We start from the raw sequence: 50,460 nt of genomic DNA, 5'->3' as shown, positions 1-50,460 counted from the left end.
GAGCATGGAGTGTAAATCACGCTAACAAGAAGGTACTGAAGATAGCCTTAAACGCAAAAAGAAGGCCATGGCTCGATGGTATTTTTGCTAAAGTCGAAAACCTTGCCCCTCCTTTTCAATATCTTAATGCATAATGCGGGTTTAAAGGTCCGGCAAATGGTCCGTTCCACGCCTTTGTTTGGGAAGGTCATCTGGATTACTTCAGACCGGAAGACACGACCAATCCGCTAGGCGCCAACACCGATGCCTATTTCCCAAAACCATACTTAAACGGTGGAGGCCGGAACAATAAAAACTATAGCTATCACACCGATAGATTATTACAGAATGCTGCTTATACAAGATTAAAAAATGTACAGATTGGCTACACCGTACCTCGCAGTTTAACACGCAGGCTTAAATTGGACAAAGTAAGAATTTACGCTACCGGCGAAAATTTATTGACTCTTACCGATTTGATGTTCTTTGATCCTGAAACAAATACTTCAGGGCTGACAGGTAGTGCACAATCCTACCCTTTATCAAGAGTAATTTCTACAGGGGTAAATATTACATTCTAACAAAAAAACTAAATAATAATGAAAAATATATTCAAATTATTTATTCTGAGTGCCGTGATATCTTTTACTTCTTGTGACGATTTTTTAGATAGAACGCCCTTGGATGAAGTTTCTGAAGCTACTTTTTACAGTACTCCTTCAGATTTGCAAGCTGCTGTAAGCGGTTTTTACAACGACCTGCCGGGATGGTCTGCATTGTCCATCGGCTATAATATTTTGCCTGATATGTACTCTGATATGGGAACTGCACAAGAACCCAGTAACAGATTAAGTGGCTTGAGTTATGAGGTTCCTACTTCTGCGTCGGCAAGTGTTTGGAGCTGGGATGAAGTTCGGGAAGCCAACTGGTATTTAGCCCATGTTGACCAGGCTACGGGCGATGAAACACTCATAAACCAATACATTGGCGAAGGTTACTTTTTCAGAGCCTACTATTATTTCGAATTGTTGCAAAGATATGGTGACCTTCCCATCTTCCGGGAGTATTTCGATAACACCGATGAAGACTATGTCTACGCTGCCAGAGATCCACGAAATGAAGTCGTTGAGTTTATGATAGCGGATCTGGATACAGCGATTGCTAAATTGCAGTCGTTCCCCGATATTTCTTCAACACCAAGAATAAGCAGGGAAGTGGCCCAGTTGTTCAAAGCCAGAGTAGCACTGTATGAAGGAACTTGGGAGAAATACCATGCTGGCACTGATTTCGGAGTGACCGGAGCTGACGGATCGGAATTCTTACAAATTGCTGCCGAAGCTGCCGAAGACGTTATGAACAGCGGAGTGTTCTCGTTGTACAGCGATTACAAAACACTGTTTAACCAAATGAGTTACAGTGGAAATAGTGAAGTAATGCTGTGGAGAGATTACAATTCAATTGAATTGAGCATTGCCAATGTATTGCAGCAGCAATGGCCAAACAGATGTGGATATACCAAATTTGCAATCGATAGCTATTTGTGTACCGATGGAGATCCAATTTCGGTGAGTGACCTTTACCAGGGCAACACCAACCTGTCGACCATTGAAGTTAACCGCGATCCCCGATTGGCAGCATTAATTATGGTGCCCGGCGATCTGGAAGAAATTAAAGCCGATGGCTCCGAGGTGTATTGGGACTACCCGGATTTCACAAGCACGAATACTGGTTTAACCGGATTTGAGTCTGAAAAATACAGAAACGTTCAGTACGACGCTAACTATGGCGATTTTACCGAAGATACACCACGAATCATTTTTAGATATGCGGAAGCTTTATTGATTTTTGCAGAGGCTAAAGCCGAACTGGGAACCATCTCTCAAAGTGATTTGGACAAATCGGTCAATCTGTTGCGCGACCGTGTAGGTATGCCGCATATCACACTTGGGTCAATAACAACCGATCCTGATTGGCCAAATTATGGCTATTCTCTATCAGCAATTTTGTACGAGATACGCAGAGAACGTTCTGTTGAGCTAATGGCTGAAGGATTTAGAGATGATGATTTGTACCGGTGGAGAGCGCATTCGTTGTTTGACGGCGATCAACCCAGAGGTGCTTATCTGGAAGATGGCATTGTGAACACAACTTTAGATGTTGCCAATGCCAGCATCGACGATGAAGGATTTTTATTACCTTTCGCAAGTACAGGTATCTATAATTTCGACGAGTCTAAAGCCTATTTGTTGCCATTGCCATTAGACGAGTTGTCACTGAATCCAAACCTGACTCAAAATCCAGGTTGGGCCGATTAATATGGTGATTAAATAAAGTTGCTCGGTGAACAGTATTTGGTTCGCCGAGCAACTTTCGTTTAAACACATACTGACTATTTTTTAGCATCCGGTCATTCGGTTGCAGTTAGTAAAGTCGAAGGTTATCCGATGAGCTTAATTGAGCTTGTAGGATAACCTTTTTTCGTGGCAGCCTGTTTTGTTTCGTCTAATCGATCGGGTTAAGCGCATTTTTCCATTAAAGCATCAGCTTTGTTTAAGAGCGAAGGGGACGGAATGAGTCAGTTTATCATATGATAAACTTAGTGCAAGTTGTTGTCGTTGAATTGGATAATTCATTTTTATTTTATAGTGGTGAAATAAATTCAAGAAGGCAAAAAAAAAGTTAAAAATTCTTGTCCCTTTTTTAATCCCATGTCCTCCTTATATCATCAAATCTTGATATAACATGGAGTTGTATAATCGATTAATTGAAAATCCTTTGTTCTTTAAGTGGATCTATCATCCAACCATCGAGATAGAATCTTACTGGAGACAATATTTGGAATCGAACCCCGAAGAGGCAAACCTTATTTTGGAGTTTAAATCGCGCTTTCAAAAGCAACTCTCCTATAAAAATGAATCCCTTTCAGAATACGAAAAGAGGCAGCTGGCACGTCGGATTATCAGTCAGCTAGGGAGTGTTGATTTGCATAGAAAGAAGGTGTTGTTTGTACGTTCGATCATGCGTTACGCGGCGGTAGCCATTATTTCACTTATGTTGGGTGGAAGCCTGGTTTACCTTTACCTTCCGAAAGATGAAGTAGCCTTCCCAATAGAGAGCTTATCTCTGTCTCAAAATATCTCGGAACCGATTCTTATCCTCGGAAATTCAAGAGAAATCAGGTTGAAGAAAGATGAGTCGGAATTGGAGTACTCAGCCAACGGAGCCATTCGGATTGACAAAGAACAAGTCGTTCGCGAATCAGCCAAGAGCAACAGTCCATCCATGAATACCCTGATTATTCCTTACGGCAGTCGTTCAACAATTACCCTGGCCGATGGCACCAAAGTATGGCTAAACGCAGGTAGTCGGTTGGTGTATCCGTCGCGGTTTACCGATAAAACGCGCGAAGTTTTTTTGGTCGGAGAGGCCCTGTTTGATGTCGGGCATGATAAAGACCATCCGTTTATTGTAAAAACCAAAGACTTGTCGGTAAAGGTTCTGGGTACAAAGTTCAATGTAACGGCTTACCCCGAAGATCAGAGCATTCAAACGGTGCTGGCACACGGAAGCGTTGAGTTGATAAAATCAAAAGCCGGGCTGTTCGATCGGCCTGTTTTACTCGAACCGGGACAAATGGGTTTTTGGAGTAAAGAGAATAATGAAACTATTGTTAGTCAGGTTGATGTGTCGAGCTATACCTTGTGGGCCGAAGGCTTATTTAGCTTTGCCGATGCTGATTTAAGTCGGGTAGTCAAAAAGCTTGAACGCTTTTATAATATTCAGTTTAAGTATGAAAATCCGATGGATGGAACGATGATCATCTCCGGAAAGCTGGATGTGTCAAAAGATCAGCGGGAAGTATTCGAATACCTCGAAAAGTTGACCCGGTTGAAGTTTGAGAAAATAAACGCCTGGACCTATGTTATAAAATAAACAAACCGGAAAATGTGCGACCATTTTCCGGTTCTAAATACCATTTCAATAACAGTATTTTTTAACAGTAAAAACAACAAATTTATGAAAAAAAATGGGTTGAACGATTCCCTTGACCCGGGAGTCTTCCAAAAAATGAGTAAAATTATGCGAATTCTTTTTGTTCTGATTTTTGGTATTTCGATGGCAGCTCAAGCAAAGAGCTATGCGCAAAATACTCGGATCGATGTTGATTTAAACAATTCGAGTGTACGGGAAGTGATAAATTATGTGGAGAATAACAGCAAGTTTATTTTCCTGTACAAGAATTCTGATTTGGACATGGAAAAGCGGGTTAGCCTAAAATTGACCAATGCTTCCATTGACGAAATCTTGAGTGTCATTTTTTCGGACGATAATATCTCGTATGATATTTACGACCGACAGATTGTTGTGCGTGGTGTTGAGAAACAAGTTCAGCAAACACTGCAAGGAGATCGAAAGATTACCGGGATTGTTAGTGATGACCAGGGAGAACCGCTTCCAGGCGTTTCGGTTATTGTTACCGGTACTACAAAAGGCACCGTTACCGACCTCGATGGTAAATTCAATTTGAATGTTCCGGGCACTGCTGCTTCAATTACTGTTTCATTTATTGGTATGAAAGCGCAGGAAGTACTGATTGGTCAAAAGAGCCAGTTTGTTATCGTACTGGAACAGGATGTTGAAGGGATTGACGAAGTCGTGGTGGTAGGTTACGGTACGCAACAAAAAGCGAACATTACAGCCTCTGTTTCTCAAATTAAAGGCGATATTCTTGAAAACCGTGCCGTTACAAACGTATCGAGAGGTTTGCAAGGTGCCGTTTCCAACCTTAATATCACAAGCACAAGTTATGGTGGCGAGCCCGGAGCTTCAATGGATTTAAATATCCGGGGGTTGGTTACCGTGAATTCAGATGGTGATGTTGAAAATGGATCGCCGTTGGTATTGGTTGATGGTGTTGAAATGGCTATCAACGATGTTAACCCGGAAGATGTGGAGACTATTTCAGTATTAAAAGATGCTTCGGCTGCAGCCATTTATGGTTCACGGGCGGCTGCCGGTGTAATCCTGATTACCACCAAAAATGGTAAAAATATGAATGGTGGCATGAAGATCGACTATTCAAGCAACTTCTCGTAGGCTTCACCTACAAAATGGCCGGATCAGGCCAGCGCGATTGACTTCGCCTACACCATGAACGATGCGGCTACCAACGTGGGCTCAAGTGTGTACTACACCGACGAGGAACTCGGGTATATTATTATGAACATGGAAAGCCCGGGCAGCGCGCCAACTTTGCAAGTTGCATCAGATGGTGTAAGTTGGGATCAGTCGAACGTAGGTTTAGGTGCTACTGCCGCAACCGACTGGAAAGATTTTCTATTTAAAGACTGGGCTCCCCGCTCAAAACATAACATCAGTTTTAGAGGTGGTACTGATAAATTAAATTACTATGCATCAGCTGGATATTACAGCGAAGATGGTATTAATGCTCATGCCGACGAATTCTACAAACGTTATAACTTTGATGTTAAAATCAGCGCCAAACCTTATGATTGGTTGAGTTTCGACCTGTTGACAAAACTATCAAAGAGTGAAGAAAAACACCCTTGGGATTATTCATACGGCGGTGGACGTATTTTCGACTTGCTCTCGAAGATTAAACCTACCTTACCTACGGTTGACCCGCTCTTTAACGAACCCTTGGTTCAAGCCTATTACCCATTATGGGATACCCAATGGCAGGACTACGAGAAAAATCAAGTAACCTTATTGCCTCGTGTGGTTATTGAACCGGTTAAAAACTGGTTAATCAACCTGGAATACAACTATAAGAGGGACAATAATATAAATAGTTACACAGCACTGCAGTACGAGTATCACCAAGCAGACGGAAGTTCCGCGTATACGCCTACCGAGTCATTAACTCAGGTGAAGCCAACCTTGTACCACAACGAGTATTACTCGCCAAACATTTACACGTCTTATTCCAAAGACTTTAACGGACATAACTTTAAGGTCTTGGCAGGTTATCAAAGCGAAACACAGGATTACTACAGCTTGTCGGTATCAGCCAATACGTTAATCACCGACAATATTCCGTCAGTGTCAACTTCGGTTGGCGAAATTACGGCTAGCGATGGTATTTCAACCTATTCGACCCAAAGTTATTTCTCAAGGTTTAACTACGATTACAAGGGGAAATATTTATTTGAGATGTCTTACCGTTACGACGGCTCTTCAAAATTCGAAGAAAGTCAGCGTTGGGCTGGATTCCCATCTTATTCGGTAGGTTACAACGTTGCGAAAGAAGATTTTTGGCCATTTAAGGACGACATTCAAACATTTAAGCTGAGAGGTTCGTACGGTCAACTCGGAAACATGAACGTTAGCAATTTCACCTACCTGTCAACCATGAGTGTGAATGAAGGAACTTATTTGTTCGGAGGTGAATGGGATTACTACGTAACAACTCCGAGTTTAATTAGTGAGAATTTAACTTGGGAACGGGTTAAAACCACCGACGTAGGGCTCGATTTATTGGCGCTAAAAGGAAAATTAGGCTTCTCTTTCGACTGGTATCGTACTGATATCTCTGATATGATGGCCGATGGGGCAACTTTGCCTTCGGTACTTGGAACCGATGAGCCAAAAACAAACAGCGGAACTATGCGCACACAAGGGTGGGAAACAGAACTTACCTGGAAACATAAGTTGGGCGACTTCTCTTACAATGTTCGGTTTGTACTTTCTGATTATAAGAGAACTGTGGTCGAGTGGGAAAACTCAACAGGTTTATTGTCTGATTGGTACGAAGGACAAAACGTTGGCGATATCATGGGGCTGGAGTGGGCCGGTTGGTTCGAGAGTGCTGATGATGTAAGCAACTATGGCATCAACCAGACTGCAATCTACAGCTCATGGGAAGCTGGTGATACCAAATATGTTGACCAAAATGATGATGATATTATCGATATTGGCGACAATACCGTAAGTTCTCCGGGCGACCGCGTTGTGATTGGTAATACTACTCCGCGCTACCAGTATGGTCTTACTCTTGGTTGCGAATGGAAAGGTATCGATTTCAGCGTGTTTATTCAAGGAGTTGGTAAACGTGATTACTATATGGGAGGGTCGGCATATCGCGGACCGGCTAACGGACCATACCATGCAAACGTTTACGAGTATCACCTGGATTATTGGAGAGATGAAACCAGTATCTTGGGAGCAAATCCCGATGCGCATTGGGCCAAACCATACTCTGCAAACCCCGGTAAAAATAACCGCAACTACAAGTATAGTGTCGACCGCTATGTAGAGGATGCTTCGTATATGCGTTTAAAGACAATCCAAGTTGGATATACTTTGCCTGGCCGTATTACCAAAAAAGTGAAAATGGATCGGGTTCGTATTTATGTGAGTGGTGAAAACTTGCTGACATTTACCAAATTCCCAATGTACGATCCTGAATCAATAACTGGTAACTACAGTAATGCGATTGCTTATCCATTGTCGAAGGTGATTTCAGCTGGTATTAATGTTTCATTATAAATTTTAAAATGAAACAAACAGAGTCTATAAATTCGATATGCAATAGTCGCACATTGCTAATCACATAAATTAAAAATCAATGAAATACGTTATATATCTATTATTGTTCGTCTCGCTTTTTCCATTGGCATCCTGCGAGGACGACCTCTTGGACACAACACCTCAAGATGAGCTTACTGATGTTAACTTCTGGACATCATCCGGCGATTTAGAACTGTATGCCAATAGTTTTTATCAGAATTTACCGGGTTGGGCAGGTTCTGGAACTGGATATTCCGCTAATCCGGATAATGGCACCGATTTGTCGATGGGTACCTCTGCTTCAGAACGCCTATTAGGTAATGCTAGTGTACCCTCTACTTCCTCGAGCAGTGTTTGGTATTGGGGTAACGTGCGCAAAGCGAATTATTTTCTCGATAATGTCGACCGGGTTACCACCGGCGAAGAGGAAGAATTGAATCACTATCGCGGCGAAGGCTATTTCTTTCGTGCCTATTATTATTTCGATCTTCTTCAATCTTATGGCGATCTGCCAATCATCGACCAATACTTAACTGACGCGGACCTGGACATTTTGTATGCCGCGAGAGATCCCAGAAATGAAGTGGTTGATTTTATGCTGAACGATTTGGATAGCGCCATCTATTTGTTGAAGGCAAAAGGCGACGCGGCTACAGCTCGTGTTTGTAAAGAAGTAGCTATGTTGTTTAAGGCTAGGGTGGCATTGTACGAAGGTACCTGGGAGAAATACCATGCCGGAACCGATTTTGGTGTTGAAGGCTCTGATGGTTCCGACTTTTTAGCGATTGCCGCCGAAGCTGCTTATGACGTTATTGAAAGTGGTTCGTATTCGTTACATTCTGATTATTCCAGCGTCTTTAATCAAACTGACTTGAGCAGTAACAGCGAAGTTATGCTTTGGAAACAGTACGATTATTCAACCTATGGAAAGAGCTATGGTAACGATTCACAAGTATGGCCAAACCGTAGCGGTTATACTCGTTTTGCCGCTCGCAGCTACCTTTGCACCGATGGAAATCCAATTTCGGTGAGTCCTCTTTACGTGGGCGATCTTACCCTTTCAACCATCGAAACAAATCGCGACCCTCGTTTGGCTGCTACTATTATGGTTCCCGGCGATGTGGTTACCATTAACCTCGATGGAGTCACCACCTATTTCACCGTCACCACCTTCACCGGTACAAACTATTGCCCGGGTGGTATGGAAGGTCAAAAATATCGGGTACCCGAGTTCGATGCGAACTTAGTAGCTGTTACCAAGGACCTGGCTAAAATTAGTTTCCGCTATGCCGAAGCATTGTTAATATATGCCGAAGCTAAGGCCGAGCTTGGAACGATTAGTCAAGCTGATTTGGACATCTCTATCAACATGTTGCGCGATCGGGTAAGTATGCCTCATTTAACGTTGGGTGCCATTGTAACCGACCCCGATTGGCCAGCTTATGGTCATGATTTGAGTGATGTGCTGTACGAAATCAGAAGAGAGCGTACTGTAGAGCTCATGAGCGAAGGTTTCCGTTTTGACGACCTGATGCGTTGGAGAGCGCATACCTTGTTCGTCGATCAACGTCCTCGCGGAGCGTACTACGAAGCAACAATTAAAGCTAAAAAATCTGGTCTGTCAGTCGATAGCGAAAACTACCTCGACCCGTATTTAACAGCAGTTGGTGCCTCTGGCTACCAATTCGATCCGGAACGAGATTATTTGAGCGCCCTTCCGGCAGATGAATTAATCGTGAACGAAAATCTGGAGCAAAACCCAGGTTGGTAGTCTTTAAAACGACTGATTAGTTAAAATAGGAGTGAAAAGTGGATGCGAATCCGGCTTTTCATTCCTATTTTTTTTGCTCTGTCAGCCGGGTTTCAGCGCTCGGATTTGCGATGGGCCTGGGAGTTAACTTTACATTCTGGATTGATTTGAGGCTTGTTTTTTATCGACCCGATATCGGACTTTTTGATCCCCGTTGTACAAGCAAATTGTTCAATAATTTGTTCCGGTTGAGCAACCGAAGGTGGCAAAGGGTCATCAGTTTTCGGTACAAAAAAGGGTTCTTCGGTTCCCTAAATACGTCATTTTTATCGGCCACTCAATTCGGCAATAACGATGCCCGGAAAACCTGTGCGGAGGGTAGAAACTTGACTTGCAACGCTGTATCGGCTAGTTACACCGGTTTTTGTACAAAATCAAACACGATATGAACAAACTTAAAGGCTTTTTGGAGCATTTGGTTGCAAATTCGCATATCGGAAAGATTTATAAGAAGACAACAAATAAAAACCAGAATGAAAACTCATCCTTATTTATACGGAGCTTTGGGCCTCTCGATGCTGGCAGCGATAGGTTGCTCGAAAGCCAAAGAGGAAAGCGGCAAGCGTCCAAATATTCTTTTTATCATGAGCGATGATCACGCTTACCAGGCTATCAGCGCATACGGATATGGACTAAATAAGACCCCAAACATTGACCGGTTGGCAAACGAGGGGGCGATTTTTACCCGGGCTGGTGTTACCAACTCAATTTGTGCTCCCAGCCGGGCGGTTATGCTTACCGGAAAACATAGTTTTGTAAACGGAAAAGTTGACAATATCCAACCTTTCGACTGGAACCAGCAGACCTTTCCCAAGGTATTGCGGGCCAATGGCTATGAAACAGCCATGATAGGTAAAATCCATCTGGATGGAAACCCACAAGGGTTCGATTATTCAATGGTGTTGGAAGGACAGGGGAGGTATTACAATCCCGATTTCATTATAAACGGTGAGAAGAAACGGATTACTGGTTACTGTACTGATATTGTTACCGATGCAGCCTTGGATTGGCTTAAAAACAGGCGCGATCAGGACAAACCGTTCTGCTTGCTTTATCACCAAAAGGCGCCACACCGAAATTGGATGCCTGCGCCTGAATATCTAAACCTTTTTGATTCTGTGAATTTTACGCCGCCTGCCAATTATTTCGACGATTATGCCGGCCGTGGAAGCGCGGCCAAACAGCAGAAAATGAGGGTTGACGAAATTATGCGCATGGGGCTCGACCTTAAACTTTTGGTTGATGCCAATGGAGATTCAACTAATATGGTTGAAGACTTGAGACGAATGACCCCGGAGCAACAACAGCGAATACTTGATGCTTATACAAGTGAAACAACTGAATTTAATGCCGCGAATCTCACGGGTGAAGAACTTTCGCTGTGGAAATACAACCGATACATGAGGGATTACCTCAGCTGTATTCAATCGGTAGATGATGGTGTTGGCGAACTACTGGGATTTTTAGAGGAAAATGGCTTAGATGAAAACACGATAATCGTATATACATCAGACCAGGGTTTTTACCTCGGTGAGCATGGTTGGTTCGATAAACGGTTTATGTATCAGGAATCCTACCAAACTCCCTTGTTGGTTCGCTATCCAAAAGAAATTGAGCCGGGCACCAAAATCGATAAGCTGGTTCAGAACCTCGATTTTGCCCCCACACTGCTTGATTATGCCGGGGTAGAAATACCAGCCGACATTCAGGGACAATCGTTCCGGAAACTGGTAGCCGGTGATACCGATGAATTCCGCGATTTCGCGTACTATACTTACTACGAATATCCGGCAGAACATAGTGTGAAACGGCATAATGGCATCGCCACTGAACGCTACAAGCTAATCCATTTTTATTACGATGTCGACGAATGGGAATTATACGATCTTGAAAAGGATCCTTCGGAAATGAACAATGTGTTTAACGACCCGGAATATGAATCTATCAAAGATGATATGATGCGAAAATTTAAAAAGACACGCAAACATTATGGCGATAGCGATCAAAACGATCAAAAATTTATCGACCTGTTTGTGAATCAAAATCATCGGCATTAATAAAGCGACATCTTCAACCTAAACAATCAATAAAAATGAATCTCGTTTTTTGGCTGATTATTTTGAGTGGAGTTGCAGTATTTTCTCAATCCCAAACGAACTGTTTAGCTGTTCTCAACACCGGAAAATTGTGAAAATATCCCTGAAGTAAACGTCAGAACGAAGTAAAATCTAGATACAATAAAATCAAAATGGTAGAAAATCTTAAACGTATAGCGATCCCGGTATTGGCATTCACATTGTTCGGATGCGATGGCGTAAAAACCAGCCAGGTTGAGAAACCCAATATTTTGTTTCTGTTTACCGACGATCAGCGTCACGGGACGATTGGGGAACTTCAGCAGGAACTGGTGAAAACCCCGAATCTGGATAGGCTCGTTCAAGCAGGAACGACGTTTACCAATTCCTATATTTTAGGCGGAGCAACTGCTGCTGTTTGTTCTCCAAGTAGGGCCATGTTAATGACCGGAAGACACTATTTCAATATCGAGCCTAACGTTTATGCGCAGTTTGCGTTCCCGAAGGAAGAACAAGGGAAAAGCGACTTGTTAACTTTCCCCGAGTATTTTAAAGCCAATGGCTATACCACTTTTGCAACAGGAAAGCAACATAACGGTTCCATTTGGTTGGAACGGGGATTTAGTCAGATAAAATCGGCCTTTTTAGGTGGAATGACCACGCACTTTGGAACTAAAGTGCAAGACTATTCGCCTGAAACGGGATGGTCTGAACCCTACAAGCAGGTCGATAAATTCAGCAGCGAGGTGTTTGCCGATGCGGCGGTGGGATTTTTAGCGAATTACAAACAGGACAATCCCTTCTTAATGTACGTTGCCTTCACCGCACCACACGATCCACGAACAGCTCCCGAAGAATACCAGGATCAATATCCGGCTGAAAGTATCGAAGTGCCTGATAACTTTATGCCGGAACATCCGTTCGAAATTGCCGACGACAAAATCCGGGATGAACTTTTAGCTCCATTTCCGCGGACAAAAGAACGGATTCAACAAGAAATTGCCGACTACTATGCTATGATTACAGCAACCGATGCTCAGATCGGCCGTGTGCTTAAAGCGCTTGAAGAGTCGGGAAAAACTGAAAATACTATCATCGTATTCTCGGGCGATAACGGGTTGGCGCTTGGGCAACACGGCTTGCTTGGTAAGCAAAACGTATACGAGCATAGCGTGGGTGTCCCGTTGGTTTTTTGTGGCCCCAATATTCCCCAAAATACAAGGGTTGAAGCCTTAGCCTATTTGCACGATGTTTTCCCAACACTTTGCGGATTGACCGGATTGGAAATCCCCGAATCGGTTCAAACGAAAGATTTAACTCCGGTAATAAAAGGAGAAGCCGAAAGCGTTAGAAGCAGCATGATGTATGCTTATAATTCCTGGCCAGGAGATCTTTTACAGGGGCATAGCCTCAAACATAACCCCGGGGGCGGACACCGGGCTGTGCGTAAAGGCGACCATAAATTAATCGTAAGTGCAAAACACGATGTGTTTACCTATCAATTATTCAATCTGAAGAACGATCCTCTGGAGCTAAATAACTTAGTTGATGATGAGAAATATACATCGGTCAGGGAGGATTTGCTGCAGGAGTTGCAAAAACTGATTGATGAAACCGGCGACCCGGCTGATTTGAGTAAAAACGAATTTGGACTGTACGACAATCCGGAGGCGTATAACTTTAAAAATAAGGAATAAGATATGATAAGCGTTAGTATGAAAATAAAGGCCATTCTTTTCTCGCTGTTTTTTGCAGGTGCAGTTGGTGTTCAGGCACAACAAACGGATTTTACCTGGGACGAACTGGCTCAACAATACGAATGCCCGGAATGGTTTCGCGACGCGAAATTCGGGATTTGGTTCCATTGGGGGCCTCAAGCTGTTCCGGAGCAGGGTGGGGGCTGGTATGCCCGCCACATGTACATGAACGATGTTGGCCGCCAAAAATTTGGTAAAATGGCGCGCCTCTACCACGAAATGACTTACGGACATCCTTCCGAATTTGGATTTAAGGATGTGATTAATACCTGGAAGGCCGAAAAATTTAATGCCGACGAACTGGTGCAATTTTCCATCGCGAACGGAGCCAAGTATATCGTTGCCCTGGCGAATCACCACGATCATTTCGATTTGTTTAACTCCTCGCATCATCCCTGGAACTCGGTTAATGTTGGCCCCAAACGCGACATCATCGGCGAGTTTGCCGCTGCCACGCGAAAGGCAAATCTAAAATTTGGGGTCACCTGTCACGACGACCGCTACCTGAATTGGTGGCTGCCGGCTTTCGGAGCCGACGAAGACGGACCTAAAAAGGGTATTTCCTACGATGGAAGGCTCACCAAAGAGGATGGCATTGGCAAATGGTGGGAAGGATTAGACCCGGCCGACTTGTATGGCCCGGTTCCCGAAGACCGAACCCCCGAAGTGATTGAAGCGATTAAGGAGAACTGGGAAGAGCGCCATCTGGAGCTGGTGGATAACTATAGCCCGGATCTGCTGTATTACGACGGACTGAACTTTTCGTACGGCGAACATGGCAAAGAAGTTTGCCGCCGTTTGTACAACAACAGCCTCAGCCAAAACGGCAAAATCGACGCTGTGATGCTCCTTAAAAAACTGGAACCCGGAACGGTGAACGAAGTGGAAAGCGGCGGTAGCAATACGCTGCGCGAATATCCGTGGCAATCTGAAATTACCTTCACCGACTGGTTTTACAAAACCGACCGTCACCTCACGCACAATGCACGAACCATTCTGGAAATGCTGGTTGAGGCGGTTAGTAAAAACGGAAACCTGTTGCTAAATATTGAGCTTTTCCCCGACGGTACCATTCCGGCCGAGCAAAAGGAAATCATTAAAACAGTTGGACGCTGGCTTCAGGTAAATGGCGAAGCGATTTATGGCACGCGCCCCTGGACCGTTTATGGCGATGGGAAAAGTGTTCGCGGCGAATTTTGGGAAACGGTTGATGGCGAAATCCGGAACGCAGCCGATAATGCAGCCGATATGAAAAAAGAAGGAGAGCACTACAACCAGCGTACTACGGCAACACCCGCCTATGCGAACGACGAGGTTCGGTATACCACCAAAGACGATTACTTTTTTATCACGGTGATGAATCCGGCCGAAGGTTCCATGGCTATTCCAACGCTTGGTACGAACAGCAAGGTGAACCCCGGAACGTTCAAATCCTTTACTCGCTTGTACGATGGCGCCAAAATCGCTTTCAAACAAACCGGTGATCGGTTAGTCATTGAAATGCCTGCCGTAAACGGAGAAAGTTATCCGGTTGTGTTGAAAGGCGAATTTAAAAAGTAGAAGCGATAAAATTTGGCAGATGCTCAGGGGGGCGGGAGCCTCGCAAACCCAAAAAAAAACTACGTTCGAATGAAGACAGGAAAAAGAAAGAATATCATTGCAACGCTTGCTTTGCTGGCTATCAGCCTTTGTGGCTATGCTCAGTATGATGCCGCGCTGTTTTACGTTGAGCTAAAAGAAGGAACTGACATTGAAGCAAACCCGGTTAAACAAACGGAAGCGAAATCGGAAGCGAAGGGCATCTTGCTGCGAATCTATCCGGAAATAACGTTTCAAACCATCGAAGGAGTTGGCGGAGCTTTTAACGAAATAGGAGGCGAAGCGCTGATGGCCTTAGGCATGGAACAGCGCAATGAAATCATGAAAAACTTGTTTGCTCCGGATGCTGCCAATTTTTCGTTGTGCAGAACAGCCATTGGAGCCAGCGATTTTGGAATAGATGCTTATAGCTACAGCGAAGTTCCCGGGGATTACACCATGGATAAATTTTCAATCGAACGAGAAAAAAACAGCGTTATCCCCTACATTCAAACAGCCTATAAATATAACCCGGATATGGCGTTGTTCGCATCGCCCTGGAGTCCGCCGGGCTGGATGAAAGAGTCTGGCCTAATGGATCGGGGAACCGAAGTTCCGGAAAAAAACAGATTGAAGGATGATCCTGAAATTTACAAAGCTTACGCGTTGTACTTTGCAAAATATGTTGAAGCATACGCCAAAGAAGGTATCCGGGTCGACCGCATTGTCATCCAAAACGAGCAGGATATTTCAACCAAGTATCCTTCGTGTAACATGCCTCCGGCCCAAATGGGCGAATTTGCCCGGACTTACCTAAAACCTCAGTTCGAAAAAACTAGGTCGGAAACGGAAATTTGGGCAGGTTCTTTTCGTACGGCCAACCGGGTCGATGGACTGGAGTTCGTTTCAAACAAAAACTGGAGAGAGGCAGTCGATGGTATTGGTATTCAATATATCAACCCGTTACATATTGAAAATATGCGGAGCGTTTTCCCCGAAATCCGCTTTTTACATACCGAAGGAATCTGTTTTGGTGGCGCAAATAATATAAAAGAAGCCTATTCCCGTTTCGATGAGGTTGCCTCGTTCATCAATCATGGTGTTCCGAATTATTGCTACTGGAACATGATTCTGAATGAAACGGCTACCAGCGGATGGGGATGGAAGCAAAACAGCCTGATAAACATCGACCGCACGGAAAAGACGGTGACCTACAATCCGGATTATGCCGCCATGGCATTATTTGGACGGTTTATGCGTCCGGGAATGAAACGCGTAGCCTCCGCTTCGTGGTACAGCGAGACAATTACTCTGGCCGACGATAAGAATGTCTATTTCTTCGTCAAGAATGACTCGGATAAGGTTAAAACCTTCGACATTTGGTTAAAGGAAGAACAAGCTAAAGTGGTTGATATTCCCGCAAATTCATTGTCTGTTGTGGTTCTAAATTATAAGTAAAACCAGATCATATATCGAAGCAGAATTAAATAAACCTGACCTTAGGTTTTCTGAGGTTTCAGTTTAAAAAGTGGTTCAGACTAAACCGAAAAAACAAAAACAAATCATGTTGAATATTAGAGCAATTTTATTGAAAATCACCTCCCTTGTTGTCATGCTGTTTTTGATGACGACCCTTAACGGGCAGGAAAAGAAGTTACCCTATCTCGACGAATGTTTAAGCTTTGAGGAGCGCGTGGACGACCTCGTTTCGCGAATGACTTTAGCTGAGAAAGTTGGGCAAATGATGAACAATGCGCCTGCCATCCCGAGGCTCAATGTTCCCGCTCATGAGTATTGGAACGAGTGTTTGCATGGCGTGGCTCGTGCAGGCGAAGCAACAGTGTTTCCGCAGGCCATTGGGCTGGCGGCTACCTGGGATACCGACCTGATTTATCGTTCGGCAGTTGCTATTTCCGATGAGGCGCGTGCCAAACATCACGAAGCCCAACGCAAAAACTCATACAAACGCTACGAGGGCCTGACTTACTGGACGCCGAACGTCAACATTTTTCGCGATCCCCGATGGGGACGTGGTCAGGAAACTTACGGTGAAGACCCTTATCTGACTGCCCGCATGGGGGTAAACTTTGTGAAAGGACTACAGGGCAACGATCCCAACTACCTGAAACTGGTGGCTACACCCAAGCATTTTGTGGTGCACAGCGGCCCCGAGCCCGAACGCCACTTCTTTGATGCTGCGGTGAACGAACGCGATTTCTACGATACCTACCTGCCGGCTTTCGAGGCGTGTGTGAAAGAGGCAAAAGCCTATTCGGTGATGGGAGCCTACAACCGAACCAATGGCGAACCTTGCTGTTCAAGCCCTTATCTGCTTACCGACATTTTACGCAACGACTGGGGCTTCGATGGCTACGTGGTGTCCGACTGTAATGCCATCCGCGATGTGTGCGACTACCACAACTTTGTGAACAGCCCCGAAGAGGCTGCCGCTGTGTCGGTGCAGGCTGGTTGCGATCTGAATTGCGGTTTCCGCTACGCATACCTGGAAGGCGCTGTGGAGCAGGGTTTGATTACCGAAGACGAAATTGATGTGTCGCTGAAACGCATTTTCATGGCTCGTTTTAAACTGGGAATGTTCGATTCTGAAGAAAACGTGCCTTATGCCAAAATCCCAATGAGCGTGGTAAGTTCTTCGGAGCACCGGAAACTGGCACTCGAAACAGCTCAAAAGTCAATTGTTCTGCTGAAGAATGAAAACAAAACCCTTCCTCTTAAAAAAGACCTGAAATCGATCGCGGTGGTTGGGCCGAATGCCAACGATGTGGACGTTTTACTAGGAAACTACAATGGTTTTCCTTCTCGCTATACAACACCACTAACCGGGATTCAGGAGAAAGTTGCTGCCGGAACGAAAGTCTATTTCGAGGCGGGTTGCGAATTGATTGATACAGCTGATGCGGCAACACTCATTCCCGCTGAATATTTATCGTTTCAGGGGAAAAGCGGTTTGCAGGCCACCTATTTCAATAGTGGAAACTGCACCGGTGAAAGCCTGCTTTCGCGCATCGAGGAAGCAATTAATACCAACTGGCACTTGTATCCGGTTGCCGGTTTGACGGACGCTGAGTTCTCGGCCCGTTGGGTCGGAAAAATCAACGTGGATGCTACCGGAACTTACGAAATCGGACTTCAATCGAAGAGCGGCACCAAGTTAACTGTCGACGGGAAGGTGCTGGTTGATAAGATGGGCGAAAAAACGAAGCGCCAACAAATGGAGAAAGTCTTCCTGAAAAAAGGAAAAGAATATACGCTGGAGGTTGAATTGCACCATAAAGGGGTTCCTTCCGAGTTGAAATTATTGTGGCGAAAGCCAAACCAATCGTCGTTCGACCGGGCCGTTGAACTGGCTTCAAAATCGGATGTTGTGGTTTTTGTTGGCGGAATTTCGGCCGATGTAGAAGGCGAACAAATGCGCGTGGACTACGATGGTTTTGATGGTGGTGACCGCACCAATATTGAGCTGCCTGAAATTCAGAAACAATTGATTCAAGAGCTACACGAAACCGGTACTCCGGTGGTTTTGGTTCTGCTTAACGGTAGCGCACTGGCGGTGAACTGGGAACAGGAGAACCTGCCAGCCATCGTGGAGGCCTGGTATCCCGGCGAACTGGGTGGTACTGCCATTGCCAATGTGCTTTTTGGCGAATACAATCCTTCCGGTCGTTTGCCGGTTACCTTCTACAAATCGCACAAAGATTTGGCGCCCTTCGTTAATTACAGCATGAAAGGCAGAACCTACCGTTACTTCCAGGGTGAACCCCTGTATGCTTTTGGCCACGGATTAAGCTATACTGATTTCGCTTATGAAAACATGCGCTTGTCGGCTGAAAAAATTCAGGCTGCCGATTCTCTTCTGGTAACAATCGACCTTAAAAATAGTGGCGAACTTGCCGGCGACGAAGTGGTTCAGCTGTACATTACCGATGTGGAAAGCTCGGTCGTTCGTCCGTTAAAAAGCCTTCGGGGTATCAAACGCGTTTCTCTGGATGCCGGAAAAACATGGCAGTTGACTTTTTCGGTCACTCCCGAAGATCTTTCTTTTTTCGATGTCCAATTGAAGAAGAAGATTGTCGAGCCTGGAGTTTTTGAAGTGGGCATTGGCCCCTCCTCTGATAAATTGACTAAATTGACATTTGAAGTTGTTGAATAATAACCAGATAGAAATAAAATCATGAAAAAAAATATAACGTTTGGCATTCTTGGGGCTGTTGCGGTATCTGTTTTTACAGGCTGTAACACGGCCGAAAAGGAAGCTCCACAACAACCAAACATCCTCTTTATTCTCTCCGACGACCATACCTCGCAGGCGTGGGGAGTTTATGGTGGAATATTGAAAGACTACGTGCATGTACCAAATATTAGCCGCTTGGCCAATGAAGGGTGTGTGCTCGACAATTGCCTGGTATCCAACTCAATTTGTACGCCTAGCCGTGCAACAATTTTAACCGGACAATACAGTCATGTAAATGGCGTAAAAACATTGGCCGGAGCGCTGATGCCTGAACAAAATAACATTGCGAAAGTGCTAAAACAGGCTGGCTACCAGACTTCGGTAATTGGTAAATGGCACCTCAAGAAAGAGCCAACCGGTTTCGACTATTATTGTGTTTTGCCGGGGCAGGGACGCTATTGGGATCCGATTCTGAAAACGAAGGAAAACTGGGCCGATGAGCACGAAGGAGGAATCCCTTACAAAGGTTTTAGTACCGATGTTATTGCCGATAAAACCATTGAATGGCTCGAAAGCCGCGACAAAACAAAACCGTTCATGGTTTTGTGTCATTTCAAGGCAACGCACGAACCATGGGATTATCCGGAGCGCTTTAGTCAGTTGTACCGCGACCAGAATATTCCTGTTCCGGGATCGTTTTACGACCATGGCCCCGATGACACAGGCCGTTCGTTTAAAGGGCAGTCGGTCGATAACCTAAAAAAACGGTATCTGTTTGCTTCCGAAAATCCGGACAAAAAGGACGACTTCATGTATTACCCGGAATTGCCCTTTTCGGTTGAAGGCTTAACCGACGATGAAGCTCGCTACAAAACCTACCAAAAATATGTGAAAGACTATATGCGCTGCGGTGCAGCCATCGACGATAACATTGGGAAGCTGCTCGACTATTTGGACAAAGCCGGATTGGCGGAAAATACGATTGTGATCTATACGTCCGATCAAGGTTATTTCCTTGGCGAACATGGCTGGTTCGATAAACGAATGATTTACGAAGAATCGGTGCACATGCCGTTTGTTATTCGCTATCCGAAGGAAATTCCCGCAGGAACCCGCAATCAGGATATCATTGAAAATGTAGACTTCTCAGCTTTGTTTGTCGATTATGCAGGGGCCGAATATCCTGAAACCATGCAAGGACATAGCTTTCGCGAAAACCTGCAGGGAAATACCCCGGACGACTGGAGAAAGGTCGGCTATTATCGGTATTGGGAGCACCAAACCATGCGTCCCGGTCACTTTGGAATTCGGGGAGAACGGTACAAGCTCGCGTTCTTTTATGGGAATGGATTTAAGGACAATAAGTTCGAAGAAGGAGAGGAAACCGGCAGATACTGGGATTTCTTCGATTTGAAAGAAGATCCGAACGAATTGCAAAATGCTTATAACGATCCAAAGTACCAGGATATCATCAAGCAGATGAAGGAAGAGATTTTGCGTCAGCGTGAATTGCTGGGTGACACTGATGCTGACAACCCTGAAGTACTGGAGATAATAGCGGCACACTGGAACGATTAAAGCAGAGGGAAGGAATGATGATTCGAGATGTCCTATTCTTTTCCCTGTCTTGGTTTTTTGGCCGTCGCCCCAAAAACCATTCGTGAACAGAATGCAATTGTAAACCCATTATTATTTGGGCTGTATTTCCGCTTTTATCGCTGTTCGTTTGGCGAACCGGGAAATTCCCGCGAGAGCTGGCAAGTAACTATTTGGAACAACAATCGCAAGTCAAAAACAAACTTGTATAACAATGACTAAACGCACTCAATATTTCGCTGTATCTCTGCTGTTCATTGGCCTGACGGCTTGCGTAAATAAATGGCAAGGGACAAAGACATCAAAGCCCAATGTGATCTTAGTCATGACCGACGATCAGGGATTCGGCGATTTGGGTTTCAACGGTAATCCAAACATCCATACACCGGTGCTCGATCAGTTTGCCGGCGAGAGTGTTCGCTTCAGCGATTTCCTGGTATCATCAGTTTGCGCTCCTACCCGTGCAGCTCTGCTGACTGGCCGCTACGCCCTGCGCACCGGTGTGCGCGATACGTACAAGGGGGGAGCAATTATGAGTACCAACGAAATTACCATTGCCGAGGTATTGAAACGGGGAGGCTATAGAACCGGAATGATTGGAAAATGGCATTTGGGAGATAACTATCCCTTCAGACCCGAAGATCAGGGCTTTGATTATGTGCTGCGCCATTTGGCTGGTGGTATCGGGCAGTGGGGCGACTGGCCCAATCATTTGAAAGGGAATACCAGTTATTTCAACCCAACACTTTGGGAGAATGGTAAAATGGTTGAAAGCGAAGGGTATTGTACGAATGTGTTTACCGATGCGGCACTAAGCTTTATTGAAGAAAATAAACAAGAACCCTTTTTCCTGTACCTGGCCTTCAACGCGCCACACGATCCCTTACAGGTTCCGGATGAGTATTACCAAATGTACAAAGACCTGGATCCGGCAGCGGGTTTCGAAAACGACGGAAGACCTTTTCCGGCGATGACCGAACCGATGAAAGAGAAAGCCCGGAAAGTATATGCCATGGTTTCAAATATTGATGATAACATGGGCCGGCTTTTGGCAAAAGTGGACGAGCTAAAGCTGGCTGAAAATACACTGGTCATTTTTATGAGCGATAACGGGCCAATTCCATCCCGCTATCTGGGCGGACTGCGCGGACAAAAATCGTCGGTGTATGAAGGAGGAATACAGGTACCCTGTTTCTGGAGGTACCCCGCTTCTTTCAGCGGAAACCGCGATATCAATATAACCGCGTCGCACTTCGATGTTTTCCCGACAATCGCGGAATTATGTGGGGTGGGAATTCCAACCGACCGCGAGATTGATGGTGTTAGCCTGCTGCCTTTGCTTACCGGCGAACAAAAAAAATTGGACGAACGCTCTATATGCCGTTACTGGACACGCGATTATCCGGAAAAATACCAAAACATGATGGTTCGAAGAGGAGAGTTTAAACTGGTCGGCAATTGCGGCGAATCAGCCGAAATTGAAGACTTTGAGTTGTTCAATCTCGAGACTGATCCGTATGAGTTGACCAATATTGTGGAACGCAATAATGAGACTGCCAAAGCATTAAAAGAAGAGTTGGACAATTGGTTAAACGGGCTGCTCCAATCGCCTAATCTGTTGCGTTCACCGCGAATGCTCATCGGAACGGAGCACGAAAACCCAAGCGTTTTAAATTTAAACGATGTGCATTTTACAGCTCACGAGGATGTGCCAAAGGGGGTCGCGTATTGGAAAGCAGCCATCGAAAAAGCGGGAAATTACAAACTGACTCTGCATTTCAAGACGGAAATTATAACTGATTGTCAGGTGAAATTGCAAATTGGAAAAAGCGAAAGAACGTTTTCGTTTCAGAAACCAATGAGCGATCAAATTTCTATTGGTGAGATTAATTTGAATATTGGGGAGGCTGATATTGTTCCGGTCGTTCTATTAAAGAAACAAGATGGAATGGTTTACGAAATGCCGTTCTACCTCGAAATAAAATTGGAAAGCTAATAGGCGATTTCGGCTATTGCAATCATTGTCATAAGTTGTTTAAGTTATTGAGTTTAGAGTATGAGTAAAAAGAAAAATATTATCGTGTTGCTGCTGGCTTTTACAGGGTTATGCCTGGCGCAGACAGCCTCTGCCCAGTCGGGTAACCGCTTGTTTTACGAAAAGCCTGCCGAGCTTTGGACTGAAGCTTTGCCGGTCGGTAATGGCCGGCTTGGCGCCATGATTTATGGTGATGTGCAGCACGAACACATTCAGTTTAACGAAGAAACACTATGGACCGGCGAACCGCATGATTACGCTCATCAAGGTGCGAGCAACTACCTGGATGAAATCAGGCAACTGTTGAGCGACGGAAAACAGCTGGACGCGCAAACTCTGGCGCTCGAGAAATTTATGAGTGTCCCACTGCACCAAAAAGCCTATCAACCGTTTGGCGATTTGTATCTTAATTTTCCTGATCACGCAAATTACACCGGTTATTTACGCGAGTTGGACCTTGAAAATGCGCTCTGCAATCTGTCTTATTCAGTTGAAGGGGTAAAATACAGTCGCGAATTGTTTGTTTCGTATCCCGATCAGGTGCTTGTGCTAAACCTGACATCGGATCAGGCAGCTGCCTTGAATTTTCATTTATACCTGGATGCTGTTCACGAACAAAAAAATGTTGTAACCGAAAAAAACGGGCAAACGTTGGAAGTTCAGGTAAAGGACGGCGCGTTAAACGGAGTGGCTGCCCTTCGGCTCAGAACCAATGGGAAGGTGAAGACTGCCGACGGAAAGTTGTGGGTGAGTGGAGCATCGAACGCGACGATCTATTTATCAGCTGCCACGAATTATAAAACGTACAACGACGTGAGTGGTGATGCCGGAAAACTGGCTTCAGATTTTCTGCAGAAAGCACAAAAGAAGTCCCTGCGATCAATCAAAGAAGATCACATCAACGACTATAAGAAATTGTTTGACCGTTTTCAGCTAAATTTTGGCGACAACGGGCGCTCACAAAAATCGACTGATAGCCGAATCATTGAATTTTTTAACGATCCGAACGACCCGCAATTGCTGTCATTGTACGTGCAATACAGTCGTTATTTGATGATCGCGTGCAGTCGTCCGGGTACTTATCCGGCAACCTTGCAGGGAATTTGGAACGATAATATCCGGCCACCCTGGGAAAGCAAATACACTGTCAACATTAACACCGAAATGAACTACTGGCCGGTTGAATTGACAAACCTTTCCGAGTGTCACGAGCCCTTGTTCAAAATGATTGAAGAAGTGGCACAAACCGGTAAAGTAGTCGCTAAAGAACACTACAATTGCGATGGCTGGGTGTTACACCACAACACCGACATCTGGCGGGGAGCGGCGCCAATAAACGCGTCGCATCACGGAATTTGGGTTACCGGCGGCGCATGGTTAAGCACCCACATTTGGGAACATTATCTGTTTACTCAGGATAAAGAGTTTCTTCAGGAGAAATTCCATCTGATCAAAGATGCTGCGCTGTTCTTTAGCCAGTTTCTGTATGAAGATCCCAAAACCGGATTTCTGATCAGCTCACCTTCCAATTCGCCCGAAATCGGTGGCTTGGTGGCAGGTCCTGCAATGGATCATCAAATTATTCGCGCACTTTTTCGAATTTATATTGAAGCCGCTGAAATATTGAAGGTTGACAACGAATTTTCCAGCCAAATTGAGGCAATGATTCCGAAAATTGCTCCTAACCAAATCGGACAATACGGACAGCTGCAGGAGTGGCTCGAAGATAAAGACGATCCGGAAGTCAAGCATCGGCACGTGTCACACCTGTGGGCTGTTTATCCCGGAAGCGAAATCAATCCAGAAGAGACTCCTGAACTGATGAAGGCCGCCAAACAATCGCTCGAGTTTCGTGGCGACGGAGGAACGGGCTGGAGTCTGGCCTGGAAAATTAACTACTGGGCTCGTTTTCTAGACGGAAACAGAGCTTACAAAATGATTCATAGTCTGCTGAGTCCGGCCGTAAAACCGGATGGTTCCGTAGGTGGAGGGTCGTATCCGAACTTGTTCGACTCGCACCCGCCTTTCCAAATCGATGGCAATTTTGGTGGCGCTTCGGGGATTATCGAAATGCTTGTGCAAAGCCACCTTGGAAAAATAAACCTATTGCCCGCACTGCCCGATGCCTTGCCCGAAGGGGCGATTTCAGGGGTTTGTGCCCGCGGCGGTTTTGAGCTGTCTTTTAAATGGAAAAACGGAAAGCTCGAACAGGTCGAACTGTGGTCGAAGGGTGGCAATACCTGTCGGTTGGTCTACAGGGACAAATCGATTGAATTTCCGACACAAAAAGGCAGCAAGTATCAGTTGAATAGTAATTTGAAATTGGTTGAATAGCCTTAAAACAAACGTCAAATGAAGACATTACGAAATAAAAGCATTCTCCTTTCAGCCGTTGCGGTGGCATGCGGCGCGGGCTTTACATCGTGTATCAAAACTGAAAAAGCCCCCAATGTCATTATCATTTTTACCGACGACCAGGGCTACAACGATGTGGGCTGTTTTGGCTCGCCCTTGATTAAAACGCCAAACCTCGACCAAATGGCGAAGGACGGCGTGCGGTTCACCGATTTTTACTCGGCTTCATCGGTTTGTTCCCCTTCGCGGGCCGCTTTGCTTACAGGTTGTTATCCGCCGCGTGTGGGGGTTCCGGCAGTTTTGTGGCCAGCCAGCGAAACCGGCCTCGCCAACAAGGAACTCACGATTGCCGATATGCTTAAGCAGCAAGGCTATGCAACCGCCTGTATCGGTAAATGGCACTTGGGCGATCAACCCGAACATTTGCCAACTGCGCAGGGATTCGATCAGTATTATGGAATTCCTTACAGCAACGACATGTCGATCAACCGGGGCTTTAAGTTGTCAGCAAACATGGTTTATAATGAAGGAATGAACCTCGACAGCCTCCGGGAAGAAAAATGGCGCGGAGGGAAAGTTCCGTTGATGCGTCAGGATGAAGTGATTGAATATCCGGTCGATCAAACGACCCTTACTAAAAGGTACACCGAAGAGGCGGTCGCTTTTATCCGTGAAAAGCAGGACAGTAATTTCTTCCTGTATTTTGCCCACACCATGCCACACATTCCGCTTTATGTTTCCGACGAATTTAAAGGGAAAAGCGCCCGTGGATTGTATGGCGATGTGATCGAAGAAATCGACTGGAGCGTTGGTCAACTTCTGAAAACAATTAAAGAACTGGGCTTGGATGAAAATACCTTGGTGGTGTTTAGTTCTGACAATGGCCCGTGGGATCTGAAAAACGGCCATGGCGGAAGTGCTAAACCTTTGCGCGGACACAAATTTGCAACCTACGAAGGTGGCATGCGCGAACCAATGATTGCTCAATGGAAAGGAAAAATCCCGGCAGGATCGGTATGTCATGAGATCGCTTCAACCATTGATTTATTGCCAACTATCGCGCAATTGACCGGTGGAAAACTTTCGGAAGCTCCGATTGATGGTAAAGATATTTGGCCGCTATTGTCTGATCCGGAGCAAAGCAAAACACCACACGAGGCTTTTTACTACTACTTAAAGGAGACTATTCAGGCCGTGCGCTCCGGCGATTGGAAATTACGGATTGATGGGGAGAAGCTTGAACTGTATAACTTGAAATATGATATTTCTGAACGTACGAATCTGGTTGACGACTACCCCGATAAAGTAACCGAGTTGAAGAAACTGATGACAGATTTCGACAACGATTTAAAAGCGAATTTGCATTAAAACCAACGACTTATTCTTCAAAAATATAGAACATGATAACGAATAAAATAGACCAATTTCTGATTCTGCTGTTTGTGCTGTTTGTGTTTAAAAATCCGGCACTGGCACAGGAAGTTGCCCCTTATAAGAACCCGGATTTACCGGTTCAGCAGCGTGTCGACGATTTACTGAGCCGAATGACATTGGAAGAGAAGTTCTGGCAAATGTTTATGATTCCGGGAGACCTGGAAGACGATATGAGTCGATATAAAAATGGTTGTTTTGGCTTTCAGGTGGCAAGCAAAGGCAAACAAGCCAACGCCGCCGAGCAATTAATGGACTATGGCTCGTCGGGAACAGCACGCCAGATGACCGATAAAGTGAATAAAATTCAACGGTATTTTGTGGAAGATACCCGTCTGGGAATTCCATTAATTCCGTTTAACGAAGCTTTGCACGGCTTAACCCGCGACGGTGCCACTGCTTTTCCGCAGGCGATCGGTTTGGCTGCTTCGTGGGATACTGCCCTGGTGGCCGATGTGGCCCGGGCGATCACAAACGAAACAAAATCACGCGGAATTCGCCAGATTCTTTCGCCGGTATTAAATATTGCACGCGATGTTCGCTGGGGCCGTGTGGAGGAAACTTATGGCGAAGATCCTTATTTGACGACTCAAATAGCGATGGCTTTTATCAGTCAGTTCGAAAAGGAGGGAGTCATCACAACTCCCAAACACTTTGTTGCCAACATTGGTGCCGGTGGCCGCGACAGCTACCCGATCAGTTTTAACGAGCGTTTGCTCGAAGAGATTTATTTCCCGGCCTTTAAAGCGGTGTTTCAAAAAGCTGGCGCCCGCTCGGTAATGACGGCTTACAACTCGCTCGATGGTTCGCCATGTACGGCTAACGAGTGGCTGTTACGCAAAAAATTGAAAGAAGAATGGGGCTTCGACGGTTTTGTGATTTCTGATGCCGGCGCAACCGGTGGCTCCAATGTGCTGCATTTTACAGCGGCAAATTATGCCGAATCAACCGAAGATGCCGTTGAAGCCGGATTGGATGTGATGTTTCAAACCAATTACAACCACTATCCACTGTTTTGGGAAGCATATGAAAAAGGAATGGTCGACGAAAAAGCGATTGATGAAGCGGTGAGCCGCATCCTGAAAGCAAAATTTGAGTTGGGCTTGTTCGAGAATCCATACGTCGACCCGGAGCAGGCTGCCTACTGGAACGGACACAAATCGCACCGCGAACTGGCGCGCGTGGCTGCTTCAAAATCAATGGTTCTTCTGCAAAACAAAGATCAACTTTTACCGATTAGCAAGTCGGTAAACAAGTTGGCCCTGATTGGATACGATGCCAAAGCCGCCCGTTTGGGTGGATACAGCGGCCCCGGTAACGATGTGGTTTCCATGTATGACGGGGTAGTGAATGTGCTGGGCGATAAAAAAGTACAATGGGTTGAAGGGGTTTCGTTTAAGGAAAAAACCTACGAGACCATTGCGACAGAATACCTCTTGACAACCGAAAATGGCAAGACGGTAAATGGCCTGAAGGGAGATTATTTCGACAATATTAAGTTGGAAGGAACGCCCAAAGTAAGTCGCGTTGATCAGCGTGCTGAAGGTGGCTGGACTCTCTTTTCACCACACGAGGATTTGCCCTACGACTGGTTTTCGCTTCGCTGGACAGGTAAACTGAAAGCTCCAAAAGCTGGAACTTTCAAAATCGGTGTTGAAGGAAACGACGGATACCGCCTATACGTTGACGGAAAGTTGCTGATCGACAATTGGAAAAAGCAATCGTATCAAACCATCTTGAAAGACTTCAATTTTCAAGCCGGTAAAGAGTACGATCTGAAACTGGAATATTTCGAATCGGCCGGAAATGCCAAGCTGAAGTTGATTTGGAATGCGACAGTCGAAAACCGCGTTGAAGAACAAATCGCTGAGGCTGTTGAATTGGCCAGACGCAGTGAGATCGCTGTTGTTTTTGCGGGCATCCATGAAGGTGAATTTCAGGATCGTGCACTGCTCGCTCTTCCCGGTCATCAGGAAGCGCTAATTAAGGCAGTGGCGGCTACCGGAAAACCAACCGTGGTCGTACTAACCGGAGGTAGCGCTATTACCATGAGCAACTGGATGAAAGAAGTTGACGGTATTATTATGGCCTGGTATCCAGGCGAAAATGGCGGAAATGGTTTTGCCGATGTGTTGTTTGGCAACGAAAACCCGGGCGGAAGACTGCCGGTCACTTTCCCGGTTGACGAAGCACAGTGCCCTTTATATTACAACCATAAACCAACCGGCCGTGGCGACAACTACCATAACCTGACCGGACAACCGCTGTTCCCATTTGGCTTTGGATTGAGCTATACTACCTTCGACTATTCTGATTTGAATTTCAGCAAAAACAGGATCGCTACAAACGAGTCTGTAAGCATAACCTGTACGGTGAAAAACACCGGAAAAACGAAAGGCGACGAGGTGGTGCAGCTGTACCTTCGCGATGAATTGTCTTCTGTTTCACGGCCAATCAAAGAGCTGAAAGGCTTTCAGCGTATTTCGCTAAATCCGGGAGAATCGAAACAGTTAACGTTTACGTTGCTGCCGGACGATTTGTCGATGCTGAATGCGGCTATGGAACGGGTGGTGGAACCGGGTGATTTCCGTATCATGATTGGCGCTTCATCCAAGGATATTCGTCTGCGCGGAATATTAAACGTGAAATAAGCAGGATTGTGTCAGGCATAAACAGGAATTAGAATCCTGATTATGCGAGTTTCATCCGGCAATAAAAAGACCTATTATTTACTGTTGAAATAACTACAATAAAACTGATAAAAATGATGGCTATAAGACTAAGTTTATTTGCTGTGTTGCTGAGCTTCATGGCCTGCACCAAAGCTCCCGAAGTAAAATTGATCAGTAGCACCGACAAAAACCCCTGGGTTGAAAAAGAACTTGCAAAACCTTCTGCCGATGACCTGCCTCAGGTGGTCGTTAATATCGACACAAACAAGCAAGAGCAAACCATTACCGGCTTTGGCGGATGCTTTAATGAAATGGGCTGGGAGGCTTTGAATATGGTAACTCCCGAAGAAAAACAACAATTGCTCAACGACTTGTTTAACTCCGAAACGGGCTGTAAGTTCAACTTGTGCCGTATGCCAGTCGGTGCAAACGACTATGCAGTAGACTGGTACAGCCACAACGAAACAGAAGGCGACTTTGCCATGGCGAATTTCTCCATCGATCGCGACCGCCAACGGTTGGTTCCTTACATCAAAGAGGCTCAAAAGATCAATCCCGAGATTCGTGTTTGGGCTTCACCCTGGTGTCCTCCTTCGTGGATGAAACACAACAAGCACTACGCTTGCAGGGCCGATGCCAACCAAAATGACCTGGCTCCTGAGCTAAGCTCTACCGAAGAGCTGGTTTCGCGCTTCATCACCGAGCCGGAGTACTTTCAGGCCTATGCACTATACTTTTCAAAATTCGTAAAAGCCTATGCCGGCGAGGGCATTAAAATAGAGGCTGTTCATGTTCAAAACGAACCGAACTCGGCGCAAAACTTCCCCTCGTGTGTTTGGAAACCGCAAGACCTTGGAATTCTGATTGCTGACTATCTGGCGCCACAATTTCAAAAAGATAGTATTGACGCGGAAATCTGGCTGGGAACGGTTGAACGTCCACAAATCGAACGTGTTGATGATGTGCTTCAATATAAAAATACCATGGACTATGTGAAAGGCGTTGGCTTTCAATGGGCTGGAAAAGGCGCTATTGAGAGTGTTCATGCGAAATATCCCGACATGCAATTGATGCAAACTGAAACAGAATGCGGCGATGGCTCAAATGACTGGAAAGCGGCCGAATACACCTTCAGCCTGATGAAACACTACTTTGAAAACGGCACGAACGCTTATATGTACTGGAACATGATCCTCGACGAAACAGGCAAAAGCCAGTGGGGATGGAAACAAAACTCGATGATCTCAATCGACAGCAACACGAAAAAAATTAAATACAACCCGGAGTTTTACCTGATGAAACACCTCAGCGCTTTTGTACAACCCGGAAATGTGAAACTGGCTGCTGATGGTGATACCGGAAATGTACTGGTATTTTTTGATGAAGCTGCACAGCAAGTGATTGTGTTGGCCTACAACGAAAAAGATGAAAACAGCCTGTTGACCCTAAATATTAACAATAAGCCGGTTCAGACTGAGCTGATTGCAAAGTCGTTCAACACATTGGTCGTCAGTATTTAGAGGGAAATAACGGTATGCAAAGAAGGAATTTTATCAAATCTCTCGGTGCAGCAGCTGTGCTTTTGTCAGCCGCACCAACCGCAATGGCACGAAAGCGGAAACAGGATTGCAATGAGCAAATTTGCCGCGAGGCATGGAACAATTTGCGGCTGTTAACCGGGCCGGCTTTCGATTACGTTCACCCGCAGCCGGGCTTGCCTAATGTACTCATTTACGGCGATTCGATTTCCATTGGCTACACACCCGAAGTGCGAAGAATTTTGGCCGGAAAAGCAAATGTTTTCCGGACTTATCGAAACGGTGGTGCTACGCAGCACCTGATCCCGGGAACGGAAACCATGCAAAAAACCATGTTTCAGCCGCACTTGGATGAAGGCTGGAATTTCACGTGGGACCTCATTCATTTCAATGTGGGTCTGCACGACCTGAAATATGTGACCAACGGAAAACTCGACCTTGAAAATGGCAAGCAGGTTTCTTCAATTGAGGAGTACAAAACCAAGCTCGAAGAGATTTGTGTGTACCTAAAGGATAAATTTCCGAAAGCCAAACTGGTTTTTGCCACCACAACACCGGTGCCTGAGCAGGCTGAAGGTCGCATTGCCGGCGACAGCATTCGCTACAACAAGGCAGCCATGCAGGTGTTGGCCAATCATCCTTCAATTGTGATTAACGACCTGTATGCCTTCGTCGAACCTAATTTTGAGCAGTGGTGCATTAAGCCGGGCGATGTGCATTATAACGAAGTGGGAAAAAGTGAGCAAGGCAAAGAAGTTGCCCGTGTAATTGTAGAAAATTTAAAACGATGAGAAAAACAATAACTCTGTTAGTAGTTCTAATGGCCACTTTGGCCGGGGTGGCGCAGGAGTCGAAAGTCGCCTTCATTCCGCAACCCGAATCGGTGGTTTTGAAAGAAGGGCATTTCAGCCTGACACCAAATACCAAGGTGATTATTCCGGCTGCCTTTGAGGCCGATCTGAAACCGTACGTCAGCGAAAAACTGAAAAACGATGCCGGTTTCGCGGTTTCGGTGAAAACCGGAAGCCGAATGCCTGCCGCCAACTGCATCTTTTTTGAACTGGCCGATAACGCCGGATTCGAAAAAGAGGCATACAGTCTGGAGGTTACTCCACAGCGGGTGGTGGTAAGTGCAGGCGATTATGCCGGATTGTTCTATGGTTTTCAAACACTCAGACAAGCCATTCCGGTGGGAGCTCAAAGTTGCCAAATTCCATGTCTGGTGCTGAATGACCGTCCTCGCTTCGAGTGGCGCGGAATGATGCTCGATGCCTCGCGTCATTTTCAAACCAAAGAGTTTGTGATGAAACAGATCGACATTTTCGCGGCCTATAAAATGAATATCATGCATTGGCATTTAACCGACGATCAGGGCTGGCGAATCGAGATCGATCAGTACCCAAATCTAACGAAAAAGGGAGCCTGGAGAGCCGACCGCACTGGCATTCACTGGTGGGATCGCGAGCCCGCCACTGCCAATGAGCCCAAAACGGTTGGCGGCTTTTATACCAAAGACGACATTCGCGATGTGATTGAGTACGCCCGAATCAGAAACGTGGAAATTATTCCGGAGATCGATGTGCCGGGACACAGTAAGGCGCTGGTGGCTTCCTATCCGTTTTTGTCGTGTGTTGACTCAGCTAACTTTGAGGTAGCTGTTGGCGGAAAAGCACCCGACAATGCCTTGTGTGCCGGAAAAGAAACGACCTACGAGTTTTTGAACCATATGCTCACCGAAGTGGCCGATTTGTTTCCGTCGCAATACCTGCATATTGGTGGCGACGAGTGCAATAAAATGAACTGGAAAAAATGTCCGCATTGCCAAAAGGTTAAGGCCGACAATAATCTGCACGACGAAGAGGAGCTGCAAAGCCATTTCATCCAACGGGTAAACAAACTGGTTACTGCTAAGGGCAAAACCATGATTGGCTGGGACGAAATTCTGAGCGGCAAAGGTGCCAAAGGGGCAACCATCATGGCTTGGCGTCGCGGAAAATACACACCCGAAATCGAGGCTCCGAAAAATGGGTATCCAACCATTATGGCTTCATACACCCATGCCTATATCTGCCAGGTGCAGGGACCAATAGCGATGGAGCCCGAAGGACCGCGAGTGGTGCTTCCGCTATCAAAGGTGTATAGCTACGAGCCTATTCCTGATGAGCTGACTGTCGAAGAAGCCAACTTGGTGAAAGGTACCGAAGCTTGCCTTTGGGGCGAGTTCCTGCCCACCGAAGAACATACCGAATACATCACCTATCCGCGTGCTTTAGCTAATGCCGAAGTGGCCTGGAGTCGCCCCGACGTGAAAAACTGGCCGCGCTTTCAGCAGGCTGTTGAAGCACATTTCCCGCGGTTGAACCGCGATGGCATTAACTATTCAACCAGCATGTACACGGTATATGCTCCATTTGCGATCGACGAACTTCATGGTAAGGCAATTGTGTATTTAGAGACAGAAACTGTTGGATACGATATTTACTATACTCTTAACGGCGAAGAACCTTCAGCAACCACTACCAAATACAACGGCAAGTTTGAGGTTCCGCTGAAAAGCTTGCTTAAGGCTGGTTTGTTTGATAAAGAAGGGAGCTTATTGGGTAAAATAACGGAGATACGACTAAAATAAATGAAGATGTTCAACTTAAAATATTCAGTAACCGGATTTATGGTGGGGGCTGCTCTGGTGACCGGATGCAGTCAGAAAACCAAGTTGGAAAAACCTAACATTGTTTACATCATTTGTGACGATTTAGGCTACGGCGATGTTCAATGTTTAAATCCTGAGAGGGGTAAAATACCAACTCCTGCGATGGATAAACTGGCGACCCAATCGGTCGTGTTTACCGATGCGCATGGCGGTTCTTCAGTTTGTACCCCAACCCGATACGGCGTTTTAACAGGCCGATATGCCTGGCGTTCGCGTCTGCAAAATGGTGTGCTAAGTGGTGGCCAGGAGTTTGAACCGCTCATTGCTGAAAACCAGCTTACGGTTCCGGCTTTGCTGAAAAAAGCCGGTTACCAAACCGCGATCATGGGCAAGTGGCACCTTGGCTTTGGCCTGACCGATGAAAACGGGAATCAAGTTGAAGTATATCACGGAAAGAATAAACCGGGAAACGCGCCGATTGGCTCCATTATTCCCGACGGACCGGTTACCCGGGGATTTGATACCTATCTGGGCTTCCACCATTCCGCATCAATGGAAACGGTGATCAAAGACAACCGGGTGATTGATCATATGCCGACCATCAAAATGTTAGGTTTTTTGGGCGAGAACGCTACTCAGTACATCGCCGATAGATCCAGGGAGGACGAGCCTTTCTTCTTATATCTGGCGCTCAATTCACCACACAGCCCGGTTGTTCCTTCAGAACAATGGCAGGGGAAAAGCGGAATGGGCGATTATGCCGACTTCGTTATGGAAACCGACTATGTGATTGGTGAGGTGTTGGATGCGCTGGAGAAAAATGGAATCGCTGAAAATACATTGGTAGTTGTTACCAGCGACAATGGTTGTTCGTACCCGGTTGCCCGAGGGCAACAGTTGGAAAAAGAATATGGGCATTATCCCAGCGCCCAATATCGTGGTTCGAAATCAGATATCTGGGAAGGTGGACACCGAATCCCGTTTATAGTTCGTTGGCCGGGCGTTGTTGAGGCGAATACACAGAATGACGAGCTAATCTGCCTCACCAGCCTTTTGGCTACCTGCGCCGAGATTACAGGAGTGGAAATGCGCGATGATGCAGGTGAAGATTCCTTTAGCATCCTCCCTTTGCTGAAAGATCAGCAGGCTAAAAGCCCTTACCAATCGGTGGTTCACCACTCCATTCAAGGCAAGTTCTCCATTCGCAAGGGCGACTGGAAACTGGAGCTTTGTCCGGGGTCCGGAGGTTGGTCCGGTCCCAACGACAAGCAGGCCCGAACCAACGGATTACCTGAAATTCAGCTCTACAACCTCAAATCGGATGTGGCGGAGAAAAACAATGTCAGCGATCAACACCCCGAGATCGTGGAACAACTATCCGCCGAATTGTTGCAAATCGTTCATCAGGGACGTTCAACCCAAGGCAGCGGATTGAGTAACGATGTGGAAGTTGATGTTTTTAAACGGGATAAGTAGAAATTAGCATTGATATGAAAAGTTTCGGAAAGATAATTTGTTACGGATTGGTTGGAGTTCTGCTGGTTTCGAGCTGTGGTAAAGCAGATGAGAAACAGCCGGTGGACTACATTAACCCGATGATTGGTGCGGTGACTTATGGGAAAAAGACCACCGATGCTCACGGATTTGGTAAAACCTTTCCGGGGGCAGCCACGCCTTTCGGTTTGGTGCAGCTCAGTCCGGATACCTATACAGGTGGCGACAATGGTAGTGGATATTCTTACGAACACCCAACCCTCGAGGGTTTTAGCTTTACCCACATGAGCGGCGTGGGCTGGTTTGGCGATCTGGGTAATTTTCTGGTGACTCCAACTACCGGCGCACTGATTACCAACCGGGGTGTTCCCGAAAATCCGGAAGATGGCTACCGTTCGCGCTTCTCGCACGATACCGAAGTAGCCGAAGCCGGTTACTATGCCGTAACGCTCGACGACTACCAGGTGCGTACTGAGCTGACTGCGACTCCGCGCGCCGGGATCATTCGTTTCACCTTTCCCGAAAGCGACAGCTCACGCGTTCAGATCGATTTGTCGCGCCGTGTTGGCGGAACGTCAACCGAGCAATTCATAAAGATTGAAAATGAAAATACCATTTCAGGATGGATGAAATGTCCGCCCGAAGGTGGCGGCTGGGGAGCCGGTGCCGGAAATGCCGACTACACGGTTTATTTTTGGTGCCAGTTTAGCAAGCCGCTTTCCGATTACGGAGTTTGGAGTGCCGACATTCCGGGCGATGGCCGAAAAATGCGCCACATCCGCCAGGACGATTATCAGCTGGCTGTAAAGAATGCTCCCCGCTACCCGAAAGCCACCGAAATGCAGGGCAAGCACCTCGGGTTTTATACCAATTTCGACACCAAACAGGGCGAAGAAGTATTGCTGAAGTGTGGAATTTCCTTCGTGAATGTGGAAGGCGCCCAAATGAACCTGGAACACGACATTGACCATTGGGATTTTGACGAAGTACGCCAACAAGCCCGAACCCGTTGGAATGAAGCGATTGGAAATGTTCAGGTTGAAGGTGGCTCGGAAGAGGAGAAAATCATTTTTTACACGGCACTGTACCATACCATGATCGATCCGCGTACGTTCTCGGATGTGAACGGCAACTACATTGGTGCGGATAAAAAAGTACACCAATCCAGCGATTTCACCTACCGCACAATTTTCAGCGGTTGGGATGTGTTTCGGTCGCAGTTTCCGCTGCAAACCATCATCAACCCCTCGCTGGTAAACGACGAAGTAAACTCGCTGCTGCAAATGGCCGAGCTTAGCGGTCGCGGTTATCTGCCACGTTGGGAAATGCTGAATTCCTACTCGGGCTGCATGCTTGGCAATCCGGCCGTGTCGGTAATTGTGGATGCCTGGCAAAAAGGAATCCGTAACTACAACATCGAAAAAGCATTCGAATACTGCAAAAACAGCGTGGATACTTTTGGTAACGAGCCCCTGGGCTTCACGCCCCACAGCACCTCCAAAACATTGGAATATGCCTACACCGACTGGTGCCTGGCTCGTTTTGCCGAAGGGTTGAACAAACCTGAAATAGCTTTGGAGTATGATGCCCGTAGCATGAATTACAAAAATGTTTGGAGCGATGAAGTGAGCTGGTTCCGAGCTAAAGATGCCGAAGGAAACTGGACCGAATGGAAAGGGAAAACGGTGCACGGGCAAGGAAATATCGAGAGCAACCCGCTTCAACAAGGCTGGTTTGTTCCGCACGACCTCGAAGGGCTGAAAAATTTGATGGGTGGCGAAGCGGCTTACCGCGATTCACTGATCGCCTTTTTTGATAAAACACCTGCCGACTTTCTGTGGAACAATTATTACAACCACGCCAACGAACCGGTTCATCATGTGCCGTTTATGCTGAATACCGCGGGAGTGCCGCACCTCACCCAAAAGTGGACGCGCCGCATTTGTGAGGCTGCGTACGGAACCGATCCATACGGGCTTTGCGGAAACGAAGATGTAGGGCAAATGTCGGCCTGGTATGTGCTGGCGGCTATGGGCATTCACCCCATTTGCCCGGGCGACAACAAATACCAAATTACCAGTCCGGTGTTCAGTAAAATTGAAGTTCGCCTTGCCCCGGGGTATTACTCAGGTACGAAATTTACCATCCAGGCGAATAACAACTCGCCGGAGAATAGTTATATCCAGTCGATGAAGTTAAACGGGAATGACTTGAACCGTTTTTGGATTACCCACGACGAAATTGTAGCCGGCGGTACACTCGAAATGGAAATGGGCCCGGAGCCAATTTTATAGTGCTACCCGGAAGAGCCCTTTTGAAACAATAGGAAGCAGAAAACACTGCAAGAACGAAGAGAGAAAAAACAAATAAAATAAAATAGACAACCATGAGAAAATTAATTTTACTTGCCGTTTTTAGTATCACGATACTCGCGACACATGCGCAGCAATATTCTTATCCGATGCGCGAATACACGCCAACAGCAGAAAACCTCGAAGCCCGAAAAGAGTTTCAGGACATGCGCTTTGGTATGTTTATTCACTGGGGCGTTTACAGTATTTTGGGCGATGGCGAATGGGTCATGCTAAACCAGAAAATTCCGTTCAACACCTATAAGCGGTTGGCCGACTTCTTCAATCCGCTGGAATTTAACGCGAAAGAGTGGGTTCAAATCGCCAAGTCGGCCGGAATGAAATACATTACCATCACAAGCCGTCACCACGACAGCTTTAGCATGTTCGATACCGAAGCTTCGGATTATAACATTGTTGATGCCACCCCCTACGGAAAAGATCCGCTGAAAGAATTGGCCGAAGAATGTAAAAAAGAAGGGATTAAACTGAATTTCTATTACTCGCTTTTAGACTGGGCACGCGACGACTACGGTTTTGGTAAAAAGATCGTGGATGGTGTTCCGGAAGATACCGACTGGGACAGCTACATCGCCTTTATGAAGGCGCAGCTTACCGAGTTGCTGACCAACTACGGCGAAATTGGCTGCATTTGGTTCGATGGTCACTGGGATCGTAAAACCGCTGACTGGAGATACGATGAAATTTATGCCCTGATTCACGAATTGAGTCCGAAAACACTGATTGCCAACAACCACCACCTTACGCCAATTCCGGGTGAAGACATTCAAACTTTTGAGCGTGACCTGCCCGGAGAAAACAAAGGTGGTTACAGCCACGGTGTACAGGTGAGCGAATTGCCGTTGGAGTCGTGCGCTACGATGGCTAAATTTTGGGGATTTGGCTTGAATGACAAGAACTTTAAAAGCACTGAAGCCATCATTCATTTTCTGGTGAAAGCGGCCGGAAAAAACGGAAACTTGCTGCTGAACGTTGGTCCAATGCCAAACGGTAAAATTCAACCTGAATTTATTGAAACACTAAAGGAAGTGGGCGACTGGACTTCAACCTATGGCGAAACGGTCTACGGAACTCAGGGGAATCTGATTTCATCGCAGGATTGGGGAACGATTACTGCCAAAGGGAAAGAGTTGTTTGTTCATATTTTAGAGACACCCGGCTTACCCTACATTTTCATTCCTGAGTTTAACGAGAAAATAACTTCAGCTTATTCTTTCGACGGAAACGTGAAAGTAAAATACAAGCAAGTAGAAGAAGGTGTTTTCATTTTTACTGAAGGTATTCCTGCTAACTCGGTTGATCAGATCGTGAAACTAACGATTAAATAAATTAAAAGGTTTAAAGCGAAGTGGTGAGACTTCCGAATGTGCAATTCTGATACAAGCCGGATCGTTTCCGGGTTCACGGCAGATGTTTAACAATCAAAACAAGAAAATGAGCAAACACAGTTTATTCATCCTATTGGCAATTTTCATTTTTTCAGCAAGCCTGAGGGCTCAGCAAACTGTTTCGTTTCCTGAAGGAATGGTTGTCGGATCAGTCAGTCAGGGCGCACGTTCGGCAGTTTTTACCGATCCTGTTTTTTACCGCTTCAATATAAACACGAATTATACCCCGGCTGAAGATGACTCAGTTGGAATGGGGAGAAGGGGAAATGTGGAGCGCTGGGCGAAAATCGAGTCAACCGAAGGCGTTTTTAAAAGTCCTAAATTGAATGGCGGATATTTGTTCGTTACATACAATTCGGAGAAATCCGGAATTCAAATTCTGGAAGTTTCGGGTCACTCCGAGATTTATGTGAATGGAATTCCGCGCGGTGGCGATGTGTACAACAAGCATTTAATGTTCCTTCCCATCGAGCTAAAAAAAGGTGAAAACACATTTTGGGTGAAGGGGTCACGGGGCGAGGTGAAAATGCAGTTGCTCGAGCTTGAAAAGCCTATCGCTTTTATGCAACGCGACATGACGATCCCCGATTTTCTCACGACGGAAAACAATCTGAAAGTGGGGGCGATCCGGATTCTGAATTCAACCCAACAAACACAAGGAAAGCTCCGAATAGTGGCCGAGGCAAACGGAGTGAAAACCGAAACTGCTGTTTCATCAATTGTTCCGCTTACGATGCGGAAAGTAGCTTATTCCGTAATGGATTCATTCACAATGAAAGATACTGTTCGGGTACACTTAAAATTGTATCTGGGCAACAAATTGATCGATGAAACAAGCATTCCCTATTTTGTGCGGACTCCGGAAGAGCGCTACTCCCGAACGTTTATTTCCGGTATCGATGGCAGTGTGCAATACTTTTCGGTACGCGAAGGAAACATAGCCCCCGACACCAAACCGGCCATGTTTCTGTCGCTGCATGGCGCTTCTGTTGAGGCCAGAAGGCAAGCTGCCGAATACAAAGCGAAAGATTGGGGGCATGTAATTTGTCCGACAAACCGTCGCGACTACGGGTTCGACTGGGAAGACTGGGGGCGCTTGGATGCGCTTGAAGTTCAGCAGATTGCCGAAGAAATGTATGGCACCGATCCTGCCCGGACTTTCCTCACCGGTCACTCAATGGGTGGGCACGGAACCTGGCAGCTGGGGGTGCTTTATCCGGGAAAGTGGGCGGCTATTTCTCCTTTATCAGGTTGGTATTCGCTTTTTTCGTATGCCAATAAGGAGCAATTAACCGATCCCTCGCCTCTTGAAAATAGGTTTGTCAGGGCAAGCAATTCGAGCAATACACTGGAAATGTCGCGGAATTATCTGCAACACGGAATCTACATTCAGCATGGCGATTCCGACAATGTGGTTCCGGTTGAGCAAGCGCGTTTCATGCGCGAACATCTCGGGCAATTCCATCCCGATTTCGCCTACCTCGAATATCCGGAGAAAAAACATTGGTTTGGCGTCGACTTTTCGAGCATCTTCAACTATTTCAACGAACACAGCATTCCGGAGAATGGCGATGTGAAAACCTTTGAATTCCGGTCACCAAGCCCGGGTGTTTCGGCTGAAAGTCGTTTTGTAACGCTCTGGCAACAGGAAAAGCCGTACGAATTTTGTGGCGTAAACGTCACGCAGACCATTCCGAACGAGACGCAAAAGAAAAAAGGAGAAATACTGAAAAACCGCCTGATCACGGTTGAATCCGAAAACCTGAAACTATTTAAACTTGACCTGAAACATTGCGCAGGAGCAGACACCCTTCAGGTTGAAGTAGATGACGATTCATTCGAAAATCTGGCAGCATTTGCCGGTAATGAAGTTTGGTTTGCCAAAGAGAACGAATCGTGGAGCCTGACTGATAAACCGGAGAGTACCTTCGGGAAAAACCCGCTTCGCTACGGAAATTTCAAAGACGCGTTCCGGCACAACATGGTTTTTGTGTATTCAACTGCCGGAACCAAAGAGGAAAACGATTGGTCGTTGAACAAAGCACGTTTCGATGCCGAAACGTTTTATTACCGCGGAAACGGCTCAATCGATCTTGTTGCCGACAAAGACTTTACGCCCGAAAAATTTAAAGACCGTTCGGTTATTCTTTTCGGAAATGCAAGTACCAACGCGGCCTGGAAATCGTTGCTGGCTGATTGCCCGGTTCAAATTAAACGCGGTGAATTGAACGTTGGAGACAAAACGTTAGCAGGCACCGGCTATGGCGCTTACTTCATCTATCCGCGTAAGGACAGTAAAATCGCGTCGGTAGGTGTTATCTCCGGTTCCGGAATTGATGGCTTTCGGGCCGTAACTCCTAACCGGTACTTCAGATCGGGGGCCAGCATCCCCGACCTGATGGTTTTCACCTCCGATATGTATGTTGAGGGAATTAATGCGGTAAAAGCTGCCGGTTACTTTGGCAACGACTGGAGTATTGGAGCTGGAGATATTGTTTGGAATGAATAATAACATTAGAGCTTAAAATAATGCGGTATATACAGACGATAATCGTGGGATTGTGTTTGGTTGCTATGTTGGAATGTTCAGCCACAAAAAGGCAGAAACAGCAACCTAATTTCATCTTTATTTTGGTTGATGATCTGGGTAAAGAATGGGTTTCGAGCTATGGAGCGCAAGAGATTGAGACCCCAAATATTGATAAACTGGCGTCAGCAGGCATCAAGTTTAACAAGGCCTATTCCATGCCTCAATGTACACCCTCCCGTGTCGCCTTAATGACCGGCCAATATCCATACACCAACGGTTGGATCAATCATTACGATGTTCCGCGATGGGGGCACGGGGTGAATTTCGATTCGCAGAAAAACCCAAGTTTTGCCAACGTACTGAGACAAGCCGGATATAAAACCTGTGTCGCCGGGAAATGGCAGATCAACGATTTCCGTATTGAACCCGACGCCATGGAAAAGGCCGGTTTCGATGCCTATTGCATGTGGACCGGCTACGAAAGCGGCAACCCGGCAAGCGACAATCGTTATTGGGATCCGTACATTCATACCAGGGAGGGCAGCAAAACCTACACCGGTCAGTTTGGGCCCGATGTTTTTTCCAGTTTCATTATCGACTTTCTGCGCGAAAACAATAAACAGCCCATGTGTGTGTATTACCCAATGGTGCTCACTCATGCACCCTTTGTACATACACCGCTCGAGCCAAACGTCAAAACCAAATTCGAAAAGCATAAGGCCATGGTTAGGTACACCGATTTCATTATCGGAAAGATTGCAGACGCGTTGGACGAATTGCAGATTGCCGACAATACCTACCTGATTTTTACAACTGATAATGGAACAACGAGTTCAATTATTGGGAAAAGAGATTCTGTTTATGTAAGAGGAGGCAAGACATTTTTGACTGAGAATGGGATAAACTCGCCGTTTATTGTGGTAACTCCCGATCGGCTGAAAAAGGAAACTGATGCCCTTGTTGATTTCACCGACATTTATCCAACCTTGCTTGCATTGGCCGGAGTCGAACATTCGGACTCATTCAAAATCGATGGCCAGTCTTTCGATGGCGTACTGAAAGGAACCAACAACAAAGGCAACCGTGATTGGGCTTTGTCGATGGGTGGATTAACTGCGGTTATCAGCGAAGATAGTCTGATGCGAAACCGGTTCGACTTTAGGGATCGTATCATTCGATGCGAAAGGTACAAGGCCTATGTTGATACGCTAAAGCAAGTGGTGCGTGTGTTCGATATGGAGCAAGATCCGTATGAAACAAACAACCTGATCGGAAATAGCGATATGGCTCCGGTAATCGAGCATTTTGATTCCATTCTTTTCCACATTCCTGCGCACGATAGCAGTCCGGCCTATACCAGGCTAAAAAGCTTGGGCGGCGACGTTTCTGTTGAAGAGTTAAAAAATGAAGCAGCTCGGGGCCGTTCACGGGGCAATATGCTTCGGTTGGCTAAGGAAGAAGATTTTTTCAAGTTAAAAAACGAATATAAAAAATAGAGATCATGGGTAAGTTTATGAATTTTACTTTAGCAGCTATACCAATTGTTGCTGTGTTATTGCTGGCATCTTGTGCAAATCCCAGCTTTAAGCCGGAAGATATTTCGCTGGTTCCCCAGCCCGAGAGCCTCGTGGTTGGCGAAAGCTCATTCCGCTTCGATGCGCACACACGCATGGTCGTTAACGACGAAGCACCGGCAAAAGCGGCCAGTTATTTGAATCAGCTTTTTGAAACGGCTGCAGGGTTTAGTTTGGTTGTAACCGACAAGGCTTCAAAAAATGCGGTCGTTTTTCAGCAAACAGAAGGCATGGCTCCGGAGGCCTACAAGCTCGAAATAACTACCGGACAAATTGTGATTCAGGCAGCCGACGAAGCCGGTTTCTTTTATGGGGTGCAAACCATCCGGCAATTATTGCCTCACCAAATTGAAAGCGCCGCTAGAACCGATGCCCAATGGGTGGTTCCCTGCGTTGAGGTGAACGATAAACCCCGCTTTTCGTGGCGTGGCATGCACATGGATTTCAGCCGCCACTTCTTTAATATCGACGAGGTGAAAGATTTTCTGGATTACATGGCCTTGTACAAGCTAAATATGTTTCACATGCACCTGACCGATGATCAGGGTTGGCGGATTGAAATTAAAAAATACCCTCTGCTGACTGAAAAAGGAGCATGGCGAATTGAAAACAATCAGGACACCATTTGCAACGAGCGGGCGGTGGAAAACGAACTTTATACCATTGATCCGAGCAACTACCGGGAAATTGACGGACAGCGCAAGTACGGCGGTTTTTTCACCCAGGATCAGATTCGCGAAATCGTGGCTTATGCCGACGAGCGCTGCATCACTGTTGTTCCCGAAATCGATATGCCGGGTCACTTTCTGGCAGCCATCGATAATTACCTGTTTTTGTCGTGTACCGGCGAACCCGGCTGGGGACGCGTTTTCTCAACGCCTGCCTGTCTGGGAAAAGAAACCACCTATGAGTTTATGGAGAATATTTTGGACGAAGTGGCTGACCTGTTTCCCTGCGAATACATCCACATTGGTGGCGATGAGGTGCGAATTGAAATCTGGGAGGAATGTCCAAACTGCCAAAACGAAATAAAAACCAACAACCTGAAAGACGAGCACGAGCTGCAATCGCACTTTAACCGTCGCATTGAACGGTTTCTGCAATCGAAAGGAAAACAGCTGATGGGCTGGGACGAAATTGTTGAGGGTGGTTTAACTGCCGATGCCTCAGTGATGTGGTGGAGAGGCTGGAGACCTGAAGCTCCGAAAATTGCGGCTGAAAATGGCAATGATATCGTGATTACGACGACGGCTGCATATTATTACGATTACCTGAACGATCACAATGCCATGCACCGGGTTTATGAATACGAGCCTGTTCCTGCCGATTTTACGGAACAAGAAACTGCTCACGTTCTGGGAATTCAGGCTAACCTTTGGACCGAGTGGATTCCGAGCTTCAAACGCTTGCAGTATCAGGCGTTCCCGCGTTTGCAGGCCATGGCCGAAACTGCCTGGACTAATAAGGAGTTGAAAGACGTGGAAGATTTCGACCGCCGAATGGTGCAGCAGTTTGATCGCATGGACCAATTGGGCATTTACTATTATATACCGGCTGTAGAAGGTTTGTCGAAAGAGATTGTTTACGTCGACAGCACTTTGGTGACCCTGAATTTAGCCTATCCGCTGGCCGGAACCGAAATTTATTACACACTCGATGGTTCCGTTCCTACCCAAGAATCAATCCGTTACACCGAACCGTTTTTTGTGAGTGACGAGGGTCAAATTAAGGCGCGTTCGTTTCGTGGCGACCTTTTTAACGATATCGCAACAGCTCAAATTGAGCATCAGGACTATCGGGAAGCATCTTCGGTTGTCCCGGCTACTAACGGTTTGAAACGCTGGGTGGCAAAGGCAGGTTTTTCGAAAGTGGAAGAAATTAAGCTGCCTGCCTCGCACGAATGGGCTGCAGTTGATAGCATCGGATTGGGCGAATTTAACGAACAGGCCGATTTCGCGATGGTTTTTTCAGCTTATATCAACATCGAGACCGATGGTATTTACGAGTTTGAGTTGAAGTCGGATGGTGGCAGTTTGCTCTACCTCGGCGATGAGCTTGTTGTGGATAAAAGCGACCAGCATGGGCCGTTTAAAAAATACGAAAAAGTGGCCCTTAAGCAAGGGTGGCACTCATTTGCTGTGCACTATTTGGCAAGCAGTAAACCTCGCGAGATCAGCGTTTATGTGACACAGCCTGATGGTACACGCGAGCTGTTGACGAACGCTATTTGTAGCTACGAATAATAAAAAATTAAACCAATAGATTATGACTTCTTTTTGTTTTCGATTTATATGTCTGTGCATTTTCTCCACTCTTTTGGCTTGTTCAAGCCAAACGAAGGAGGAACGCAATTTCACGGCATCAGTTGATCCAATGATTGGTTCAGGCGGACACGGACATGTTTTTGTTGGCGCTAATGTTCCGTTCGGAATGGTTCAGCTCGGGCCAAACAACATTTTTAAAGGATGGGACTGGTGCTCCGGATATCATTATTCCGATTCAACGATTATCGGGTTTTCGCATACGCATTTAAGTGGTACCGGAATTGGCGATTATGGCGATATTTTGTTCATGCCGGTTGTGCTCGACAGTGTTCCGACAGCCGACTTTACCTTTGAGCAATGGGCTTCGAAATTTACGCACAATAAGGAACTGGTACGCCCCGGTTACTATTCCGTTCATCTCGATACTTACAAGATTGATGTTGAACTGGCCGCCACCGAACGGGTTGGCATTCAGAAATACACCTTCCCGGCAGGAAAAAAAACACAGCTTATTGTCGACCTGAAAACAGGAATTGGCTGGGATAAATTAACCCAGGCGAAAATTAGCAGGATCGACGATCAAACAATTTCAGGCTATCGGTTTTCAACCGGATGGGCTAAGGATCAACGGATTTATTTTACGACTAAATTCTCGCAAAAAATTAAGTCAATCAGCTACCTAAATTCAACCTTAGGAGCCGACGAACCTACAAATATCGCTTTAATCGAGTTTGAAGGATCGGGTGAGTTGATGGCTAAAACAGGTTTATCGCCGGTTAGCGAAGAAGGTGCAGCCAATAATTTGGCGAAGGAAGTGGCAGATTGGAATTTTGACGCGGTTGTGCTTGCCGCTGAAAAAAGCTGGAACAAAGAATTGCAAAAAATTGACGCGAAATTCAGTTCTGCCGATGATGAAAAGATCTTCTATACCGCCCTATATCACAGCGTTATTTTCCCTTCGCTTTTCAACGATGCTAATGGCGATTTTGTGGGAAAAGACAGTACGGTAGTGAACACCGGACATCAAAATTTTACGGTATTCTCGCTTTGGGATACGTATCGGGCACTGCATCCGCTGCTGACTATAACACAACCCGATAAAGTAAGCGATCTGGTGAATACCATGCTTGAAATATACAAAGTTCAGGGCAAGTTGCCGGTTTGGCATTTGGCCGGAAACGAAACAAATACAATGGTCGGAAACCATGCCATCCCGGTTATTGTCGACGCGTATCTGAAGGGTTTTGAAGGCTTCGACCCGGAGCTTGCGTACGAAGCGGTGAGAGCTTCGTCGATGATCGATTTCCGGGGAATGAACCATGTGAAGGAGTTGAGTTTTTTGCCAGCCGACGAAGATGTTGAATCGGTTGCTCGCGCGTTGGAATACGCCATCGACGACTGGTGTGTGGCCGCGATGGCTCAAAAACTTGGAAAGAGCGATGATTTTGAATATTTCAGCAAACGGGCAAAGCTTTATCAATTGTATTTCGATAAGCAAAAGCAGTTTATGCGTGGCCGTTTGGCAAACGGAAATTTCCGCGAGTCGTTCGATCCGGTTCACTCGAAACACCGCGAAGATGATTTTTGCGAAGGAAACGCCTGGCAGTACACCTGGCTTGTTCCGCACGATCCGTATGGCTTGATCGATCTTTTTGGCGGCGAAACGGGTTTCATTACAAAACTGGATTCATTGTTTACCATTAGTTCCGAACTTGGAGAGGGAGCTTCTCCCGATGTCTCAGGACTGATCGGACAATACGCGCATGGCAACGAGCCGAGCCATCACACAACCTATTTGTACGCTTTTGCCGGACAGCAATGGAAAACGGCAACGAAGGTGCGTGAAATCATGAAAACGATGTACCACAATGCTCCCGATGGTTTGTCTGGGAATGAAGATTGCGGACAGATGTCGGCCTGGTACATTTTTTCATCCCTGGGTTTTTATCCCGTCAATCCGGCCAATGGTGTGTATGTGTTCGGTAGTCCTGTCGTTAACGAGGCTACTATTCACCTTCCGGAAGGAAAAGAATTTGACATTGTTGCAGAAAACAACAGCGACCAGAATATTTACATCCAATCGGTTGAGTTAAACGGGCAGCCCTACGAAAAATCGTATATCACCCATCAGGAAATCACTGCCGGTGGAAGCCTGAAATTTGTGATGGGGCCAAATCCAAATGTCGAATTCGGCACAGCCAACGAAAACAGGCCGCAATAAATCAATCAGAATCATGCGATCAATCAATCATATAAAGATCAGAAACCGAAAAATACCGGGGGGTGTCAATCTCTCGCTGTTTCTTGTTTTGTTGCTATCGGTTCAAACGGTTGCCGCTCAAAAAATTGTCGACTATGTGAATCCGTTTATCGGAACAACCAATTTTGGAGCAACCAATCCGGGGGCGGTAGTCCCGCAGGGAATGGTTTCGGTGGTTCCGTTCAATGTCTCTGGTTCGGCTGACAATACCTTCGACAAGGATTCACGCTGGTGGTCGACCCCCTATGGCTGGGAAAACAACTATTTTACCGGTTATTCGCATGTAAATCTTAGCGGCGTGGGCTGTCCCGAGTTGGGAGTTATTCTGCTGATGCCTACCAGTGGCGAAGTTACCGCAAGTAACAAGGCTTATGGTTCAGCCATGAGCAGTCAGCAAGCATCGCCGGGCTATTACAGCAACCAGTTGACTAAATATGGCATTAAGACTGAAGTTACCGCGACCGAACGGGCAGGACTGAGTAAATTTACATTCCCGGCCGGAAAATCGAATATTCTGATTGATTTGGGAGCCGGCCTCACCAACGAAAACGGCGCGATGATCCGGGTGGTGAACAACCGGGAGATGGAGGGCTGGCGCATGACCGGTAGTTTCTGTTACAACGACGGCAGCGAACGTCCGGTGTATTTTGTGGCGCGTTTCAGCCAGGCTGCCGACGAGTTTGGAGTCTGGAAAAAAATGCCGGCCATGAAAGCCGAAGCATCCTGGACTAAAACCAACAATCAGTTTAAATATTACGAAAGCTTTAACCAGCACATGGCTGGCGACAGCATTGGAGCCTGGATGACTTTCAATACGAAACCGGATACAGAAATACTTGTGAAAGTAGGAGTTTCGTACGTGAGCATTGACAATGCGCGGGAAAACCTGGACGCGGAAATCGATGGTTTCGATTTTGAGAACGTTGTTGAGCAAGCAGCCGAAAAATGGGAAAAAACCTTGTCGAAGGTGAAAGTGAAAGGCGGAACCGAAGATCAAAAGACCATTTTCTATACGGCCTTGTATCATACCCAGCTGCATCCGAATATTATTCAGGATGTGAACGGACAATATCCGGAGATGGAGTCCAATGGCATTGGTAAAACCTGCAACAACCGCTACACGGTGTTTTCGCTTTGGGATACCTATCGCAACCTTCATCCGTTGATGAGCCTTATTTATCCTGATAAGCAATTGGACATGGTTCGTTCGATGGTGGACATGTATCAGGAAAGTGGCTGGATGCCGAAGTGGGAGCTGAATAGTAAGGAAACCCACGTGATGGAAGGCGATCCGGCTATTCCGGTGATCGTTGACACCTACCTGCGCGGGTTGCGCGATTTTGATGTGGAGGCAGCCTGGCAGGCGATGCGAAAATCGGCCACCACCAAGGGATCGGATAACAAGCTGCGTCCCGATATCGACGACTACCTTCAGAAAGGCTATGTGCCGCTCACCGAAGAATTTGACAATTCCGTTTCGCATGCACTGGAGTACTACATTGCCGACTGGAACCTGGCTCAATTGGCAAAATCAATTGGCAAAACCGAAGACTATCACCAATTTTTGAAGCAATCGCAAGGGTACAAAAACTATTTCGATGCTGAATATGGGGTGCTTCGGCCGAAGCTGGCCGACGGTAGCTTTCTTACTCCTTTCAACCCAAGGCAAGGCGAAAATTTCGAGCCATGTCCCGGTTTTCACGAGGGAACAGCCTGGCAATATACCTTTGCGGTTCCGCACGATGTGGAGGGATTGATGAAATTGATGGGGGGAAAGAACGCTTTCGTTCAGAAGCTTCAAAAGGTGTTTGATGAAGGTCTTTTCGATATGGCCAATGAACCCGATATTCATTATCCGTGGCTTTTCAATTTTGTGAAAGGAGAGGAATGGCGCGGCCAAAAAGAGCTTGCGCGATTGATAGAAACCTATTTCAAAAATACGCCCGATGGACTTCCGGGGAATGACGACTGCGGGACACTTTCGGCTTGGTTGGTTTACGGAATGATGGGCTTCTACCCGGTTTGTCCGGGAAATATGGATTACGCGCTTGCCAATCCGGTCTTCGACGAAGTGAGCATTGAGCTTGACCCAAATTTTTATCCGGGGAAAACCATCACCATTCGAAAAGCCAAATCAACTAAAACTGACGCATTCGTTCGAAGCATTCGTTGGAACGGGAAAACAACAAAAAACTTTTTCATCAAACACAACGACCTTGTTTCGGGGGGCGTTCTGGAATTTATCAGGTAAGAAATAAAGCTAGTTAGTTAAGAATATGTCTGTAAAAGAAAGTAAAACCAACCATCCTGCACGCTGGGTTCCATCCGTTTATTTCGCCATGGGATTGCCATTTGTAGCCATCGCCACAGCATCGACCCTGATGTACAAAAATATGGGGATTTCCGATTCGCAAATCGCGCTTTGGACTTCGCTGATCATGTTGCCATGGACATTGAAATTTCTCTGGAGTCCGTTTCTTGAAATGTTTAAAACCAAAAAACATTTTGTTGTCGGAACCCAAATCCTGACCGGAATTATTTTCGGTTTGGTAGCGCTTTCGCTGCCGCTGCCGGGGTTTTTCAGGTATTCCATCGCTTTATTGGCTATCGTCGCCTTTAGTGGCTCAACACACGATATTGCAACTGATGGGGTTTATCTGAATGTGCTGTCGCTGAAAGAACAGGCCAAATACATTGGTTGGCAGGGAGCGGCATACAACATCGCCAAAATCCTGACCGGAGGAGCGTTTGTCTTTCTGGCCGGTGAACTTGAAGTTCGCATGGGAGTGACTACCGCATGGATGGTGGTTATGTCGGTTTATGGTATAATCATGCTGACATTGGGTTTGTATCACATTCGGATGCTTCCTTCGGGAGGAGCCGCAAGTGGCGTGAAATCGATGAACGAAGGCCTGCTGACTTTGTGGGATGTGCTTAAAACCTTTTTTCAGAAGAAGGATATCGTCTGGTACATTGTTTTCATCATCTTTTATCGTTTTGCCGAAGGCTTCGCGATAAAAATTGCTCCGCTGTTTTTTAAAGCCGAACGGATGGATGGCGGGCTGGGCCTGTCGACCTCCGAAATCGGCATCGTTTACGGTGTTTTTGGAGCGGCTGCTTTTGTACTTGGATCGCTGATGGCCGGCTATTTTATTTCCGGAAGAGGATTGAAAAAATCGCTGTTCATTCTTTGCTGTAGCTTCAATATACCATTCGCTGTTTACGCTGTTTTGGCGCTCATGCAACCTGAAAGTCTTTATTTTATCGGTACTGCGGTTGTTCTTGAGTATTTCGGGTATGGTTTCGGTTTTGTTGGCCTCATGCTGTTTATGATGCAACAAGTGGCACCCGGGAAATACAAAATGGCGCATTACGCCTTT

At 46.2% G+C, this 50,460-nt stretch carries 26 protein-coding genes and 1 pseudogene; all 27 read left to right on the top strand.

Annotation, left to right across the window (positions count from 1 at the left end; genetic code table 11):
- The first annotated feature begins 578 nt into the window (after window positions 1-578).
- On the top strand, window positions 579-2,294 hold the full coding sequence (locus ABZD21_RS12875) for a RagB/SusD family nutrient uptake outer membrane protein (protein ID WP_372775430.1): 1,716 nt from the start codon (window positions 579-581) through the stop codon (window positions 2,292-2,294).
- Between the two features lie 427 nt (window positions 2,295-2,721).
- Entirely contained in the window at window positions 2,722-3,912 is a 1,191-nt protein-coding gene (locus tag ABZD21_RS12870) for a FecR family protein (protein ID WP_372775429.1), read from the top strand.
- A gap of 84 nt (window positions 3,913-3,996) precedes the next feature.
- The gene (locus ABZD21_RS12865; RefSeq protein ID WP_372775428.1) at window positions 3,997-5,076 is read left to right on the top strand and encodes a carboxypeptidase-like regulatory domain-containing protein; all 1,080 of its coding nucleotides are present in this window, start codon (window positions 3,997-3,999) and stop codon (window positions 5,074-5,076) included.
- Between the two features lie 15 nt (window positions 5,077-5,091).
- Window positions 5,092-7,488, top strand: a pseudogene (locus tag ABZD21_RS12860) (SusC/RagA family TonB-linked outer membrane protein); the annotation flags it as partial.
- Between the two features lie 79 nt (window positions 7,489-7,567).
- On the top strand, window positions 7,568-9,280 hold the full coding sequence (locus tag ABZD21_RS12855; protein WP_372775427.1) for a RagB/SusD family nutrient uptake outer membrane protein: 1,713 nt from the start codon (window positions 7,568-7,570) through the stop codon (window positions 9,278-9,280).
- Between the two features lie 512 nt (window positions 9,281-9,792).
- Window positions 9,793-11,376, top strand: coding sequence for a sulfatase (locus tag ABZD21_RS12850; RefSeq protein ID WP_372775426.1), 1,584 nt, complete (start codon window positions 9,793-9,795; stop codon window positions 11,374-11,376).
- A 191-nt stretch (window positions 11,377-11,567) separates the two neighbouring features.
- Window positions 11,568-13,091 carry a sulfatase-like hydrolase/transferase gene (locus tag ABZD21_RS12845; protein WP_372775425.1) on the top strand — a complete coding sequence of 508 codons (1,524 nt, stop codon included), beginning with the start codon at window positions 11,568-11,570 and terminating at the stop codon, window positions 13,089-13,091.
- A gap of 3 nt (window positions 13,092-13,094) precedes the next feature.
- Window positions 13,095-14,711, top strand: coding sequence for an alpha-L-fucosidase (locus ABZD21_RS12840; RefSeq protein WP_372775424.1), 1,617 nt, complete (start codon window positions 13,095-13,097; stop codon window positions 14,709-14,711).
- Window positions 14,712-14,780: 69 nt separating this feature from the next.
- A complete protein-coding gene (locus ABZD21_RS12835; protein WP_372775423.1) occupies window positions 14,781-16,187 on the top strand; it encodes a hypothetical protein in 1,407 nt (468 codons plus the stop codon).
- A 106-nt stretch (window positions 16,188-16,293) separates the two neighbouring features.
- Entirely contained in the window at window positions 16,294-18,900 is a 2,607-nt protein-coding gene (locus tag ABZD21_RS12830) for a glycoside hydrolase family 3 C-terminal domain-containing protein (RefSeq protein WP_372775422.1), read from the top strand.
- 21 nt (window positions 18,901-18,921) lie between these two features.
- Entirely contained in the window at window positions 18,922-20,499 is a 1,578-nt protein-coding gene (locus ABZD21_RS12825) for a sulfatase (protein ID WP_372775421.1), read from the top strand.
- A gap of 232 nt (window positions 20,500-20,731) precedes the next feature.
- Complete coding sequence (locus ABZD21_RS12820; protein WP_372775420.1) at window positions 20,732-22,513, top strand: arylsulfatase; 1,782 nt, start codon at window positions 20,732-20,734, stop codon at window positions 22,511-22,513.
- 60 nt (window positions 22,514-22,573) lie between these two features.
- A complete protein-coding gene (locus ABZD21_RS12815) occupies window positions 22,574-24,886 on the top strand; it encodes a glycoside hydrolase N-terminal domain-containing protein (RefSeq protein ID WP_372775419.1) in 2,313 nt (770 codons plus the stop codon).
- Between the two features lie 18 nt (window positions 24,887-24,904).
- Window positions 24,905-26,275: a sulfatase gene (locus tag ABZD21_RS12810; protein ID WP_372775418.1), complete on the top strand. Its 1,371-nt coding sequence runs from the start codon at window positions 24,905-24,907 to the stop codon at window positions 26,273-26,275.
- A 32-nt stretch (window positions 26,276-26,307) separates the two neighbouring features.
- Window positions 26,308-28,989 (top strand): glycoside hydrolase family 3 N-terminal domain-containing protein, encoded by a 2,682-nt coding sequence (locus tag ABZD21_RS12805; protein WP_372775417.1) that lies wholly within the window; start codon window positions 26,308-26,310, stop codon window positions 28,987-28,989.
- 113 nt (window positions 28,990-29,102) lie between these two features.
- A complete protein-coding gene (locus tag ABZD21_RS12800) occupies window positions 29,103-30,530 on the top strand; it encodes a hypothetical protein (protein ID WP_372775416.1) in 1,428 nt (475 codons plus the stop codon).
- An 83-nt stretch (window positions 30,531-30,613) separates the two neighbouring features.
- Window positions 30,614-31,339, top strand: coding sequence for an SGNH/GDSL hydrolase family protein (locus ABZD21_RS12795; RefSeq protein WP_372775415.1), 726 nt, complete (start codon window positions 30,614-30,616; stop codon window positions 31,337-31,339).
- Window positions 31,336-33,177: a beta-N-acetylhexosaminidase gene (locus ABZD21_RS12790; protein ID WP_372775414.1), complete on the top strand. Its 1,842-nt coding sequence runs from the start codon at window positions 31,336-31,338 to the stop codon at window positions 33,175-33,177. Before ABZD21_RS12795 ends, ABZD21_RS12790 begins: the two co-directional genes overlap by 4 nt.
- Before the next feature lie 6 nt (window positions 33,178-33,183).
- Window positions 33,184-34,674: an arylsulfatase gene (locus ABZD21_RS12785; RefSeq protein WP_372775413.1), complete on the top strand. Its 1,491-nt coding sequence runs from the start codon at window positions 33,184-33,186 to the stop codon at window positions 34,672-34,674.
- Between the two features lie 14 nt (window positions 34,675-34,688).
- A complete protein-coding gene (locus ABZD21_RS12780; RefSeq protein ID WP_372775411.1) occupies window positions 34,689-36,986 on the top strand; it encodes a GH92 family glycosyl hydrolase in 2,298 nt (765 codons plus the stop codon).
- 92 nt (window positions 36,987-37,078) lie between these two features.
- Window positions 37,079-38,392 (top strand): alpha-L-fucosidase, encoded by a 1,314-nt coding sequence (locus tag ABZD21_RS12775; RefSeq protein ID WP_372775410.1) that lies wholly within the window; start codon window positions 37,079-37,081, stop codon window positions 38,390-38,392.
- 106 nt (window positions 38,393-38,498) lie between these two features.
- A complete protein-coding gene (locus tag ABZD21_RS12770) occupies window positions 38,499-40,961 on the top strand; it encodes a prolyl oligopeptidase family serine peptidase (protein WP_372775408.1) in 2,463 nt (820 codons plus the stop codon).
- Window positions 40,962-40,981: 20 nt separating this feature from the next.
- Window positions 40,982-42,478, top strand: coding sequence for a sulfatase-like hydrolase/transferase (locus tag ABZD21_RS12765; RefSeq protein ID WP_372775407.1), 1,497 nt, complete (start codon window positions 40,982-40,984; stop codon window positions 42,476-42,478).
- A 5-nt stretch (window positions 42,479-42,483) separates the two neighbouring features.
- Complete coding sequence (locus ABZD21_RS12760) at window positions 42,484-44,799, top strand: family 20 glycosylhydrolase (protein WP_372775406.1); 2,316 nt, start codon at window positions 42,484-42,486, stop codon at window positions 44,797-44,799.
- 22 nt (window positions 44,800-44,821) lie between these two features.
- A complete protein-coding gene (locus ABZD21_RS12755; RefSeq protein ID WP_372775405.1) occupies window positions 44,822-47,041 on the top strand; it encodes a GH92 family glycosyl hydrolase in 2,220 nt (739 codons plus the stop codon).
- A 13-nt stretch (window positions 47,042-47,054) separates the two neighbouring features.
- Window positions 47,055-49,331, top strand: a complete 2,277-nt coding sequence (locus tag ABZD21_RS12750) for a GH92 family glycosyl hydrolase (protein ID WP_372775404.1) — start codon at window positions 47,055-47,057, stop codon at window positions 49,329-49,331.
- Between the two features lie 25 nt (window positions 49,332-49,356).
- Window positions 49,357-50,460: MFS transporter (locus ABZD21_RS12745; protein WP_372775403.1), on the top strand; the 1,104-nt coding region annotated here is incomplete at its 3' end.

Origin of the sequence: Mangrovibacterium sp., assembly GCF_041596335.1 — a bacterium.
In the GTDB taxonomy this organism is placed as follows: Bacteria; Bacteroidota; Bacteroidia; order Bacteroidales; family Prolixibacteraceae; genus Mangrovibacterium.
Note: the sequence above shows the minus strand (reverse complement) of the source record. Positions and strands in the feature narration are given on the sequence as shown.

Bases quoted from the DNA above. Each gene is read 5' to 3' on its own strand.
- ABZD21_RS12805 (WP_372775417.1), top strand. From the start codon at position 26,308: ATGATAACGAATAAAATAGACCAATTTCTGATTCTGCTGTTTGTGCTG.
- ABZD21_RS12775 (WP_372775410.1), top strand. From the start codon at position 37,079: ATGAGAAAATTAATTTTACTTGCCGTTTTTAGTATCACGATACTCGCG.
- ABZD21_RS12835 (WP_372775423.1), top strand. From the start codon at position 14,781: ATGAAGACAGGAAAAAGAAAGAATATCATTGCAACGCTTGCTTTGCTG.
- ABZD21_RS12770 (WP_372775408.1), top strand. From the start codon at position 38,499: ATGAGCAAACACAGTTTATTCATCCTATTGGCAATTTTCATTTTTTCA.
- ABZD21_RS12875 (WP_372775430.1), top strand. From the start codon at position 579: ATGAAAAATATATTCAAATTATTTATTCTGAGTGCCGTGATATCTTTT.
- ABZD21_RS12750 (WP_372775404.1), top strand. From the start codon at position 47,055: ATGCGATCAATCAATCATATAAAGATCAGAAACCGAAAAATACCGGGG.
- ABZD21_RS12765 (WP_372775407.1), top strand. From the start codon at position 40,982: ATGCGGTATATACAGACGATAATCGTGGGATTGTGTTTGGTTGCTATG.
- ABZD21_RS12810 (WP_372775418.1), top strand. From the start codon at position 24,905: ATGAAGACATTACGAAATAAAAGCATTCTCCTTTCAGCCGTTGCGGTG.
- ABZD21_RS12795 (WP_372775415.1), top strand. From the start codon at position 30,614: ATGGCACGAAAGCGGAAACAGGATTGCAATGAGCAAATTTGCCGCGAG.
- ABZD21_RS12870 (WP_372775429.1), top strand. From the start codon at position 2,722: ATGGAGTTGTATAATCGATTAATTGAAAATCCTTTGTTCTTTAAGTGG.
- ABZD21_RS12780 (WP_372775411.1), top strand. From the start codon at position 34,689: ATGAAAAGTTTCGGAAAGATAATTTGTTACGGATTGGTTGGAGTTCTG.
- ABZD21_RS12845 (WP_372775425.1), top strand. From the start codon at position 11,568: ATGGTAGAAAATCTTAAACGTATAGCGATCCCGGTATTGGCATTCACA.
- ABZD21_RS12850 (WP_372775426.1), top strand. From the start codon at position 9,793: ATGAAAACTCATCCTTATTTATACGGAGCTTTGGGCCTCTCGATGCTG.
- ABZD21_RS12755 (WP_372775405.1), top strand. From the start codon at position 44,822: ATGACTTCTTTTTGTTTTCGATTTATATGTCTGTGCATTTTCTCCACT.
- ABZD21_RS12790 (WP_372775414.1), top strand. From the start codon at position 31,336: ATGAGAAAAACAATAACTCTGTTAGTAGTTCTAATGGCCACTTTGGCC.
- ABZD21_RS12825 (WP_372775421.1), top strand. From the start codon at position 18,922: ATGAAAAAAAATATAACGTTTGGCATTCTTGGGGCTGTTGCGGTATCT.
- ABZD21_RS12760 (WP_372775406.1), top strand. From the start codon at position 42,484: ATGGGTAAGTTTATGAATTTTACTTTAGCAGCTATACCAATTGTTGCT.
- ABZD21_RS12855 (WP_372775427.1), top strand. From the start codon at position 7,568: ATGAAATACGTTATATATCTATTATTGTTCGTCTCGCTTTTTCCATTG.
- ABZD21_RS12830 (WP_372775422.1), top strand. From the start codon at position 16,294: ATGTTGAATATTAGAGCAATTTTATTGAAAATCACCTCCCTTGTTGTC.
- ABZD21_RS12815 (WP_372775419.1), top strand. From the start codon at position 22,574: ATGAGTAAAAAGAAAAATATTATCGTGTTGCTGCTGGCTTTTACAGGG.
- ABZD21_RS12840 (WP_372775424.1), top strand. From the start codon at position 13,095: ATGATAAGCGTTAGTATGAAAATAAAGGCCATTCTTTTCTCGCTGTTT.
- ABZD21_RS12800 (WP_372775416.1), top strand. From the start codon at position 29,103: ATGATGGCTATAAGACTAAGTTTATTTGCTGTGTTGCTGAGCTTCATG.
- ABZD21_RS12865 (WP_372775428.1), top strand. From the start codon at position 3,997: ATGAAAAAAAATGGGTTGAACGATTCCCTTGACCCGGGAGTCTTCCAA.
- ABZD21_RS12785 (WP_372775413.1), top strand. From the start codon at position 33,184: ATGTTCAACTTAAAATATTCAGTAACCGGATTTATGGTGGGGGCTGCT.
- ABZD21_RS12820 (WP_372775420.1), top strand. From the start codon at position 20,732: ATGACTAAACGCACTCAATATTTCGCTGTATCTCTGCTGTTCATTGGC.